Source organism: Shewanella sp. YQ_9, from assembly GCF_043103185.1.
GTDB lineage: Bacteria > Pseudomonadota > Gammaproteobacteria > Enterobacterales > Shewanellaceae > Shewanella > Shewanella algae.
On sequence record NZ_JBICJO010000076.1, the window covers coordinates 54,847 to 112,067 of the forward strand.

Here is a 57,221-nt window from a genome sequence, read left to right on the forward strand (position 1 = left end):
GTTGCTGGCCATACTTTCCGTCGTGGTGCTGCCAAAATTGGTATCCTCCAGCAGTTACAGCGCCTGGACGCTGCGACAGGAATTGATTGCCGAGTTGCAAAAGACTCAGATGTTGGCACTCAATAATCCCGACCGTTGCTATCGGCTCTCCATCAGCAGCGGCGCTTATCAACTCAGCCATTTGACCCAGGACTGTACGAGCGTCATCCGCAACAATAGCGCCGAAAGTCTGCCGCGTAATACCCGGATACTGCTTCAAAGTAACGGTGCTGACAGTTTTCAGATCCAGTTCGATGCTTTGGGCCGCACCAACCTTGCCTGCAGTGGCGCCTGCCTCTCTGTGGTCGCCGATGAAACCCTGACTATCGCCATAGAGTCCGAGGGCTATATCCATGAGGGCTGAAGCGCGGGGATTCACCCTGATAGAGCTGGTGATCGGCATGTTGGTGCTCGGTATCGCCCTGGTGCTGTTGACCAGTGTGCTGTTTCCCCAAAGCGATCACGCGGCGCAGACCCTGCATAGAGTGCGCAGCGCCGAGTTGGCTCAGGCTGTGATCAATGAAATCTGGGGCAAGCGTTATGATGAGCATAGCGGCGCCAACGGTGGTCTACCCGCCTGTGACGGTTTGGGCGGTGTCAGTTGTACCCAGGTTAGCGATTATGGCCCGGATGGTGAGAGTCGGGATCAGTTTGACGATATCGACGATTACCATGGCCTTAACGAGCAGAGCCTGATGCTTAATTCCAGCCTGAGTTACCTGAGTCACTACCCTGGGTACAGTCTCAGCGTCCAGGTATCCCAGTATCAAGCCAACAGCAAGTTGGTGACTGTCACGGTAACTACCCCTGCGGGCGAGGCTATCCGTTACGACGTGCTGAGGAGTAATTTCTGATGCGCAGCAGGCAGGGTAAGAGATTCATACAGATCAAAGGACAAGGTTTCGCCAAGGGCTTTACCTTGGTGGAGTTGGTCACAGTGATCCTTATCCTGGGGATTCTGGTGGTGGGTGTCAGCAGCTTTATTATCTTTGGTACCCGTATTTTTGTGGATTCTACCGCCGTCGACAGAGTGCTGGGCAGCAGTCGTTTCGTGATGGAGCGACTGAGCCGGGAGCTGCGTAATGCCGTGCCTTCCAGTCTCAGGTTGCAGTCCAGCTCTCAGCTGCAGTGTTTGGAGTTTCTGCCCATCAGTGCCAGCGGCAGCTATCTGTCATTGCCACTGGCGCCGGATGTCCTAGCGGACAATGCCACAGTGTTTGCGCCGGCAACGGCTATTTCGGCCGGTGAACAGCTGTTGGTATACCCGCTGACCAATGCGGAGATTTATGGCAGTGGCAGCAACAAGCGCCACGCCATAGATAAGGTGGTGCTCAATGGCTCACAGCTGACCTTGCAGTTTGCCGCTGCGGTTAATTTTGCCGAAGCCTCACCGGCGAAGCGTTTTTATGTGGCCGGGCAACCTGTCAGCTATTGTTTTTCTCCGGTGAATGGCAGCATTCGCCGTTATAGCAACTATGGTTATCATGCCGGTCAACCTCTGCCCGATACTATGGGCTCTGGAGCCTTGATGGCCGAAGGCTTGAGCAATGATATTGCCACCAACCCGGCGGTGCAGCTGTTGCCTGCCACTCTGGTCAACAACGCCATAGTGCAATTGCGGCCAGAGTTCTCGGTCGTCGGAGAGCATTTTCAGTATCAACATCAAGTGCAGGTGATCAATGTTCCCTAGTCGAAATTATCACTGTTATGCGCAAAAGCATCAGGGCGGCAGCGCCTTGGTGATAGCCATCTTTGTAATATTGGTGATGTCGCTGTTGGCCGTGACTCTGTTGCGGGTTGGCGGCGACGCCGATGAAAGCGTCAACCTGGAAGTCTGGGGCTTAAGGGCGCTCAACGCCGCCAACAGCGGCGCCGATGCGGCTCTGGCCAGGCTGTTTCCCTTAAGCGGCGGCATTGCCGGCTGCGCCGCCGTGGGCTCAAGCTGGACAGCGCCGGATGTGACCGGATTTCACGGCTGCAATGTACAGCTCAGTTGCGATACCTTAAGCCAGGACACCAGCCCGGGCAGTACCAAGTTGTATCGTATTCGCAGCACGGCGGTATGCGAGAGCGGCAGTTGTGGTGTGGGCGCGGCAGATGACAGTCAATGCCTGAGAGTGAGCCGGGTTGTGGAGGTGGAAGCCCGTGAATAGTCGCATATTACTCTTGCTCGGGATATTGCTTGGCGGCCTGCCTGCGCTGGCACTGGCGGTGCCTCAGTGCAGTGATATATTTACCGACCCTCCGACAGGGAACCATTTCAATGATGGTTTTGTGCCGCCTGCCAATCTGCCGCCTAGCCGTGGTAACTTAACTTGTAGACAAAGTTGGTTTGATCCTTTTTTTTGTGATCAGTCACTGGCTCCGGGAGATTATGATTTTGATCGCGGTAGTTTCTCCCATGGCAGTTTCCTGAATCCAACAACAACGACCACCAGGTTATATTTCGATGACCTAGAGCTGAACAATGCCACTCTGAACCCAGGTGGAAAGGCCGAGAATCTGATCATCTATGTGCGTAACTCTTTGAGTATCAATGGTCATGACACCATAAATGCGATCTTGTATGTCGAGGGCGCAGTGCAGATAGCTGGAAATGGGTCCTTGGATGGCGCTCTGGCATCTGGGGGGGCTTTGGTGATTACCGGTAACTCGGATGTGGATATTGATCTCGGTGCAGTCGAAGACGCCGATTTTGGCGGCATGTGCAGTAATGACCAAACGCCAGTGCTGGGGTGTTTCAGCGATGACTTCAGTTCGGCTTCCCTATCGGCAGATGATTGGGCCATCAAGGTGCTGGGCAATTCAGTACCGCCCAGCATAGTGGGCGGGCGTCTGCGTTTGACCCCTGCCCGAGGCAATCAGGCAACCTCCAGTACCTATCAGCGCTTATTTCCGGCCGAAGGCAACCTGGTAACAGTTGAATTTGATTATTACGCCTGGTCGTCACAGAGTGGTACCGGCGGTGATGGTGTGGCGGTGATCCTTTCTGATGCGGCCGTGACGCCGCAGCCGGGCAGTTTTGGTGGCGCCTTGGGTTATGCCCAGCGTAATGATGGCACCCCGGGCTTTGCCGGAGGCTGGTTGGGGGTGGCACTGGATGAATACGGCAACTTTTCCAACCCCACAGAAGGGCGTATCGGAGGCCCGGGATTTCGCCGCCAAGCCGTGTCTATTCGGGGCGCTCAGGCCGGTTCCTATCGATACCTGACAGGTACAGTTGCCAATATTTATCCCAAGATAGATGTGCGCAGCAGCTATTACCCAGCTCCTGGGCACAGGTATAAGATTACCGTAGATTCCCGCCAGGCCAACATGGCTATGGTGTCTGTTGAGCGAGATACAGGTGCCGGTTACCAAACTTTGGTGAGCCCATTCAATGCCCGGAGTTTTATTGGCCAAGGGAGTGTGCCGACAGATTTTTACCTGTCGCTTACCGGTTCTACCGGCGGTTCCAACAACAACCATGAGATAGACAATTTCCAGGTTTGCGCTTTGGACTCCAAGGCCGTGGGTGAGCAGGTTCATCATTTTGAGTTTGATTACAGCAGCGCGCCTTTTACCTGTCGTGCCGAACCCATCACCTTGAGGGCCTGTAAAAATGCCAGCTGCTCAGAGCTCTTCACAGGTACTGTCACCGCCAATCTGAGCCCTAACCCCGTCAGTAACGGCCGTTGGTTGCCGGCAAGTTCGGTGACCTTTAATGGTGGCAGTACCCAAATTCAGCTGCAAAAGTTTGATCAAACGCCGCTGACACTGGGGGTTTCCTCCTCGACTCCGGCCACCCGCCCAGGCAGTGATACCCTTTGCCGAAGAGGCAGCGGTCCCTTGAGTACGGCCGCCTGTCGCCTGAGTTTTGCCGATAGTGGTTTCATTTTTGATGTGGCAGATAAGCTGGCCAACAAGCCAGAGACAGGAGTGCTTGTTAAGGCTATGAAGTCAGATGGCACAGCCCAGTGTGTACCGGCCTTTGCCAGTACCAACAAGACGCTTTCGTTCTGGAGTGAGGCGCTGTCGGCAGTTGTCGGTTCACCCAAGGTGCAACTGAAACCGACAGGCGCCCTGAGCTGGCAGGATATAGGCAGCAATCAAGCTGCCGCCACACCGCTGACCTTGGCCTTCGACAGTCAAGGCCAAAGCCGAATCGATATCAATTATGGCGATGCCGGTCGGGTCGAGCTAAATACCCTCTATAGAGGAACGACCAGCGAAGGGGATGCCGGGCTGGTGATGCATGGCGCCGATGATTTTGTCAGCTTCCCGTTGGGATTCTGTGTCGAGGTAGAGCAATACTGCCAGGCCGCGGATGCCTCCTGTGCGCCTTTTCGGCGAGCGCAGGAAAATTTCCCACTCAGCATCAGTGCCAAAGCCTGGGCGGATAATGGTAATGCCGATTTCTGTAAAAACCTCACCACACCTTCCTATCAGCAGGCAGATCTCTCTTTATGGCATAAGCTGATTGCACCGGCTTCAGGTCAACCCGGTAAACTGCAGCTGCAGCAGTATGATCATTTGCGCCAGCAAACGCCTGAGAATAACCGGCTCGCTCAGGCGGTCAGTGAGGTTGGGGTGTTTGAATTCGGCGTCACGGCGCCTTTGCCCTACGAGGGCAGTGTGGCCTTCCCGAGCCTGGTGGCCAGCGCTTATTGGCAGGGACCTAGCGGCAAAACCATAATGCCAGTCGGGCGTTTTGTGCCGGCCTTTTTCCGAGTCGATGAACCCAGTTTGCTGCCGGCCTGTAATGGTTTCAGTTACATGGATCAGCCATTTGAAGTCAGTTATAAAGTCAGCGCTTTGGCACTGGATAGACAAGTGACTCAAAACTATGTCGGTGATTTTGCCAAGGCTTACAGTCATTATCAGGCAGCCAATCAATTCGACGGAGTGGCGTTGGACAGCCGAGTTTCGGGGGGCGAGATCACTTCAGATACCTGGGTGGATGGCCTGGCTGAGTTCCAAGGGCAACTCAAGTTTGCCCGCAAGGACCCGGTTGCAACAGACGGGCCTTTCCCGCTTTTGGATATAGGCCTGGAAATTCAGGATCCGGACAAGATTGCCGAGCTGCTGGACAGCAATATGCAAAGCGATTTCAGCGGTGACTGCTCTGTGGCAGGCAGCTGCAGCGCCGTGCGTCTTGGTAGCCAAAAGATGCGTCATGGGCGTTTGCTGTTGGACAATACCTTTGGCCCGGAAACCCAAATCTTGAGCATGGCGGCGAGGACAGAGTATTGGGATGGCAGTGGCTGGCGTTTGAACGCCCTGGATAACTGCAGTGTGTTCAACACGCCGCTTGAATATCAACAGGATCAACTCACCCTGGGTTACCACTATGAACCTGCGCTCAGTGCCGGGCAGAGTATTAGCCGCTCCGCCAGCGGCGGCAACACAGTCACAGCCTTTGGCGGCGAGTTTGAACTCTTGTGGCGTGCGCTCGGAAGCTCCGGCTATCGCGGCAAGGTGACGGCGCCGCTCAAGACGCCTGAATGGTTGCAGTGGTACTGGAATTGGAATGGGCTTAATGACGGCACACTTAGCGACCCCAGAGCCAGTGCCTTCTTTGGCCGTTATCGCGGCAACGACAGGATCATCAGTTGGCGGGAAGTTAACTGAAGCCGAATAACAACAGTGTGAAGCAAATCACTAAAGCGCCAAGATGTAGATAATTTAACTTTGTCTTCAACTCACATTGAGCATAATCGACAGCCTCTGCTGTATTTGGCTGATTAAATTATGTTGGAAGCGCTTGCGGGTTTGGGGTGGATCTGGTCTTTGGGGCTGATCCTGGCTGTACTTTTTGTGTTGGCATACGAGTTTATCAATGGCTTCCACGACACCGCCAATGCGGTAGCCTCTGTGATTTATACCAATGCCATGCCGGCCAGAGGCGCTGTGCTGGCCTCGGCGCTGTTCAATTTTGCCGGGGTGTTGCTGGGGGGGCTCGGTGTGGCGTACGCCATAGTGCATCTGCTGCCGGTCGGGCTCTTGTTGGACATGGACTCCTCCCAAGGCCTGTTGCTGGTGTTCTCCCTGCTGTTCTCGGCCATCGTCTGGAACCTGGGTACCTGGTTCTTCGGTATTCCCGCCTCCAGCTCCCACACTCTGATCGGCTCCATCATGGGGGTCGGTGGCGCCTATGCCTGGCTCAACGGCCAATCGCCGCTGGATGGGATCAATACCGGCAAGGCGATAGATATCATGCTCTCCTTGCTCTTGTCTCCAACCCTGGGCTTTATTCTGGCGGCGATTTTGCTGTTGGTGATGAAACGTATCTGGCGTAAGCCCAAACTGCATCGCACTCCGGCAGAGCAGATGGCGGTCAACGGCAAGAAGCATCCGCCATTTTGGGCCCGGATTACCTTGATAGCCTCAGCCATGGGGGTCAGTTTCGCCCATGGCTCCAACGATGGTCAGAAGGGCATAGGTCTGGTGATGTTGGTGCTTATCTGCATGGCGCCGGGTTATTTTGCCCTGGACTTGAACAGCCAGGGTTTCGATATGGACAAGACTCAGGATGCCAACCGGCGCATCATGGCTCTGTATGAGCGCAACCCGCAGCTGGTGGCTAACCTGGGTGAGCACGCCGCTGACAGTCGCTGTCAGGACTCGGCCATAGCTTCGATGCAGAGCCTGGATAGGCTCCTTGAACAAGGGAGTACAGTAACAGAGTTGACCCAGGAACAGCGCCGGCAAGCCAGGCAGTTGATCCTTTGTATCGATGACAGCACTCGTAAGTTGGCCAAGCAGCCCTTGCCAGGAGCCGAGGCTACTCAATTGAAGCACTGGCGTGGTCAGCTTAACGCCATGACCGAATATGCGCCGCTATGGGTCATAGTAGCCGTTGCCCTGGCTCTGGGTTGCGGCACCATGGTGGGCTGGCGCCGGATTGTGCACACGGTTGGCGAGAAAATCGGTAACGGTGGCATGACCTACAGTCAGGGGATAGCCGCGCAGTTGACCGCCGCCGGTTCTATCGGTATCGCCAGTATGACAGGCATGCCGGTATCCACCACCCATATCCTGTCTTCGGCCGTGGCTGGCACTATGGTAGCTAACGGCTCCGGGCTGCAAAAAAATACCATCAAACAGATCCTGTTAACCTGGGTACTGACATTGCCTATGACCATAGTTTTGTCGGCCGGGCTCTTTATGTTGGTGCAAGCCTTTTTCGCTTAAGAAATGTACAAATCATGTCAAGGGATTGGCATGATCCAAGCTTTTGGCAACTTTATTTCAGCGCATTCCGATCTCTTTTACCGAGATATGCTAAAAACCCTCACGGATTAGCGAATGTTAACTCCGTGAGTCTTGTGGAATGCCGGAGGCATTGATAAAGTTAGCTGATTTTCATTTCTTCTGACTCCACAGAATACAGGCTAGTTACATGTTCAAGAAGCTGCGTGGCATTTTTTCTAACGATCTGTCGATCGATTTGGGTACAGCTAACACTCTCATTTATGTTCGTGAAGAAGGCATTGTATTGAATGAGCCTTCCGTGGTCGCCATCCGTGGCGAACGAAGCAGCTCTGGGCAGAAATCCGTGGCCGCCGTCGGTACTGAGGCGAAGCAGATGCTGGGACGTACCCCCGGTAATATTCAGGCCATCCGCCCAATGAAAGATGGGGTTATCGCCGACTTCTACGTGACCGAGAAGATGCTGCAGCACTTTATCAAGCAAGTGCACAACAACAGCTTTTTCCGTCCAAGCCCCAGGGTACTCGTGTGTGTGCCTGTAGGTGCCACTCAGGTTGAACGCCGCGCGATCAAGGAGTCAGCGATGGGCGCCGGCGCCCGTGAGGTTTACCTGATTGAAGAGCCAATGGCAGCCGCCATAGGGGCCGGCCTGCCGGTTTCCGAAGCCACTGGCTCCATGGTGGTGGATATCGGTGGTGGTACCACTGAAGTGGCCATCATCTCGCTCAACGGCGTGGTTTACTCCTCTTCCGTGCGTATCGGTGGTGACAAGTTTGACGATGCCATCATCAACTATGTGCGCCGCAACTACGGCAGCCTGATTGGTGAAGCCACAGCCGAACGCATCAAGCACACAATCGGCACGGCTTATCCAGGCGATGAAGTACTGGAGATTGAAGTGCGCGGCCGTAATCTGGCCGAAGGGGTACCGAGAAGCTTTACCCTGAACAGCAATGAGATACTCGAAGCGCTGCAAGAGCCGCTGTCGGGCATTGTCAGTGCCGTGATGGTAGCACTGGAGCAGTCGCCTCCAGAGTTGGCGTCCGACATCTCTGAGCGCGGTATGGTGCTCACAGGTGGTGGTGCCTTGCTGCGGGATCTGGACCGTCTGCTGATGCAGGAAACCGGGATCCCTGTAATGGTCGCCGAAGATCCGCTTACCTGTGTGGCCCGCGGCGGCGGTAAAGCACTGGAGATGATCGATATGCACGGCGGTGACCTGTTCTCAGAAGAAAACTAATACTTTCCAGCACAGGCGGTATCTTACCGCCTTAGCTTTTCTATGAAGCCTATTTTTGTTCGCGGTATTTCAAATCAGTTCAGGTTGACACTGGCAGTGCTCATGTCGGTGATCCTGCTGGTTGCCAATGATCGTCTCGAACCTGCGAGACAGTCGCTGGCATCCTTACTGAGCCCTCTACAGTACCTGGCCAATGTGCCAGGTGAGCTGCTGGATTGGTCTGCCCAGAGTCTGGCGACCCGTGACATGCTGGAGCAGCAAAACAAAGAACTCTTGCGCCAGCAAATGCTGATGAGTGAAAGACTGCAGCGTTTTGAACACCTGCGCCAGGAAAACCAACGCTTGCGTGAACTGCTGGGCTCGCCGGTGCATATGGACTCGCGCAAGATGGTGGCCGAGGTGATGGAAGTAGCCAGCGACCCCTTCCATCACTATGTGGTGATCAACCACGGCAGCCGCAACGGCGTGTTTGTTGGTCAGCCCGTGGTGGATGCCCAGGGGGTTGTCGGCCAAGTGGTGCAGGTCAGCGAACTCACCGCCAGGGTGTTGCTGCTCTCCGACCCCAAACACGGCTTGCCGGTGCGTATTACCCGCAACGATGTGCGCCTGATAGCCAACGGCATAGGCGAACTCGATGAGATAGAACTCAGACACGTGGCCAAGAGTACCGACATCAAGGTCGGCGATTTGCTGGTGACTTCCGGGCTGGGCAACCGCTTCCCGGAAGGTTATCCGGTGGCGCGGGTGATTTCGGTTTCCCGGGACGATGGCCAGAGTTACCTTAAGGTCACGGCACAGCCGCTGGCGGCGCTGGATCGAATCCGTTATCTGCTGCTTATCTGGCCTGAAGACCATCCCGGCGCCAAGCCTGAGTCACAAGAGCCGGCTGCAACCGACGCCAACAGTGGAGCCGAATCATGAGTCTGGAAAATGCCAATGGCCGTTTGGCGGTATGGCTGACCCTGCTGCTGGGTATGCTGCTGCAGATCATGCCGGTACCGGAAATGTTCAGCGCCTGGCGCCCCGATTGGTTGGTGCTGGTGATGATCTATTGGGCCGTGGCGCTGCCCCACAGATACAATATTCTCACCGCCTGGGTGTTGGGGGTGCTACTGGATATTCTACTGGGAGCTACCCTGGGGATCCGCGCACTGGCCATTTCCCTGGTGATCTATGTGGTGGTACTGCACTTTCAGAAGTTGCGTAACTTCCCCATGTGGCAGCAGTCTTTGGTGATCGCCAGCTTGATCTGCTTCTATCATCTGATTATTTTCTGGGCCCAGTTTGTGGTATCAGGGGCGCATTTCACCATGGAGCTATTCCTGCCTTCCCTGTCCAGCCTGGTCATTTGGCCCTGGGTCTTCTGGATACTGCGCCGCATCAGGCGCCACTACAAGGTACGTTAATATGCCGCTGATTTTGGCCTCAGCCTCCCCCAGACGCCGCGAGCTTTTGGCACAGCTGGCGCTGGGAAATCCGAACTTTGGTTTTGAGATCCTGCCCGCCGATATCGACGAGAGTCATCAAGCCGGGGAAACCCCGGAGCAGTTTGTCAGCCGTTTGGCCGAAGAGAAGGCGGCAGCAGGTTTAGCCCTGTGGTGCGGGAACCCTGAACATCAGCAAGGGTCTGATACTCTAGTGCTGGGCTCAGATACTATAGTGGTATTGGGCGACAGAATTTTGGGTAAACCCGTGGACAAGGCCGATGCCTGCGCCATGCTCAAGAGCCTAAGTGGCCGCAGTCATCAGGTGATGACTGCCGTGGCCTTGACCGATGGCAAGCACACAGAGGCGGCTATGGTGGTCACCCAGGTGTACTTCTGCGACTTGAGCGATGCCGATATTCAGGCCTATGTTGCTTCGGGCGAGCCCATGGACAAGGCGGGAGCCTATGGCATTCAGGGGCTGGGTGGCAGCTTTGTCGCCAAGATTGAAGGCAGTTATTCTGCGGTAGTGGGCCTGCCCATGGCCGAAACCCGGTCGCTGTTGCACAAGGCCGGATGTTTGTAAGCTCGCTTACACAAACTGACGAATTTTTAGCAGCTTTAACGCCCGCCAGCCGATAAAATCAATGAATTAACATCCAACAAGGGTAAATCGTGAATACCAGTCGCACAGTCAATAGCAAGGCTCCGCGGAAGATGGGGTCAGAACTGCTGATCAATGTGACGCCCACGGAAGCGCGAGTCGCATTGGTAGAACACGGTGTCCTGCAGGAAGTGCATATCGAGCGGCGTATGAAGCGCGGCCTGGTGGGCAATATCTACAAGGGCAAGATCAGTCGGGTTTTGCCCGGGATGCAGGCGGCATTCGTCGATATCGGCCTGGAAAAGGCGGCCTTTCTGCATGCCTCGGACATAGTGCCGCACACAGAGTGTGTTGCCGATGTGGAAAAGGGCAACTTCGTGGTGCGTGATATTGCCGAGCTGGTACGTCAGGGCCAGGACATCATGGTGCAGGTGGTCAAAGACCCCCTTGGCACCAAAGGCGCGCGGCTGACCACAGACATTACCCTGCCTTCCCGTTACCTGGTGTTTATGCCGGGCTCAAGCCATGTGGGCGTTTCTCAGCGAATAGACTCCGAAGAGGAGCGGGCGCGGCTGAAGAAGATTACCCTGCCTTTTGTCGACGATGACGGCGGCTTTATTATTCGCACCGCGGCCGAAGGCATAGGTGAGGATGAACTGGCGCAGGATGCTGCTTTCCTGCGGCGGGTGTGGGCCAAGGTCAGCGAACGGCGCAAAAGGCCCAAGGCCACGCTGTTGTATCAGGACTTGGCCTTGCCGGTGCGAATTGTCAGGGACTTTGTCGGTGCCGAGCTCGATCGCATTCAGGTGGACTCGGGCCACACCTTCGAGGAGCTGCTGCATTTCGCCCAGGAGTTCATGCCGGAAATTGCCGATAAGATAGAACACTACAGTGGCCCGGCGCCGATTTTCGATCTCTACGATGTGGAGAATGAGATTCAGCGGGCGCTGGAGCGTAAGGTGGAACTCAAATCCGGCGGCTATTTGATCATCGACCAGACAGAAGCCATGACCACTGTGGACATTAACACAGGAGCCTTTGTCGGCCACCGTAACCTCGAAGAAACCATATTCAACACCAACCTGGAAGCGACCCAGGCGATTGCCCGTCAGCTGCGGCTGCGTAATCTGGGCGGCATCATCATTATCGATTTTATCGATATGCTGCAGGATGAGCACAAACAAAGAGTGCTCAACAGCCTGGCCACGGCGTTGGCCAATGACAGAGTCAAGACCAATATCTCAGGTTTCTCCGGCCTGGGTTTGGTGGAGATGACCCGCAAGCGCACCCGCGAGAGCCTGGAGCATGTACTTTGTGGCGAGTGTCCTGCCTGCCGTGGTACCGGCTCGATGAAAACAGTGGATACCGTCTCCTTTGAGATCTTCCGCGAGATCATCCGCCTCAACCGCACCTATGATGCCGATGAATTCCTGATTTACTGTGCCCCTGCGGTACACGCCTGCCTGTCCGATGACGAGAACCACCTGGTGGCCGAGCTCGAAGTCTATATCGGCAAGCGTATTCGCATTCACTGCGAGCCCATGTATGTGCAGAGTAAATATGATGTGGTGATGGTCTAGTGCGGCTGTCTTTTTGCCCTCGAACCTTCGGCCGCTATTGCTGGCGCACCCTGGCCGTGACCTTGGTACTGTTCGCCTTGATGGTGAGTCTCATCCGGGGGCTGTTGCCGCAACTGGATGAAGCCAAGCAGCAACTGGCCGACTATGTTGAGCGCGAATATGGCGTTGAGGTCAAGATAGGCAATCTGTCGGCCCGTTGGCAGGCTTTCGGCCCGGCGCTGACGGTTGAGGACTTGGTGTTACCGCCGCAGGAGCGTTTGCCGGTGACACTCATGGTCGACAAGGTCGATGTCAAACTGGATTTCTGGCAGAGCCTGATGACCGCCAGCCCGCAAGTGGAAGATGTGATCTTCGACGGGGTGCAATTGGCGCTGGATCTGGATCATCTGGGGCAGAAATCGACCGGCGCAGCCGAGGCCGTGAGCAAGCCGGCTCCTGCCACCAATATCGACTGGCTCTATGCCTTGCTGCTGGAGCAGTTGGACCGTTTCTCTATCCGCGATGCCAGTGTGCAGCTGTTGTCCAGCAGCCATGATTATCGCCCCATTCATCTGCGGGACCTCAGTTGGCGCAATAGCGGCAAGTTGCACCAGGGTCGCGGCGCTCTCTACCTGGATGAACAGGCAACGGCGACCGAACAACTCACTCTCAGGCTGGATCTCAAGGGCGATGGCTACAAGCCGGGCAGCATCAAGGGCCAGGCCTATCTGCAGGCGCAGTCGCTGGATCTCGGCAAGTGGGCCTCGCGCCAACCCAACCCTTATAACCCACAGGCCAAGTTGCCGCTGGAGGGTGTGGTCAACCTGGAGGCCTGGGTAGGCTTTGCCAACCGCAGCCTGGAATCCGGGGTGATCAAGCTGTTGCCCAGCTGGCTGCGCTGGTCACTCAGAGATGAGCCGCAGAAATTTGCCATAGATGGCGGTGTGATTGCCTGGCAGCCCATAGCCGACGGCTGGCGCCTGGACAGCAGTGAGCTCAAACTGGCAACCAATGACAAGCCTTGGCCCAAGCTGGAGTTCCATGCCATGGAAACCGCCGGGGTGCTTTACGGCAAACTCAATGAATTGCAACTCGATAGCCTGTTGCCGCTGTTGCCGCTTATTCCCGGCATGCCTTTGGAAGGCCTTTATAGCTGGCAGCAACTCAAGCCTCAGGGCAAGCTCGGGCCTCTGGCTATCTATCGCCCCAAGGACGGTGAACTGCAGGCCAAAGTGGCGCTGGAGCGGGTTAGCTGGCAGCCTGCCGAGTCCATTCCCGGCAGCACGCCAATCGATCTCTCCCTGGGATGGCGGGACAACTTCCTCAGCGCAGCACTGCCGGCACAGGATTATAAACTGGACTTTGGCGATGGTTTCAAGGCGCCGCTCAGTTTTCGCGCCGATGCCTTTGAGCTGGGCTTCTCGCTCGATAGTCAGGCACTGATGGTGCCGGCACTGCATCTGGGCAATGACGACATCAGTCTGGACGCCTCTATGCGTTTGCTGCTGGCCGACAAGCCACACCTGGCGCTGTCTTCCCGGGTCAAACTGCTCAACGCCGCCAATGCCGGGCGTTATTTCCCGCGCCATGCCATGGGCGAGTCGCTGGCCGCTTATCTGGAAGGCGCCATCAAGGCCGGTCGCAGCGATGATGCCGCCGTAGTCTGGCACGGTGAGTTGGCCGGATTTCCCTATCAGGATCATTCCGGGGTATTTCAGGCAGGTTTCAATCTGACCCACGCCGAATATGCCTTCCAGCCGGATTGGCCGGCGGTGACAGATTTAAGTCTCAAGGCGCTGTTTGAAAATGCCCGGATGGATCTCTGGGTCAACAAGGGCAAGCTGTTGAATGTGGCGGCCGATGGTGCCCATGTCTATATCCCCAAGATGGATCACCGGAGTCTGCTGCGGGTCGAGGCGCAACTGGCGACTCAAGGCAAGGATGCTACTGAGGTGTTGCAGCGCTCGCCGCTTAAAGACAGTGTCGGTATTACCCTGGATGTAGTGCAGGTTCAGGGGCCTGTCAGTGGCAAGCTGGATCTCAGTATTCCGCTCTATGAAGGCGAAGAGGAGCAGATCCTGGGCGAAGTCCAGTTTGCCGGGGTGCCGGTTTATATCCGTGAGCCCGGGGTGCTGCTCGATAAGGTCAGCGGCAAGGTGAGTTTTCATAACGAGGTGGTCAAGGGCGAAGGCTTGAGTGCCAGCCTGTTTGGCCAGCCGTTGCAGTTTGGTTTTGATACCGGCAAGGTCAACCAGAATATGGGGCTCAATGCCAGGCTCAAGGGCCAGTGGAACCTCGCCAACTTACCGTCCGAGCTGGACAATCCTTTAAGCGATTTTTATCAGGGCGCGTTGGATTGGCAGGGGAATCTTAAGCTGATCTTTGATGAGATAGGCTATCGAATTCAAGCCAATGTTAATGCCAATCTCAAGCAGACAGAGTTGCTGTTGCCGCCGCCTTATCAAAAGGCATCTGGGCAGGCGCTGACGCTCAAGGCCGAGCTGCTTGGTGACAACAAGACCAGCTCCCTGGGCGTGCGTCTGGGGGATAAGGCCGAATTCTGGGGTGGCTTTGACGCCGATTCAGGTAAGGGCCTGAAACACTATGACCTGCTGCTGGGGCGCCTCTATCGCAGCGGCGATCAGTTGCAAAAACAGGATGGTCACTTACGGCTGGCCCTGGATGAGGTGGATTTTGCCCAGTGGCAGCCGCTGATCAACGCCTTTATCGGCGGTGGCAATCATGACAAAAAGGCAGCTACCGAGAGCCAAACAGCAGTTCAAGCCGTGACTCAAACTAAGACCCAGGCAGAGACTCAAACCGAGAGCACGGCCGACACCACAAGCATTGCAGCCGACAAGGCCTTCTTCCCTCCGCTCAAGGGGATAGAGGCCAGAGTGAAACAGCTTGAGCTACTGGGGCAGCGCTTTACCGAGTTGCAACTCAGTGCCCGCCCCGGAGAGCATGCCTGGCAGATAGAGGGACTGTCGCCGGAGTTTTCCGGTCGGGTAGAGATCTACCCGGATTGGTACAGCCAGGGATTGAAGCTGGTGGCATCGCGCCTGTATCTAAATCCGATAGCGGCAGCAGCGGCTGAGCCCGATTCCAAAGCGCAATCCGAGCCCGAGCCTGAAACCCGTCTGCCTCAGGGCAGTGACCTGCCGCCGCTGGCGGTGGAGGTGGATGATTTCCGCTATCAGGATATGGCGCTGGGGCGTTTGTTGTTGCAAGCCAACCCGTCGGCGACGGGCTATCAGATCCAGACCTTGGCGCTCAGCAGCGATGATGCCAGTTTGCAGGGCAAGGGTGAATGGCTGAGCCGTGACGGTAACAACCGGACCCAGGTTGAACTCAATCTCAAGGGAGATAAATTTGATCTGTTGGCTACTCGCTTGGGACTGGATCCCGGCGTGAAAGACTCGCCGCTGGAGGTCAAGGCCGAGCTCAACTGGCTGGGTGCGCCGCTGGCGTTTAATCTGGAGAGTCTCAGCGGTAAAGTACGTTTCGATCTCGGCAAGGGGCATATCGAACAGCTCAGTGACAAGGGGGCGCGGATCTTCTCCCTGTTCAGTCTGGACTCGCTTTTACGCAAGTTGTCACTGGACTTTACCGATGTGTTTGGCAAGGGCCTGTATTACAACTCCTTTGGCGGCGATCTGACCCTGGAGAACGGGGTGCTCAAGACTACCAATACCGAGATGGACGCCATTGCCGGTAACATGAAGGTGCGCGGCTATACCGATCTGGTTACCGAAAGCCTCAACTATGATATTCGCTTTGTGCCGCAACTGGCCTCCAGCGTGCCGACCGTTGTGCTGCTCAGTACCAGCGCTTGGACCATGGGCCTGGGGGCTTTTGCCCTGACCAAGGTGCTGGAACCCGTAATTGAGATTATTTCAGAGATACGTTTCCGCTTGACCGGCACCATGTCAGAGCCCAAGCTGGAAGAGTTGGAGCGAAAGAGCAAAGAGATAGAGATCCCTGAGTCTGTGCTGCCACGGCAACCCAAGTCGGCGCCTGGGAAAGGACAGACTCAAGTGCAGGACGATGAGCCTGCGGCCACGGATGCAGGCCAAGGCGATCAAGCCAAAGTGCTTAACAGCGACCCAGAGAGGGCTGTTGAAGAGGGTGGCGCTGAGACTGAAAAACCTTTGCCTCAAGCCGATAAAGTCACGCCGCTGCCGCTCAAATCGCCGAGTGAACCCAAGACAGAAGTGCCAGTGAAACAGGAAGTCGAACATGCAAGTCAGTCTGCTACAGTGTCAGAGTTGCCGCGAGCCGGAACAGAACCTGCAATTTATCGTCTCGCAGCTTGAGACTCTTCCCCGTCAAGATAATGAACCCCAACTCGTGGTGCTGCCCGAGTGCAGCCTGCTGTTCGGCGGCCATGAGAGCATGCAGTTGGCCTGGGCCGGAGAGCCTGGGCAAAGCCCGCTCAAACGGCAGCTGGCCGAACTTGCTACCCAATTTCAGGTATTCCTGCTGGCCGGCTCTATTCCGGTAGCCAGTGGCGATGGCCGGGTTTACAGCCGCTGTTATCTGTTTAATGATCAGGGGCAGGTACTTGGCGACTACGACAAACTGCATCTGTTTGACGCGGAAGTGACCGACGGTACAGGCCAATACCGCGAGAGCGATACCTTTTGCCCGGGTGAGCGGATAAGCGTGGTAGATACCCCTTTTGGCCGCATCGGCCTGGCTATCTGTTATGATCTGCGTTTCCCGGATCTGTTTCGGGCGCTGCGTTTGCAAGGCGCCGAGATCATCGCCTTGCCCTCGGCCTTTACCAAGGTGACAGGCGAGGCGAACTGGGAAGTGTTGCTCAGAGCCAGGGCGATAGAAACCCAGTGTTTTATACTGGCGGCGGCGCAATGGGGCCAGCATAATCAAGGAAGCCGCGAGACCTGGGGCCAGAGCATGATAGTCGACCCCTGGGGACGCATTCTGGCGCAGAAGGCCGAAGGCACAGGCTGGGTGCAGGCGCGTTTGGACAAGGCCGAGTTAGCGCGGGTGCGCAGCGCCATGCCCGTAGAGACACACAATAGATTTTTGCCGCCGCAACTGGGCGACGGTAAGCGGAAATAACCAACAAGGCCACAGGGCCGGATTGAGAGAGACCCAATGCCATTTTTAACCCAAGTGGGACAGAGTTTACTGCAAGAGGGACTGCACCTCGACGATCTGCAAACTTACCTGGAGCGAATCCACCAACACCAGGTGGATTTTTCCGATCTCTATTTTCAGGGCAGCCGTCATGAAACCTGGGTGCTGGAAGATGGCATAGTCAAGGAAGGCAGTTTTCATATTGAGCGTGGTGTCGGTGTCCGAGCCATCAGTGGTGAAAAGACAGGTTTCGCCTACGCCGATGAGATAACCCCCAAAGCCTTGGCTGCCGCCGCCGATGCCGCCAGAGGCATAGCCCAGACTGGGGGCAGCTATCAAACTCAGGCCTGGAAGCGCCGCGGCGCCAAGGCGCTGTATCTGAGTGAAGATCCGATAGCGGCACTGGAAGAGGGCCGTAAAATTGCCCTGCTCAAGGAAGCGGATGCCTATATCCGCAGCCTGGATAGCCGCATCATTCAAGTGGTGGTCAGCCTGGCCGGAGTGCATGAAGAGATACTGGTAGCTGCCAGCGATGGTACTCTGGCGGCGGATATCCGGCCGCTGGTACGCTTCAACTGCTCTGTGATCCTCGAAGAAAACGGTCGCCGTGAACGGGGCGGTGCCGGTGGCGGTGGTCGTCACCACTATCAAACCCTGATGGCTGCCGCTGATGACGGCTTGCCCATGTGTTTTGCCTTTGCCCGCGAGGCCGTGCGTCAGGCACAGGTCAACCTGCAGGCGATAGACGCCCCTGCCGGTGAAATGCCTGTGGTTCTGGGCGCAGGTTGGCCCGGAGTCTTGTTGCATGAAGCGGTTGGCCACGGTCTGGAAGGTGACTTCAACCGTAAGGGCAGCAGCGCCTTCAGCGGTAAGATTGGCCAGCAGGTGGCCTCCAAGTTGGTCACTGTGGTGGACGATGGCACGCTGGAAAACCGCCGTGGCTCGCTGACCATAGATGATGAAGGTACCCCGGCGCACAAGACAGTGCTGATTGAGAACGGCATTCTCAAGGGCTATATGCAGGACAAACTCAATGCCCGCCTGATGGGACAAAAGCCCACTGGAAATGGCCGCCGCGAATCATACGCTCACTTGCCTATGCCGCGTATGACCAACACCTATATGCTGGCCGGTGAGTCGGCGCCTGCCGATATTATCAAGTCGGTGAAAAAAGGCCTCTACGCCCCCAACTTCGGTGGCGGTCAGGTGGATATCACCTCGGGTAAGTTTGTGTTCTCGGCCTCTGAAGCCTACCTGATTGAAAACGGCGAGATCACCAGTCCGGTAAAGGGCGCGACCCTGATAGGCAACGGCCCGGAAGCCATGGGGCAGATCTCCATGGTGGGCACAGATCTTGAACTCGACAAAGGCGTCGGCGTCTGCGGTAAAGACGGCCAGAGTGTCCCGGTCGGGGTTGGGCAGCCAACGCTTAAACTGGACCGTCTGACGGTCGGCGGCACAGCCTGAGAAATGCTGTCGAATTCCTGATTCGGCAGCTGAGTTTAGCGCTGGTTCCTGCATTGCTCTTGGGCGAAGTTGATAGCCGCTGTGGCGGCAGAAAGTCTTGGAGCAAATGCATCCCTATTAACCTTAAACCGTTGGTGATTTTGCAGAAACAGGCTTGGCAAGGACAATTCTGCATGAACCTCCGAAAGTGAGCGTCTCAGAGAGTCTCAGACACTTTGCAGCGGGCTTCCTTGCAGCTCGGAAAGTGTTTAGGGTGTCTTGTATATTTGATATTAGCCGCTGTGCCAGCGGCATAAAGTCGTGGAGCTTCGCCCCACACCCGACCAAGAGGGGAACAACAGCAATCCCCTCTTGGATCTCCCTTGCCGCCCCACACGGTGTCGAAAGCCCCTCGGCCTAATGGCGCAAATAACTAGCGCTTCAGACGCTCATCCCTGATTCGACTGTCGCTGCTTCGGCATCCTTGCCTCAGCCACGTTATTTGCGCCAACGGCTGTCGGCGACACCGAGGGGGAAAGTCGGTGCAACTCTGCAATCATAGCGTTACTTGAAATTCCACAAACATACACCTATTTTCCAGGCATAGGCGGGACTGTGACCGTCGAAAACAGGGATGTTTTCGACGAGGCTACAGGGACGTATTCACGCCGTGTCACAGGATCGCCTGTGCGAGAGCGAACCGCAGGTGATGGGCTGCACCGTAGCCGGAAGCTCGGCCAATGCCTATTGGCGACACCTAAGGGGGAAGTTGGTGACATTCTGTAAAGTTTAAATCTACCAAAAGACAGGACAGCCAAAAGACAGGACAGTCAAATCTTTCTCAATACAACCTCCGGGTAATGGCATATCATGATAGCCGGGTTTAACACCATCAGAAGCCTGGTATGGTAATAAGGTGCAGCCCGTTAGACTTAAACCAATCAATGCCAATCAGCTTGCCAGCAAACAGTTAACCCGCATCAAATGACTAATCCGGTAATTGTTTGCAAAGGTCATCAAATAGCGCAAAACTTTCTGTTAGCACAGTTTGTAATTGTGTTTCGTTATAGCACCATGGCTGGTGTTGTGTACGCCAGTCTTTATCCCAATCTATCTTTTCACCTCGCGCTAACCGCTCCGCCACGGCAATCTGTTGATAAGTGCCGCCACCAATTCGCTTATCTTCACGCCACAAGTCAAAGTTGAACACTACCCACTGCAGCATCTCCATCATAAGCCTCATATGGGGGTAGGCGAACTTTTTGGCATTTAGCTTGTAATATCCCCCCTCGCTTTTGTAAAAGCGAATCGGGTAAGGGAACTGGGCAACCAATGCCTGTCGACGCTCCGTCGGCACCTTAGGATTAAAATCGCCAGGGAGTTTAGGAAAGCGCACCAACATGGAGGCATAGCGCTCGGCAAAATCGACCTCGCGGGCAATGGTAATCACGGGTTGTGACACTTTGTTTAGAATAAATTCACGTTCTTCATTGTCTAACATATCATTACTCATCTCGACTGTTTATGGTTTCCAGCCTGCAGGGGCTCGGCCCGAAATCTTAGCTCCCCTTGGGTGCAGCAATGGCCTTGTAGATCAAATCAATCCCAGATAAGCAGGTTCCATCAGGGTTTGCGCTGTTAATTGAGCCGCTGGTAAAGAAAGACAAGACAGCCAGATCTTTTTGATGTTTCACACCCCCTCGACTAAACAACTGATCCTAATACTGCTACATTTCCGCTGTGCAGTGTCCGCTGCCAGGAAATGGTGAAACCGTTTCCATAAATCGCCATACCCTGCTGAGGCGTTTCAGCATGGTCTTGCAACTATGATTGCGCGTGACCGTTTCATGCAGCGCCAGCCATAAGCGCTCTATCTTGTTAATCCGAGGTGAGTATACAGGTGAAACAGTAGCTTGAACCTGGAATTGTGTTTGAGCCGGTAGTCCACCTTTTTTGACCAGCTTTCCGGTTTTGTTTGGCCAGCATTCTGTTTAAAACTAAGCAGTTTCTCAATGTACTTGAATAATCTCTCGGGCCAATGTGTCTGGTCAATGTCTCAGGCTAACTTGTTGATGGGCTGTGAGGTAACAATTCATGGTGTTGATAAGCCAGTTGAGTCACATTTTGGAGTCTGGATGGACTCGTGCAGACATACGCCCATTTCCTCGGTGCAGGTTTGCCGATACGACTGCTCGGCATAAAGTCTGGAAACTGCTGCTATACGCAGCAGATTAGCTAAAGATCTTGGTGGGTATAACCCATTTCTCATACTTGGCGAGATAATCGTCGGCAAGCTTCACTCTTAGTGTTAGTTTCAATACAGCTTAAAAAAGACTAGGATCCAGTGGCTTGTCTGTTTTTTTACCCAGGTTTCGACAGGCCTTGGAGGCCTTGCGCCGCCGCGCAGCAAGGTTAACTGGTGGCCGACAAGCGAGGATGATATCCTTTTTGCTCAGGAATTAGAGTTTTTACTCTAGGGGTGTAGATGAAATTGACCAAATTTGCCTGGTTGCTGTTGTGGCCGCTGGCGGTTCAGCCTGCGTTTGCAGCAGACTATAGTTTTGCCTCGGCCTGGCAACAGTTGCTGGAGGTGAGCGACAAGCTGGCGGCCGAAGGCCAGGAAGTCAGCCGCGCCGAGGCGCAGCAAGAGGCCGGGCGCGACCTTAACCTGCCATCGCTCAACATCAACGGCAGCTATACCAGGCTGGAAAAACCGATAGAGCTGGATCTGCGCGATCTCAATCCACTCGCCTCTATGGATCCCGCCACTCTGCCACCGGCCATAGGTGGCATTATCGGCTCGCTTCCCGGCTCGATGTTTGTGACTCCTTTCACCGAGCAGGATGTGTTCCGAGCCAGCTTACAGGCGATGTGGCCGATTTATACCGGTGGCCAGATCTCTGCCGCTCAAGGCATTCAGGCGGCTCAGGTGGCTGAGAAGAAGCAGCAACTGGAGTTGGCACGGCGTGAGCTGTTTACCACTCTGGTAGACAGATACTATGCCGTCACTGTGACCCAGGCTTTGGTGCAAACCCAGGCTCAGCTGGTGGCATCGCTGGAAAAGCATTACAGCCACGCTGAAAAACTGGAACAACAGGGGCAGATCGCCAGAGTCGAGCGCCTCAATGCCCAGGTGGCACTGGATCAGGCCAAGGTCGACCTCGGCAGTGCCAAACGCCGCCATGAGATGGCGCTGATAGCCCTGTCTCGCCTGCTGCACCAGACTGATATCGCCACCAAGTCACCGCTGTTTATGGTGCCAAGCTCCCCTTCATTGCCGCAGTTGACTGAGCTGACGCTGAAGCAGCATCCAGCCTTGCGCTTGTTGGAGGCGAAAGAGACCCAGGCTCAGGGTCTGGTCGATATGGAAAAGGGAAAATACTTCCCCACGGTTTTCCTCTACGGTAACTACACCCTCTATGAAGACGACAGCCTGTTTTCCAAGGTCGAACCCGACTGGATGGTAGGCGTCGGGGTCAAGGTGCCGCTGCTGTCCCGTGATGGTCGCAGTGGCAAGGTGCAGGCGGCCAAGAGCGCCTTGCTGCAGGCCAGATACACCAAGGCACAAACCCGTCAGGATCTCAGTCTGTTGGTGGATCAGAGCTATCGCCAACTGCTGCAGGCCGAAGAGGAGGTTAATGCCTTGAACAGTTCTCTGGCGCTGGCAGAGGAAAACCTCAAGCTGCGGGAACTGGCTTTCAATCAAGGGCTGTCTACCTCCATCGACAGGGTGGATGCCGAGCTCAAACTCAGTGCGGTACGCACCAAGCAGTTGGCGGCTCAATATCGTTATGTTCAGGCCTATGCCCGCTTGATGGCGGTCAGTGGCCAGTTGGATGAATTTATCGGACGCAGTGACAAGCAGGAGATACAGGATGCGGGTTAATCCTTTGGTGGCCATAGTGGCCCTGGTAACCATAGTGGCGGCGCTGGTATATGGGCTGATCCTGGCTTACTCCCCCAAGCCACAGTTGTTGCAGGGGCAGATAGAGGCCAGGGAATACAATGTGTCTTCCAAGGTGCCGGGCCGGGTGGAGCAGGTGTTGGTGCGCCGCGGAGACAGTGTCAGTGAAGGGGATCTACTGTTTGCCATCGACAGCCCAGAGCTCAATGCCAAACTGATGCAGGCCGAGGGTGGCCGCGATGCCGCCAAGGCGATGCAGCAGGAAGCCGACAGCGGTGCCCGTAAGCAGCAGGTTGCCGCCTCCCGCGAGCAGTGGCTCAAGGCCAAGGCCGCCAGTGAGCTGGCCAAGACCACCTTCGACCGGGTAGAAAACCTGTTCCGCGATGGCGTACTTGCCCGGCAAAAGCGTGATGAAGCCTTTACCCAATATCAGGCCGCCAAGTATACCGAGCAGGCCGCCTATGCCATGTATCAAATGACCGAAGAGGGTGCCCGGGAAGAAACCAAGGCCGCCGCAGCCGGTAATGCCCGTATGGCCGAAGGCGCGGTGAAAGAGGTCAGTGCCATACTCGCCGACAGCCAGATGCGCGCGCCCAAGGGCGGTGAAATCACCGAGGTGCTGTTGCAGGTGGGCGAGCTGGCACCCAGTGGTTTTCCTGTGGTCAGTTTGGTGGATATGACAGATGCCTGGGCCGTGTTTCAGGTGCGTGAGGATCAGCTCAAGCAGTTCAAGAAGGGCGAGCGTATGACCCTGACACTGCCGGCGCTGCAACGCAGTGTCGAGTTTGAGGTCAGCCACATCAGTGTGCTGGGCGACTTCGCCACCTGGCGGGCGACCGAGAGTGGCCACGACTTTGATATGCGTACCTTTGAAGTGGAGCTCAGGCCGCTGGAGCCGGTAGCCGATCTGCGGGTGGGCATGTCAGTATTACTTGAAAAGTCTTGATTATGAAGAAGTTGCTTCGGCGAGAGTGGCAGGCTGTCTGGCGCGATCCCTGGCAGCTGGCACTGATAAGCTATCTGCCGCTTATCGGTGTGCTCTGTCTTTGGTGGTTGTTTTCCGCCGGGTTGCCCAGGCAGTTGCCGGTGGCGCTGGTGGATCAGGACAACTCCAGCCTCAGTCGTGAGCTTGGGCGTCATCTTGAGGCTAATCCTGTCACCGCCCCCAGACGTTATCTGGCGCTGGACGAGGCGGTCGAGGCGATGCGCCGCGGCGAGGTCTATGCCTTGGTCATCTTGCCCTATGGTTTGAAGCAGGAACTGCTGACCGGGCACACTCCCACCATAGACCTGCGCTACAACGGCCAGTTTTTGCTGGTGGGCAAACTGCTGGCCAGTCAGTTGCAACTGACCCTGGCCGATGGTTTGCAGCAGGTGGCCAGGCTCAAGCAACTGGCGGCAGGCGTAAACCCGTCCCAGGTTGAGGTACATCTCAGCCCTGTCAGCACCCAAACCACGGCGCTGTTCAACCGCAATAACAACTATGTCGGCTTCCTGGTGCCGCCTGTGCTGATAGCTCTGTGGCAACTGCTGGCCATGTTGGCTTTTGCCGGCAGTCTCAACCGTGAGCTGCGCCAGGATACCTTGGGCGAATGCTTCCGCCTGGGTATGCCCTCAGTGCTTTTGAGTAAGTTTATGGTCAACGGCGCCTTTATGCTGCTGCACGGCGGCTTTATTTTGGTGCTGTTGTATCAGCTGCTGGGGCTGCCGATAGCCGGGCAACTCCTGTGGCTGCTGCCGATGCAGATCTTAATGTTGATGGCGGTCTGGCTCTGGGTGCAGGGGATTTTCTTTATGCTGGCCGATAGCGCCAGGGTGATCAGCTTTTGCACCGCGCTGTTTGCACCCGCCTTTGCTTTTATGGGCATTACCTTCCCGACCGGAGAAATGCCACTGCTGGCGCAGTGGTGGCGTCTGTTGATGCCATCAAGCCACTATATAGAGTCTCATGTTGCTTTGGTGAGCTATGGCGCCGGGCCGGCCAGCTTGCTGCCTCAGGCGCTGGGTTATCTCGGCTTTCTGCTGCTGTTGCTCCCCAGTTGGTTCTTTGCCCGTCGTTATGCCAGGGTGCTGCAGTCGCAGTTGCCGCTTGAGGAGACGTTATGACAGCCAAGTCCCTCTCGTTATGGCAGTTGATCTGGCTAGATTTACGCGCCTTGGTGCGTGACAAGGCGATCTCTTTGACCCTGTTTGGCGGCGTGCTCTTCTATGCCGTGCTCTATCCTTTGCCCTATCTGCATCAGGTGCCCACAGAGCAGCAGTTGGTGGTGGTGGATCACGATAACTCTTCGCTGTCACGGCGGCTTATCCGTCACGCCGATGCCAGTGCCCGTATCCAGGTCGTCGGTCGGGTCGGCTCCATCGACGAAGCCAAGGCCTGGGTCACCGATGGCCGCGCCCATGGTTTATTGGTGATCCCGTTTGATTTTCGCCGCGATCTGTTGCTGGGACGGGGCGCGACTTTGAGCTTCGGCGGTGATGCCAGTTACTTCCTGATCTATTCCGCTGTGGTAGAAGGTTTGGTGAGTGCCGGTATGGATGCCGGCAAGCAGATCCAGCTCAAGGGACTATTGGCCTCGGGCCAGAGCCCTGAGGCCGCGGCCCAGAGTCTGGCGCCGATTAAACTCAATGCCGTGCCCGCATTCAATAAAGGTTTGGGTTATACGCCCTATGTGGTGCCAGGATTGTTTCTGCTGATTTTGCACCAGACCTTGCTGATAGGCACAGGCATACTCGGCGCCGGTCAGTGGCGCCAGCCGGGCTATTGGAACCGGGTTAGTCCCTTGATGCTGGTCAGTGCTCGGGTGTTGGCCTTCGGCTTGCTCTATAGCCTGTTCAGTGCGCTCTATATTGGCTGGTGTTATTACTTCTATCAGGTGAGTCTGCAGGCGAGTCTTGGTCAGGTATTGTTGCTGATGTTGCCTTTCCTGCTGACCACCGCCAGCGCCGGGGTAGCGCTCAGCTGCCTGTTTGTCAGGCGCGAGTTGCCGACTCAGATCCTGCTGCTGGTATCCATGCCTATCCTGTTTGTCAGTGGCTTTGTCTGGCCCTTGGCACTGATCCCTGAGCCCTTGGTATGGCTGTCGCAGGTGATCCCGGCGGTGCCGGCGATTATGGGAATGTTGCAGCTGAACCAGATGGGAGCCGATTGGGCGGTTATTGCCCCCAAATGGTTGCAGCTCTGGGGGCTATTGTTGCTGTTCTTCCCTCTGGCGGTTTGGGGCGTTAGTTGGCGTCGGCGTCAACTGGCAGCAGCGGCGCACTGACTCTTTCCAGCACGCCACTGGCCTTGGCCAACACCAGCCCATAGTTGGTGATGGCGACGCCGCGGCGGCGACATTCGAGAATGCGCCGCTGCATCTCCGCCCGCCCCAACATACAGGCGCCGCAGTGCACTACCAGTTTGTAGCGTTCCAAATCGGCCGGAAAGTCATGGCCGGCACAGACGCTGAACTCCAGTTGTTTGCCGGTCAATTTGCCGATGGCCGCCGGGATCTTCACTCTGCCTATATCTTCATCCTGCACCTCATGGCTACAGGCCTCGGCGATTAGTACCCGATCACCATCCTCGAGCCTTTCGAGCATCTCGGCGCCTTGCAGCTGGGCCGGTAGATCGCCCTTGGCCCGGGCAAACAGGGTGGAGAAGGTGGTCAGAGGAATGCTGTCGGGTACCTGAGCGGCCACTTGTCTCACCGCCTGGGCATCGGTCACAACCAACGCCGGTGGCGTGGGCATGGCGGCCAAGGCCGTGGCCAGCTCAGACTCACGGCAGATGCTGGCAATGGCACCGTTATCCAGCGCTTCTCTGAGAACCTGCACCTGGGGCAAAATCAATCTGCCCTTGGGGGCCGCCGAATCTATCGGGGCGACCAGCAGCAGTTGCTCTCCTATGCGGTAACAGTCGGCGGCCAGCACGGGGTCGCAACGAAAATCTGCCGGCACCAGTTGAACCAGTTGCTCGACCAAGTCTTCCCGGTGTTTTGCCTCTTGGGTCGACAGGCATAAGAACTTGATACCCTGGTCGTTGAGCCAGTGCTGATGCTCTGCGGGCAGAGGGGCCAGATCTTGCTTGTTCGCTACCACCAGGATTGGCAGCTGCCAGCTTTGCAGCAGTAACAGCCAGTCGCGGTCAAACTCATCCAACCCCTGTTCATCCAGCACATAGACGGCGATATCGGCCTGTTGCAACGCCCGGCGACTGGCGGCTATTCGCTGAAGCCCCAGGGCGCCGGTATCGTCCAGTCCGGCGGTATCTATCAGGGTAGCCGGGCCGACCGGATGCAGTTCAAAGGGCTTGCGCACCGCATCTGTGGTGGTGCCCTTGGTCTCAGAGACTATGGCACTCTGTTGGTTGGATAAGTAATTGAGCAGGGAGGATTTCCCGGCGTTGCGACGACCACACAATACTATGTGCAGTCTGACCCCGCGGGGGGCTGCATTGGGGGCCGAATTACACATTAATTTGTCTCCTGGCGTTGCCTCTGTCCGCAGAGCAATACAAGCCGCGGGCTTTAAGGCTGAGTCTGATATCGGCGAGACGCTGCTCCAGCGGGCAGCCGGAGGCATTCTTGCCGGGGTAAATAAGGTATTTGCTGCTGTCTTTCTGTGGCGTGAACGAGGGCATAAGTACATTGCAGCCGCGGCTCAGGGATTCGAGCCTGGCGCCTTTTTGCAAGGCATCCAGGGCGCTGGTGGCCGGAATGTTGGCACCGGGATTGAGTAGCCTGAGTATGGCGCAGGCTCGCTGGCACTCAAGCACATTGCCGTTGGCCGTGTTTGCCAGCGGGGTTTGTGGATGGCTGACGAAGGGACCGACCGCCAACATCTCCAGTTCCATGGCTGAGAGCGCCAACAGGGCGTCGGCCAGGGCATCGCTCTTGCTGCCAGGCAGGCCACAGATAATGCCACTGCCGGTCTCATAACCCAGGCTCTTGAGGGTTTCCAGTAGCCTTAGGCGTTTGTCCAGCACTCTTCCCGGGCGCAGGCGGCTATAGAGCTCGGCATCCAGGGTTTCCAGTTTCAACAGATAGCGGTCGGCGCCGGCTTCGCGCCAGAGCGCCAGCTCACTGTGGCTGCGTTCACCCAAAGATAGCGTGATGGCCAACTGGGTTTGCTGTTTGATGGTGCTGAGGATGCGGCTTATGCCATCCTGTCGAAAGCGGCTGTCTTCACCGGATTGCAGCACCAGGGTGCCGATACCGGCTTTATCTACTTTGAGGGCCGAGTCGATGATTTCCTGGTGGCTGAGCCGGTAACGCTCAATGTCGCGATTGGCGGCTCTCAGGCCACAGTAGTGGCAGTCACAGCGGCAATAGCTGGAAAACTCCACTATGCCTCTGAGCCAGATCTCCTTGCCAAAGTACTGGCGCTTGACCGCATCGGCGCGGGCAAACAGCCAGTCATCGGCTTCGCCGCAGAGCAAGGCTCTGATTTCTGCTGAACCCAGATTTTCGGCCGGTTTCATGCTTGGGATCCCGCCTGTTTCAGCACTTGTGCCAGCTCATCGGCGTAGCGATACAAGGCCTGTTGCCAGGGCGTGGCAGCGACCTTGGTACTGCCTTGCATTCTTTGCCATAGGCCCGCCGGTGGCAGCCCCAGCTCGCGGCTGTCCAACTTGAGCCACAATCCCAAAGGCGCCAGATGTGGACTATGGGCATAGTGGCCGACAAACAGTTGATCATCGAGCAGCAGCAAAGGCGCGCTGGCGGCTAGCTTACTGCTGACCGCCGTCACCTGCTCGGGCCAGGAGGCGGCAAGTTGATTGCTCCAATGCTGAGACACCCGGTATTCCTCGAGGATTTCCGCCTCGGTGGATTCCGGGCGCAACATTTTGCCGAACGCCAGCCCGGCTTCGCTTTCCAGCTTTTGTGTCACTATCAACAGCTGCGACAGCTGACTGCTTTGCAGTCTTTGTCGCAGCAACTGATCTATCGCTCCTTCGCTGAAATTGGCATAGTGGCCGGCATGCAGGGCTACTCGCCGGGCACGGCTCAATGCCGATTTCAGCTGTTGTTTTGGCAGCCCGGCATAGAGACGGCATCCGGGTGCCAGTACCAGAGTTTTGCCTTTCACAGATAGATGTCCCTCTCGCCCGCATCTGTGCGCGTGAGGCAGGCCTCGATATTGCGTCTTCTGGCGGGGCTGAGTTTATCCAGCTCGGCGGCTATCAGTGCCTCACCGGCTTTGCGGGTCTGCTCGCTGGCGTAGTCGTTGAGGTATTCCTTGAAGGTGATCAGGGCGTTGGGTTGGCAGAACTTGCCGATAAACTGCTGCTTGGCCAGGCCGATAAAGTGATCGCCGGTGCGGCCCTTGCGGTAACAACCGGTGCAGAATGAGGGGATGGAATGGCTATGCTTGACCAGATCCAATACCACTTCATCTATGCTGCGGTGATCGCCCAGGCTGAATTGAGCCGCATCGTCTTCCTGGTTGTAGCCACCTGGGGTGGTACGTGAGCCGGCGCTGATCTGTGATACCCCCAGGCTTAGGAGTTCACGTCTGAGTTCGGCACTTTCACGGGTGCTCATAATCAGCCCTGTGTAGGGCACTGCCAGGCGGGTAATGGCCACCAGGCGCTTAAAGGTGGCGTCATCGACGACATAGGGTGGCCGCTCCGACAAACTGGAGCCATCGGCGGGCTCAATCCGCGGGAAGGATATGGTATGCGGACCTATGCCGCAATCCTGTTCCAGTTGCTGTACATGGGCGAGCATGGCCAGCAGTTCGAACCTGTGGTCATAGAGACCGAACAGCACGCCAATGCCCACATCGTCGATACCGGCTTCCATGGCTCTGTGCATGGCGTAGAGACGATAGAGGAAGTCCTTCTTGCGGCCCTTGAGGTGCACCTGTTCGTAGGTCGTTCTGTGGTAGCTTTCCTGAAAACACTGATAGGTGCCTATGGCGGCCGTCTTCAGCAGCTTGAAATCTTCTGTGTCCATGGGAGCGCAGTTGACATTGATGCGGCGGATCTCACCGCCTTTGCCTTTGCGCACGCTGTACATGGTCTTGATGGAGTCGACTATGGCGCGAGCGTTATTACGCGGGTGCTCACCGTAGACCGCCAGGATCCGTTTGTGGCCCATCTCTTCCAGGGTTTCCACCTCGGCGATCAGCTCCTGCTCGCTCAGGGTCTTGCGTGGCAGGTCATGGTTGTCGGCGCTGAAGCCGCAATAGCTGCAGGCGTTGGCGCAGTAGTTGGAAACATACAGGGGGGCGAACAGTACTATGCGATTGCCATAGATGGCGTCCTTGATGCCACGGGCAACGGCAAATAGCTCTTCGTCCAGGGAGGCATCCTGGTTTTGCAGTAAAACCGCCACTTCCTCCAGCGTCAGCCCCTGCAAGCGGCGGGCTTTTTCCAGCACCTGGCGCACGGTATCCGGGCTGGGTTGCCGGTTGTTATTGAGCAAGCCCCAGATGGCGTCATCATCGATAAAATTTACGGCGGGGTTATAGTCTTTGACTTGAATCGTTTCTGTATGGCCCGATACAAGCGGGTCTGATATCAAAGGGCCTGACATCTGTAGTGGCTCTCCTGTAGATAAGGAGCGCAGTCAAACTGCGCTCCTTGGAAAATGGAACTTATGGCGTTACTCGGCGCGTTTGGCGGCAACCGGAATGACCTCCTCCTGCACCCAGAGAGGGGTGTACTCGGCTGCGTCATGGTAGGGCACCTTGCCGTGCAGCATCATCGCCTTGAAATCGTCGAAGCGATAAACCGCCAGGAACAGATGCACGGGCAAAAACGCTGTCAGCAGCAGGCCACAACCCAGGTGGATCATCCCCAGCAACCAGGCGGTATCGCGTGGGATTGCATAGGGAACCAGCCACAGCGCCAGGCCCGTGATGATCAGTGCAGTACCACCAAGCAGGACACAAACCCCGAACAGCTTCTGTCCAGAGTTGTATTTGCGCATAGGAGGCACGGCGACCTTCTTGCCCAGCAAAAACTTCTGCGGATAGCCGCCAAGTACCTTGAACCAACCCACATCGTTACCACCGAAGGTGAACACCCGGTTGGTGAACAGCACGACACGGTCGAATGCCATCAGGGTGAAGGCCACCGCATCCAGCGCCATGATGACACCGGCAACAATATGAATGTCATAGGTCAGCCCCATGGCGCTGTCGCTCAAGGGTTTGAAGAACAACAACAGCCCGGTTGCCGCCAGTGGCAGGAAGCTCAGCAGCAAGATGTAGTGGAACACCCGAACATTCAGCGGGTGCTTGAGAATGGGACGATTGTCCTGATGCATAGCCGACTCCTTAGGATTTCAGTTTAGTGCGATCGACAAAATGGGTGTGCAGCAACTCGTGCGACAGATGCCCCAGCGGTTCACCGCCAAATTCGCTGTAATAGCGGGCAATGGCCGGGTTGGCATGGCTGACACGGTACTTGGCAATGGCATCATCCATATAGAGGGCATCGGCCCTGGCCTTGATGTATTCGTTGCGCTTGGCGATACGGCTGCCGAGCCAGCCCACAGGCAGGGCCAGTAGCGCCAGAATCGCAGCGCCCACGGCCATGAAACGGCGCCGTGACAACAGAAAACCATCTTCGGTAAATTGATACTTGTCTGTCATGAGCAATTCCTTACAGTTGGGCAACCCAGGATGTGCCTGAGCCGTTGATAGGTTGACCGCCACCGTTGACGCAACCACCGGCGCAGTTCATCACTTCGATAAAGTGGTAGGGGGACGTGCCGGCCATCACCTGCTCCAGCAAGGGGCGGATATTGCGGCCCATGTCGTGCACCACGGCGACTTTCAGCTGCACATCTTGTTTGAGCTGTTGGTCATGAATGGTGAGTTCGGCTTCCTTGACGCCTTCCAGACCACGCACTGGTGCCAGTTCCAGCTTGGCCAGCTCTTCACCTGTAAGCACCTTGTGTGCGGTACGCACCGCGGCTTCCATCACGCCACCAGTGTTACCGAAAATGGTGCCGGCCCCTGTATATTGGGCAAACAGGCTGTCACCCTTATATTCGGCCACATCCGGCAGATGAATATCGAGGCGCTTGAGCAGCTCGGCCATCTCGCGGGTGGTCAGCACTGCATCCACATCGGCGTAAGGGGCGGCATCACTGCCGTGTTGCTGATGGAAGCGCCAGGCAGAGTTGAATTCAGGGCGTGAGGCCTCGAGTTTTTTCGAGGTGCAGGGCATAACTGCCACTGTGAAGATCTTTTCCGGAGCCATCTCATACACCTTGGCGCCATAGGTTTTGGCCACAGTCCCGGCCATCTGCTGCGGCGACTTGGCGGTGGAAAGATGTGGCAGCAGGCTGGGGTATTCGTTTTCCAGGAAGCGAACCCAGCCCGGGCAGCAGGAGGTGAATTGCGGCAGCTTGCCGGCGCCTGGCTTCTGGCGCACATTGGCATGCAGCCTGTGAATGAACTCAGAGCCTTCTTCCATAATGGTCAGGTCGGCGGCGAAGTTACAGTCGAAGATCCTGAATCCGGCCTGGTGCATGGCGCCGTAGAGTTTGTTGGTCAGCAGTTGTCCCTTGGGCAGGTTGAAAGCTTCACCTATGGCAACCCGTACCGCCGGAGCCAGAATACCGACCACCTGAGTATCGGGATCCTTGAGCTTGGTCAGCACAGTATCCAAGGCACTCTGGGTTTCATGAATGGCGCCGAACGGGCAGTTGATCAGACACTGGCCGCAGCTCAGGCAACGCTCTTCATCAATCTTATGGGGGGCACCGGATGCGCCCTCAATAGCATGGGTGGGACAGAACTGTTTGCAGGCGTCACACCCTTTGCATTTGAGCGCATCTATCTGGATCAGTCCGCGGATCTCTCCCGGCTGATAGCTGGTTGCTGTCATGGCAATGCGTTCCTTTTTACGTGATAATATTCTTATTTTCTAATTGCTTATGTAAAAGCTATACCCCTTGGGAAAGGGCGGAGGGATTATAGGGAATGGCTTGTCGCTATCTGTGATCCAAAGCAGATCAGCCTTGAGATTTCACAAGTTTTTACATGAAATATGATGAAATTAGCCGGTGAAACAGGGGCATGGGACTTTTTGACTTAGGGAAGGTGCAAATAAGTCCTCGTGGCACTCTGGCTTGCACAGCAATTGGCGTTCAAGGCATCTGACTGAAGGCATGCCGAGGCCTGTCGAAGTCGGATAACGCAGAGAGCCGGTTGCTGTGAAAGCCCCGAAGGGCGTGGCTTACAGGCCTGCCTGCTGTGTTGTGCTTCTTGCAAAGGACTAGGGCCATTTGCTGCGAACCACGCCTTGCATCCAGGCCTGTAAGCCGACGCAGAGCACACATGGGACTTGTTCGCACCTTCCTTAGGCACAGCTTCAGCCAATTTCACAGATGTGGTGCGGGATAACACGGACACATCTAGCTGGGTTGAGCGTTAGAAATAGAGGTTTTCGACGGCTTTACCGTCAACCAGGATTTCGCACTTGTCGCCGTTGCTGGATTTTGAGGATTGCACCGCGCTGGCAATAATGCCAAAGGCGCCGCCCTGACTACCGAGCACGGAGCCGAAGTAGCACTTGCCGTCGATCTCCATCTCTTTATAACGGCCACCCAGGTTTTGGGTTGGGGTATATGGAGGGAAGGTGCCGCGCATTATGGGGTCACCGTTAACTGTCAGTTCCAGTTTCTTTTTATCGGAAAAATAGCGTCCACCGAGCTTCAGCGTTTGGCCTTTCACTTCGACGGTTTTTTCCTGGGCTATGATGGGTTGTGGGGTTGAGCTACAGCCTGCCAGCAGTGCGCCGGTACAAGCCAGTGAGGCAAGAGTCAATTTACGCATTAATCCGTCCTTTATTGGATGCGATATCTGTGGGGTATTACTTTTCCGTGTTATCCGCGCCGGATTATAACGTCTTGGCAACAAAAAACGCCAGCATCAAGGCCGGCGTTTTTACGGTATGGAAGACTGAATCAGTCTTCCAATTCGCTGCGCAAATACTTGAACAGCTCGGCAGAGGACTTGGACTGAGGCCCCTTGGTCAGCTCTTTATTGGCCTGACGCACCAGTTGCCTGAGTTTTTGTCTGTCCAGTTGCGGGTGCTCCTCCAGCAGGGATTGCACTTCGGCATCGCCACCACTGAGCAAACGGTCACGCAACTTCTCAAATACTTGAGCCTTTGCGGCCGCTTCATTGTTCTTGTTCAGCACCCGCTCAAGCGAGGTTTGAATCGCCTCGAGATCTTCGTTGCGCATCAGCTTGCCGATAAACTGCAACTGACGACGGAAGGCCTCGGTATTGGGCTTGATGTTCTTGGTTTGCATGATGGCATCAAACAGGGACTCACCTAGCTCAATTTTGGCCAACTGACTCTTGCTCAGCGCTGCCAGCTGCTTGCCCAGATCCTGAGCCTCTTCACTGTCGCGTTTGAGCGAGGTCTTGCTGATATAGTCCTCGTCCTCATCATAAGGCTGTTTAAAATGCTCTGAATCGCCAACTATTTTCATAAAGTCTTTCCTCTGATACTGGCGCTGATTGTAGCATCCCCCTTGGCGCTTCGTCTTCTACGGCAGCAAAATTGATCTGTCGTGGTTATGTGAATAAAGCCGGCTTTTGTTATGCTAGGGGCAGTTTAGCCAATTCAAGAGTAAACCTGTGTCTGCAAATTTTATTGATAGTGAACTGAGTGCGTTGAAAGACGCGGTGGCAATGGCGCTGGAGTATGCCAATAGCCTGGGCACCAGTGCTGCCGAGGTGGCCATCAGCAAGCAACAGGGTCTGAGTGTTTCCACTCGCCTCAAGGAGGTGGAAACGGTCGAATTCAACAAGGATGGCGCGCTGGGGATCACCCTGTATCGCGATGGACACAAGGGCAGCTCTTCCACTTCGGATCTGTCGCCGGAGGCGATTCGTCAGGCGGTTAAGGCCGCCGATGGTATCGCCCGCTATACCAGTGAAGACCCTGCCAGCGGTTTGGCCGACTCTGAGTTGATGGCGAAAGATTTTCCCGATCTGGATCTCTATCATCCCCGTCACACCAGCCCGGAAGAGTTGGCCGAGTTGGCCATTCGCGCCGAAGCTGCAGCGCTGGACAGAGACCCGAGGATCAAGAATTCGGATGGGGCCAGTGCCAACGCCCACAACAGCGTCAAGGTCTATGGCAACAGCCATGGTTTCCTGCAGGGCTACTGCAGCTCGCGCTACAGCCTGAGCTGTGTGGTGATTGGCGCCGAAGAAAACGGCGATATGCAGCGCGACTATGACTATGGTATCAACCGCCGCTTCGACGCCTTGTTGAGCCCAGAGCAGGTGGGGATTAAGGCCGCCGATAAGACGGTTGCCCGTCTCGGTGCCCGCAAACTGGCAACCGGCAAAATGCCCGTGCTGTTTGCGCCCGAAGTGGCCACAGGTCTGGTGGGGCATCTGGTCAGCGCCATCAGTGGCTCAAGCCTGTATCGCAAGTCCAGCTTCCTGCAGGATGCTATCCACACCCGGATTTTCCCCGAATGGTTCAGCATTGCCGAGCAGCCGCATCTTAAAGGTGCCCTGGCCAGTGCCAACTATGACAGCGAAGGGGTCGCGACCCGAGAGCGGGACATAGTCCGTGACGGCATATTGGAGAGTTATCTGTTGACCAGTTACTCGGCGCGCAAGCTGGGACTGGTCAATACCGGCCATGCCGGCGGCATCTATAACTGGACGCTGGCTGATACCGGCCACAGTTTTGATGAGTTGGTGCGTTCCATGAGCCGGGGGATCATAGTCACAGAGGTGATGGGCCAAGGCGTGAATATGGTCACCGGCGACTATTCTCGCGGCGCCGCCGGTTTCTATGTTGAGAATGGTGAAATCCAGTTCCCGGTCGAGGAGATCACCATAGCCGGTAACCTGAAGCAGATGTACCGCTCCATGCAGGCGGTTTCCAGCGACAGGGATTTGCGCTCCAGCATCCGTACCGGGGCAATCTTGCTCGATGAGATGAAGATAGCCGGTAACTAAGCCTGCCAAAGACTGAAAGCTCGCAGTTAAAGCGGGCTTTTTTATCAACTTGGATTACTGTTTTTGAGGGATTACTGCGCCATGCTTGGCTGTTTTGCGGACGGCTTATTTGCGGACGACTTGGGAAGCAGTTCACTGGTGTAACGTTCAATGACCAGGCTAAAGGGCTTGTCATCGGCTCGCAAAAGCAGCGCCTTGTGTTGCAATACAAATGGCGGCAGCACCTTGCTCCCTTGCCACAGCTTCAGGCTCTGGAGGTTTTCTCTCCTGAAGTCCAGCGCCTTGACGGCGGTGCCGAACGGGGTTTTTGTATGCTGTAACTGTTGATTCATCTCCTGGGTAAGGAGCTCGGGCACATACCAGTTGTCAGCGACAGATAACACTCTATCGCCACAGATAAGACGCACCTTGCGATGGCCTAGTCGGCTTCCCGGCGCCACTTTAAGCTGACGGTAGACCTCCTTGGGAGCATCATGAATAAAATGCTTTTCTCCTTCGGCGCGAATGCTGGCGTCTGTGGCCAGTTGATATTCATCACACCAGTCGCTCAAGGTTTTGGTTGCGCTACGGCTGGCGAGCAGCCGCTGATCCAGTTGTAACAACAACTCGGATGTGCTCTGGTCGGGAGTGACTTGGGGCGGTTTGCTCTGGGCCTTGGAAGCGGGAAGTAGCGCCAAGCCACAAAGCAGCATTAAACCGGCCGATATTGTTCTTCGCAGTGGGCATTGTCCTGAATGGCGGGCTGCAGGCATTGGCTGAGTTCTCTTAGGTTATTGCAGATGCTGTTGGCTCTGTGCTCGTCTCCCTGATGCAGTATGGTGAACAGATGTTGCAATGCCATAGCATTGAGATAGTCCTGATGAACCGGCGGGAAGATATCGGCATCGATTTTGGCCCGTTGCAGGCGTTTTGTTATCGCTTGCTGACTGCTGTGCAGTACCAGCTCAAGGGCGTTTTGCAGGCGCTGCTCCTCCTCGGCCATCAAGGTCATGGCCAAGTCCAGCTGTGCCTGTGGCGTCAACGGCTTGCGGGAAAACATATTACAACTCTTTGCGACCCAAAAGCAGTAGTGTACCCATTAGATGCTGGACTCAGGCTGAATTGCTCCAAAATGTATCAATGGAGTAGGGGCAATACTCCTTGTATGAACAGGGGGATTAGGGTACAGCCGCCGCTTGTGATACCTGCTGCATATAGTATTGATAACGCCGCTCGGTTTCACCGCTTTCGGCCATGTCATGCAAGGCCTGCTGCAGTGCGTAGGCCCGGCTGTCCGGCTGCAACTCCCAAGGGCTGTTGTCAATGGATATCGGCCTGTCGGCAATATAATTTGGATTGGTTCCGGCACTGAAATAACGGCTCTTGCGTGAGAAGCCCAGGTGTCCTTGTCGCCTGTGATCGCAGCAGTAGGGATGCAGTTTCAGCCCGTGCTGAGGATGGGTTTTCAGCCAATATCTCAGGGTTGATTCATCGTAGACATAGAAATCACCCTGATGCTGTTTGAGAAAGACTATCGCCGAGTCTGTGCTCATGTCCGGTGGCTTGCGCACTATCAATTTGTCCGGTAAACCACCCAGCTGATAGCTGCCGGGGGAGATAAGCAGCACTAGCTCTTTATCCACCAATTGCTGCAACGAGGTGATGTCACTCAAGTCGTCGCGGCTGACGCCGATATAGCGTTCAGACAGACCGTTGGCGATGAAATGCGCGTAGTCGTGGCGCTCTTTGGAGAAGGCCAGCCCGGGATAGAAGTCGATATTACCCTTGGCAATTTCCCAGAGAATACGCTTTTTCGGCGCTCGCACCACCTTGAGACTACAACCTATTTTTGCCGCCGCGTCTTGATACAGGCTGAGATAGAGGCCACTGTTATCCGGTGCTTCAGCAATATAGGGGGTCCTGGCATTGGTGCGATACCCCATGGTCAGCTCACAGGTTTCTGCGGCAAGCAGCTGTGGTGAACAAGCGAGTGCCAGCAGCGCCAGACAACAGAACCTGAATATCACAGAACAAACCCTCCCGGATTGACTGAAACAGACTGAATAGTGATTGTTTTTAATAACATGAATAAGGCGAAACGCGACATTGTACTTTGGGCCAAGATTAAGATATTTGGTTATTGGTACAAATGGGAGTAGTATTTGCGCGATTTTTGTCCGGTATGGTCGGGCAAGTCTCATCCAATTGAAATAAGGAGCCGATATGGCCAAACATATTAAGCAGACCGCGCTGCTGGAACATGAATCCGGTCGTGGACAGATCAAAGATAACGCCCTCAAGGCCGTGGTGACCAGTTCACTGTTTCGCTGTCGCAGCGAGAAGCCGAAGAAGGGCAAAGGATCATACAGTCGTAAAGGACGCAATGGAAAGGGGCAACAGGGTGTTGCCCCTTTTGATTTTATGACTCTAATCTTTTCACCCTGCTGACACCTCAAGAAAGATTTCTCCAAGGTGTTGGGAGAGTTTAATCCGGCATCTGCACCAGTTCGGCCCACAGATCGTGCTCATCAGAATGAGTGATCAGTGCGCGCACCATGTCCCCTGGGCTCAGTTCCACTTCTCCGTTTAAGAATACCATGCCGTCGATTTCAGGTGCATCGGCATAGCAGCGGCCAATGGCGCCTTCCTCGTCCACATCATCGATAAGGACATCCAGCTCACGGCCTACCAGGCGCGCCAGCCGCTCGGCACTGATCTCGGCCTGCACCTGCATGAAACGCTCATAGCGGTCCTGCTTGACCTCTTCACTGATAAGCTCTGCTAAGGTGTTGGCCACGGCGCCATCGACTTCCGAGTACTTGAAGCAGCCTACGCGGTCCAGCCTTGCTTCACGCAGGAAGTCCAGCAGGATTTCGAAATCCTCTTCGGTTTCACCGGGGAAGCCAACGATAAAGGTTGAGCGGATCACCAGATCCGGGCAGATTTCTCGCCATTTCTTGATGGCGTCCAACTGGCGGTCGACCCGGCCGGGGCGCTTCATCATCTTGAGCACACGAGGGCTGGCGTGCTGCAGTGGCAGATCCAGATAGGGCAGGATCAGTCCTTCGGCCATCAGCGGGATCAGCTCATCGACCCAAGGGTAAGGGTAGACATAGTGCAGGCGTACCCACACCCCCATCTTGCCCAGATGGCGGGCCAGGGTAGTGATATCTTGCTTCACCGGCATGCCGTTCCAGAAGTCGGTGCGGCCGCCCTTGTCTTTGCCGTAGGCCGAGGTGTCCTGGCTGACGACCAGAATTTCCTGAACCCCGCTTTCCACCAGGCGTTTGGCTTCATCCAGCACGCTGCCGACACTGCGGCTGTCCAGATCGCCCCTCAGCGCCGGAATGATGCAGAAGGTACAGCGGTTGTCGCAGCCTTCGGAAATCTTCAGGTAGGCATAATGCTTGGGGGTCAGCTTAACGCCGGCTTGCGGGATCAGCGAGGTGAAGGGGTTGTGCTCCGGCTTGGGCACATATTTGTGCACATGGTTCAGCACGGCTTCATAGCTGTGGGGGCCGGTGATCTCCAGTACATCCGGATGCACTTCGCGGATCTGGTTTTCCTTGGCGCCCAGGCAGCCGGTGACTATCACCTTGCCGTTTTCTTCCAGCGCTTCACGCACGGCATCCAGCGACTCTTCCACCGCGGCATCAATAAAGCCACAGGTGTTGACTATTACCAGGTCGGCATTGTCATAGCTGTTGGTAACCTCATAGCCGTCGATGCGCAGTTGGGTGAGGATCCGCTCGGAATCCACCAGGTTCTTGGGGCAGCCCAGGCTGACAAAGCCGATGCGATTGCCGCTGGTTTGGGCCTCGGCAGGGCTGTTTTCCTGTGCCAGAGTCTTGGCCGGAGTGTCCAGAGTCGTGGTCTGCTTGGGATCAAAAATGTCGACTGATTTCTTCAAGAGCTGTTTTCCGCAATGCTAAAGCTGATGGAGCACGCTGGGGTGCCGGTAAAATTGGCGGCGATTATACCTCAGCCATAGAAAAGGTACAGTTGGGCTGGTTAATTTATGTTCTATGTTGCCATCTCGGTTGCCGCTTCAAAACCTCGTTGAAAAATTTTTTGATTTTTTTAACCCTTTTGTCAGCTGGCTGCGTTTCTATGGTCAACGAAAGCGAACTTTTTGGAGAACCAAGATGAAAAAATCTCTGCTGAATCTGGCGCTGATAGGCGCACTGTTACCCGCTACTCTGATGAGCCACTCGGTACTGGCCCAGGATAGACCTCTGCTGGAAACTACAGGCGTCAGCCAGATACAGGTTGAGCCGGATATGGCTGAAATCCATGTTGAAGTGTCATTAAGCGAATCTGATGCCAAGGCGGCCAAGGCCGCATCCGACAAGGCGGTGGCCGCTTTTATCGAGCGCCTGCTCAAGGCTGGGGTCGCCAAGGAGTCGATTGCCGCCGCCAATCTGAATCTGCAACCTGAGTATGTTTACCTCAAGGACAAGGCGCCCGAGCTCAAGGGGTATCGCGCCAGTCGCAGTGTGACCGTGTTGGTGAAACAGTTGGATCAGCTCAACCCCATACTGGACTCGGCACTAATAGGCGGGATCAACAAGGTGAACCAGATCAACCTCAAGTCCAGTAAAGAAGCCGAGATGCGCAAGCAGGCGCGGCAGGCGGCCATTGAAGATGCCAAGCAAAAGGCCCGTGAGCTGGCGGCCGGATTTGGCGAGAAACTCGATGGCGTCTGGTCGATTCGTTATTTCGACCAAGGCCCGGTGCGTCCTGTTATGTACAAGGCCGCCATGATGGCTGAAGGCGCTATCAACCAGAGCTATGAGTATGGCCAGGTAACTTTCTCCGACAGGGTCGAGGTCAGCTACAAGCTGCGTGACTAAACCCAAGTTATCCTGTCTGACAGTTATGATGCGGGCCCCCTGGTGGTGCCCGCATTGTTTGTTTTCCAGCCGGTAATCCAAGCAATTTCTCTTATTGCTGATTACTTAAGATTAGGTGCTTACAGGAAAAGCCAAAGAGACAATCCAGCGGCACTTGTTTGCCATTAGAGCGACTAGGTTTTATTTACCTTCCAAACCTGCGATCAACTTCTTGGTGTACTCAATGACAAACTGCTGACAGTGGATAGCGGTTTGTGGCTCAAACTCTTCGCCGTGCAGGTCGGTATTGGAGAGTACCCGAATCCCGATAAAAGGGATCGCATAGGCCTTGGCAACCAGGGCGGCCGCAGCGGTTTCCATCTCTTCGGCCGAGGTTTGATAAGTTTGGTGCAGCCACTCGATGCGGTCGACTTCGCGGTTCCACTCATCGGCACTGCCGATCACGCCGGTCACTACCTTGCCATGGCGATAAGCTGACGCCAGTTGTTGTCCCAGAGCCAGCAGCTTGGGATCGGCATCAAAGCGCTTGTGTTCCACCAGCTTGCCATCCTGACGCAAACGCATGGTGACATCGAAGTTATGCCAGCGTTTGGGATCTATGCCCTGGCCTTTGGGGTGTAGAACGCTGCGATAGGAACCCATATTGAAGCTGTATTTCCCCAATACTATGTCGCCGCGGTGCAGCGCCGGGTCGTGGCCGCCGGAGGTGCCCTGGTTGATAATAAAACCGGGTTGAAATTTTTCTATCGCCAGTGTGGTGGAGGCGGCGGCATTGGCCATACCTATTTCAGTACGGGACACTATGACAGGATAGCCATCCACAGTGCCTTGCCAGAAAGTCCAGGAACCAAGAGTTGTCTGTTTGGGGTCTTTCAGGGCCTGAACCAGGGTGTCGACTTCGACATCCATGGCGCCTTGCAGCAGTATAGGTGACCGGGTGGGCGTTGCCATGGAATGGCTGGAGAACAAGGCACAGAGTGCCACACAAAAACGTTGTAACAGAGTCATTTGCACACCTTTAATTGTTATTTCAGTGTCGCGGTAGGGGAGGGCGATCCTAGGTGTAGCTGTGGTTGCCGTCAACAGCCGGAGTTGGCATTTGCGAGCCCAGACATGAGTCACTTGCCAAAGGCTTAATGCCAACCGGGAGGGATATTTACCGCCAGAGGCACAATCTGGCTTGCTATTGGGGCCGTGATAGTTAGAATGCCAGTCGAATACCTTTGAGTAGAGGCGCGCTGCCTAAGAGTAACCGGGAAGAGGGTGATGCCTTTGAGGCCCGGGGAAAGGAGTCGGCGCCGAAGTAGCCAGGCCATCAAACCTAGCTGCTGGTTCTGTATCTAACAGGTGCAGGACTGCCATAGTCATCCACTATGGAGCGCTACCTGAAGGAGCTGAGAAGTTTCTGCCCTCCTTGGTCTGAGTTTCTTCGATCCTATCGGTAGATCTCCACCTTAGTTGTTTTAGGTGTAAAGAGATCATGAATATCATGCATTTTGCGGACTCTCCCTGGTCCATAGTTCCTCCTCTGCTGGCGGTTGCGCTGGCGATCATCACCCGTAGAGTACTGCTCTCCCTCGGGGTTGGCATAGTCGCCGGCAGCCTGATGTTACAGCAGTTTTCACCGCTGCAATCGCTGCGCTACCTGTTTGACAGTGTGCTGAAAATCTTCTGGGTCGATGGTGCTCCCAACAGCGATAACCTGAATATGCTGCTATTTATGCTGCTGCTGGGTGGGCTTATCAGCTTGATGACCGCCTCGGGGGCGACCCGGGCCTTCGCCGAATGGGCCGCCAGGCGCTGCCAGAGCCGCAAGAGCGCCAAGTCGCTCACCGGCTTGATGGTGTTTGCCTTCTTTATTGACGACTTCTTCCACAGTCTGTCGGTGGGGCCCATTTGCCGCCCTGTGACCGACAGATTCCAGATCTCCCGCGCTAAGTTGGCCTATCTGCTGGACTCAACCGCGGCACCCGTGTGCGTATTGATGCCCATCTCCTCCTGGGGGGCCTATATCATCGCCCTGGTGGGCGGCATACTCGTGGCCCATGGGGTGACAGAGCAGAGCCCGATCGCCGCCTTTGTGCAGATGATCCCCATGAATCTCTATGCGGTATTTACCCTGATCATGGTGGTGGTAGTCATCGCCTTCCAACTGGATATTGGGCCGATGCGACAGCATGAGCAACGGGCGCTCGAAGGCAAGCTCTGGGATGAATCCAAGGGCCGGCCAATAGGGCTGGATATGGAAGCCCCGGCCGACAGCCGCGGCGGCATGCTGGATATGGTGTTGCCGATAGTGACACTGACGGCGGCGAGTATCTATTTCATGCTGGACTCCGGGGCTCAGGTATTGGCCGCCAATGGTCAGGCCTTCAGTGTGCTGGGCGCCTTTGAACATACCAATGTGGGTTCGTCTTTGGTTTATGGCGCCCTTTGCAGCCTGGCGGTGTCCGGCCTGTTGGCTCTGCGTCTCGGTCTTGGGATATCCACTTGGCTGCGCGCTGCCCCCAGAGGGGTCATGGCCATGTTGCCGGCGATCAACATACTGCTGTTTGCCTGGACCATAGGCGCCGTGGTGCGTGACATGGAAACCGGCAAATATCTCGCCAGCCTGGCCAACGGCAACCTGCCCACAGGGCTGCTGCCTGTGGTGGTGTTTGTGCTCTCCTGTGCAATGGCTTTTGCCACAGGCACCAGCTGGGGCACTTTCGGTATCATGTTGCCACTCGCCGGTGATATGGCCGCCGCCAGCGATATCCAACTTCTGCTGCCCATGCTGTCGGCTGTGTTGGCTGGCGCTGTGTTTGGCGACCACAGTTCGCCCATATCCAGCACCAGTATTCTGTCGGCCACCGGCGCCGGCTGTCACCATATAGATCATGTGCTGACCCAGTTGCCTTATGCCCTGACCGTCGCCTTCGGGGCGGCGCTGGGGTATCTGGCCATGGGGCTGCTGCATTCCACCCTGGCTGGTTTCCTGGTGAGTGCCGCTTGGTTTGTACTCTTCTGCCTCTATCACGCCAGGCGCTTCCAGGCGGCTCCCGAGGCCGCCATCGGCTGAGGCTGAGATGGGATACCAAAAAAGCCCCGGGAGTTTCCCCCGGGGCTTTTTACTTTTATAGGGCTTGCGTGACGATAAGGAGTATCAGTGATCCAGATAGAGATAGTTCTGCCAGCTTTTCATCCTTATCAATACTTTACGCATGATTGATACATGCTCAAAGCTATCGGAATAGATGGCGATCTCCACATTGGTGCCCAGTGGCAAATGATACTGACTCAGATCGTCCAGCGGCTTGAGTTTTACCAGTGGCCGGCCGTTGAGGCGAATTTGTGACGAGCCATAGAGCTGCCCCTGCGCCTGCACCTGAGATTCACCTATGGCCGGCAGCACTTCGACAACTTCGGCTTGAAACACCTTGCCCGGCAGGGCGCGGAAGATCAGCTCGGCCTTGAAACCGGGTTTCAGCCGCAGCAGCGAGTTTTGCCTAAAGGCGCCGACAAAAAAGCGCTCCTCCTGATGGACAAAGGTCATCACAGGCCTGAGGGGCATGGGCACCACCATCATTCCCGGTCTCAGGGTCAACTGGGTCACATAACCGTCTGAGGGGGCGCGCATGCTGGTTTCCTCCAGATTGAATCTGGCTTTTTCCAACATGGCGGAAATTTCGGCCACCTGGGTGTTTTGCCCCTGATACTCGGCTTCCAGTGCCAGCTTGGCGCGCCGGGCTTCGGCCTCGGCCGCCTCTACTGAGGCCTGGGCGCCGAGATAGTACTGACGACGGTTGTCGACATCGGCACGGGTGAAGGCGCCTTTTTCAAAACCGCGGCGGTAGCGCTCATATTCCAGTTGGGTTCTGTCCCGTTCGGCCTCGGCCTTGATGCGACTGGCCTCGGCGGCCTTATAGGCGGCGTCCAGCCCCAATACCGCCTGTTTGGCCTGCTCCAGGCTGGCCTCCAGCCGGGTGACTTCTGTCTGATAAGGAGTCGGATCGACCCGGAACAGCAGCTCGCCCTCCTTCAGCAGTTTGTTGGGGATGACGGGCACTTCTATGACCTTGCCGCGCACCGAGGGGATCAGCGGGGTGGTGACATACATCTGGCTGCCCATGGCGGTATGGGGATGGTTGTAGTTCATCAACAAAATCAAGGTGCCTATCAGTACTACTCCGCCGAGCACGGCGGTGGGCACACTCCACTTGTTGAGCGGGATGCGGAAAATCTTGAAGATGGCGACGCAGATGGCGGTATAAGTGAGGATAAGCAAGAGATCCATTTATCTGTTCTCCCCATTTTTGTTATTGCTCTGGCTCTGATTATCTGTAGCTGGAATGTCGGTCGAGTCTGCTGCCGTATCCAAGTCCACGCCGCTGGTGGGTTTGGGGTTGGCTGGGGGCTCTTCTGAAGATGTTTGGACTTGGGTTGGGGCTTGGTTTTGGCTTTGGACTTGGACTTGGGCACTCGGCGCTGCAAGAGCCTCTGCGGCATGCTTTTGGGCTTCCAGGGCGGCGACTTTTTCACTCAATAGCTCCAACTGCTGCGCCAAGAGTACGGTTTCATGGTGCAGTGATTGCTGCTCCTGTTGGATCTTGTCAAAGCCCCAGCCCCTGTCCTCGCGCCAGAGTGTGGCCCAGATCCACAGAAACGGCCACAGCACATGCAGGGTAAACAGGCTCACCCAGCCGGCGTAGTGAATGGCGTCCTGATGGGGGTGGTTGCGTTTCTTGGCCAGCTCGTAGGGGATGTCGTGGATCACTATCACCCCGTAGAAGATCACCAGGGCGACAAAGATCAGCATCCCCAGCGCGATATAATCCAGTGTCATCTAATCGGATTCCCTTATTCGTAAATACGCTTGAATAAGTGTAGATGGCCGCAGGCGGATTGCCCGGTAATGATGAATTTTTTCAGGGGCATAAGACGAAAATCGGCTCGTGCCCGAAAGGGTTATTTGGGCTCGGCAGGTCCCGGCAGCATAAGCTGATAAAACGTCAAATCCAGCCAGCGACCGAACTTATAGCCCACCTGGGGTAGGGTGCCTGAGTGTTTGAACCCCAACTTCAGGTGCAGGGCGATACTGGCCTGGTTTCCGGCATCTATGGCGCCCACCATGGTGCGCATGCCGCGCTCCCGGGCCTGGGTTATCAAATGCTGCATCAGAAAACGCGCCCCCCCTTTGCCTCTATGCTCCGGGTGCACATACACAGAGTGTTCCACCGAGTAGAGGTTGGCCGGATAGCCGCGAAACGGGCCGAAGCTGGCAAATCCCAACAGTTGTCCCTGCTCATCCTCGGCGCCCAGAATCGGCCAGTTGCCTTGCTGTTTGGCGCCGAACCAATCGCGGATCTGCTGTTCGCTCCTTGGCTGGTATTCATAAAGGGCTGTGGTATGGGCAATGGCATGGTTGAAGATGGCGCGTATCGCCTCGCCATGTTGCTCAAGTTGGCAGTGACACAGATGCATCTTAGGCTCCCAAGGTGGTTTCGCCTGAGTATGCCACAAGCCGGGCAACGCGCCATTACTTCAATGGGAACTGTTCTGGCACAAAGTATCAGTCGCGGCTCTCTTTGGGCGCTTGAAACTCGGTCCGGCTCATATCGGCATGCAGTACGGCTATCCGCTTGGGGGCGCCGTTTTCTGCCAGTTCCAGGAGGCCGATACCGCTTTGGTTGACCAGGCGTTTGCTGCGTTCCCCATTGGGGCGGCGGCCGCGGATCGACATACGTTTGCGTTTGGTCAGCAGATTGAGCGGCGAGAAATGCCCATAGAGCCAACCGTTGAGCTTATCAAACACAGGCAGCAGCTTTTCCGGGAACTGATTTTTGATGCCGCTGGCGGTGATCTGGTAGATGTTGGGACTGGCGCGGCGAAAGCGGATCCCTATGTCATAAGCAAAGGAGTAGTGCACATCGCCGGAGAGGATCACAAATTCCTGCGGGGTACGTCTGTGCATGAAGATCGACAGCAGGGCGTTGGCGGCGCCGGGGTGCGCCATCCAGTTTTCGGCGTCCACCAGCAGCGAAGCACCGATCAGGGTGGCCGTGCGCTGCACCGCCTCAATCAGTTTGACCCCGAAAATCGGCGCTGCCGACACTATGATGACCTTATCCTGCCCCAGCAGTGCCTGCTGCAGATCCATCAACGCCTCCCAGTCCATCAATCCGGAAGGCTTGGCCAGGTTGGATTCGCTGCGCCAGCGGCGGGTACGGGTATCCAGTACCACCATTCTGGGTTGAGTATCCAGGGTGTAGTGCCAGTTCTCACATTTGAGCAGCTTGTCTATCAGGGCATCCTGGCGCTCGCTGTCGGCCAGATAGAGGCCGCTCAGCTCTTCGAAAAAGTCGGTAAACCTCTTGGGTTGATTGCCAAGGGCCTGAAACAGGGTGTAACCCAGCAGGGCATTGCCTATGATGCGCTTGGAGAAGGCGTGACCATAGGCGGCCTCTTCCCAGCGGGCCGTGAGGTTCCAGTCGTCGGTAATGTCATGATCGTCGAAAATCATATAGGTGGGCAGATGCGCCAAAAGGCGCCTGACCTTGCCAAGGCCCGCCTTGAACTCCAACAGATGTTGCCACTGGGCCTGCCACTCCTGTGCCCGTTTACCGCTCAGCCCGGGCAACTGCAGCGGCAGTTCCAGTTGCTGCCACAGTTCCGGCGACCAGATTAAAAGATACAGGGCAGTAACTTCGGCGAAGCTCAGCAGATGGTTTTCTGCCATCGAGGAGGTGAATATGGGGTGGTTGATATACCAGCGCCAGAGTGCTGTCTTGGCCGGATACTGGGTTCGGGGCAAGAGCTGCTTTGGCCGCAGGTAGAGGGAGTCTGGGCCATAATCTATCTGCGCCGAGTCTTTGAGCGGGGCGTCGCTAAAGCTTTCCTGTTTCAGTCCCAGCAGCGCTATTACCTGGGCAATGGCCACCAGGGTGGGGCCAGCCACATCATCGACATAGAGCTGATCGCCGCTCAACATCAGCAGCGCCGGTCGCTCGGCAGGGGCATTGTTCTGCTCCAGCAGAGTATCGGCCGCCACCAGTGCGTCGCCGCTGTGATGATGCGGGTTGCGACAGGAGCCGTGCAGCAAACGATCCAGCCTGGGCTGCAGCACCAGTTCGGGGGTGGATTTATCCGGATAACACAGGCCTTCGATATCGGCGAACAGCGACTGACCATCGGCATCTTCCAAGCTGTAACCCACGGCTTGCCCTTGGGGCAGCAATCCGGGAACCTCCAGGTGCAGCAGATACTGCCAGGCATGTTCACCCAGTTGTACTCTGTGCACTTGTTCTTCATTCAACGGCAAGGGCGCCGACTTGTGACTCAACTTAAGCGTCAATTGCGGGCTCAACGGCTTGCTGCTGACCCACCAGAGGGTGAAATGGTCCCGGTCGCAGTGGCGCAATATCGGGCCGGCCAGGATCAGCGGCAAGGAAGAGGAAGTGGTCATCGGCGGGTTCTGCAGCCTCTCAGGAATGAAAAAAGGTGAATCCACAGGGTAAACAAGTGCTTTGGCTTTGAAAAGTCCCTAAAATGTGAAGCCTTGTTAATGATGTAAAGCAGCTGTGCCAAGGCGATAACGGCAGGCATTGATATCCCTGAGTCTTGTGACACCACAGCCAACTTGGCATATCTGCCGCCTCAACGCCTTTGCAGGTTTTCGGATAATAGACGAATGAAAAGCACCCGGATGGGAATGGATGGCATATTTGGTCGAACCGGTGGCCTGGCGGCGGCCGATCAACTGGCGTTGCTGCGGGTTTTGGGGTTGCTGCTGCAACTGGGGCTGACCCTGCTCGGCAGCGATGCCTTTGGCCTGACGCTGCAGCCTGAACCCTTGTGGTGGGTGTTTGGGCTGGAAAGCGCCTATCTGGCCTTGACCCTGTGGCTGCGTCATCCCCTCTATCGCCAGAGTGCCGGTATCTTTATCGCCCTGTTGCTGGATACCCTGTTTTGGATCTCCTGGCTGTGGTTTTCCGGTGGGGCCACAAATGCCTTTATTTCGCTGCTGCTGGTGCCGATTGCGCTGGCGGCGGTCACCTTGCCCGCCTGGGGCAGTTGGAGCCTGGCGGCGCTGTCGACCCTGGCCTACAGCCTGATGATCTTGAGCTTGCCGGAAGGGCATATGCGCCATCACGGCATGGATATGAGCTCTCACTTCCTGGGGATGTGGCTTAACTTCGTGGTGTCGGCACTGGTGTTGACCACCAGTGTCGCTCTGATAAGCCGTCGTCTGCGGCGCCAGGATACCGAGCTTGGTTGGCTGAGAGAAAATCAGCTGCGGCAGGAACAACTGCTGGCGTTGGGCACAGCTTCGGCGCAGATGGCACACCAGTTGGCAACGCCGCTGGCGAGCCTGAGATTACTGCTGGATGAAGCCATGGAAGAGGGCCTGGATGCCGAGGCGCAGGCGCAAATGGGCCAGGCGCTGTCCCGCTGTGAAGTCACTCTCAATGAACTGCGGAATGCCACCGAATCGATTCGTGAACGTCGCCGCCAGGCCGTGACATTGGCGGCACTGGGGCAAAATATGCGCCAGCAACTCATGCTGTTGATGCCCGAGGTGGATTTCAGCCTCACCCTGCCTGTAGGCCTGACTGAACGTGAAATTATCACAGATGCCAGTCTATTGCCGGCGCTGCTGGCGCTGGTGGATAACGCCGCCAAGGCCAGCCTCAACAATACAGGCGAGCCCAAGGTTGAAATTGGCTTCGACTCCCTCGGTGACACTCGGCTTGAAATTAACATCAAGGATTATGGCCGCGGCATAGAGGCGCATCTCTTGGGCGAGCTTGGGCTGATGCCGGTGGCGAGCCGCACAGGTATGGGGGTTGCCGTGCTCTTGAGTCACGCCAGCCTGGAGAAGCTGGGGGGCGAGCTGGTGTTGCACAACGGCCCACAGGGCTGTGAGGCGCGTATCAGTCTGCCCTTATTGCCGGTTTCTGCCGGTAAAGGAGATGCGGCATGAAGCGGTTATTGATAGTTGAAGATGACCTGGCGCTGGCAGCCATTCTGAAGCGGCGTATGCAGCGGCATGATTTCGAGTGCTGCCATGCCGAAGATGCCAGCCAAGCACTGCTCAGCGCCCGTAGCTGGCAACCGAGCCATGTGCTGCTGGATATGAAATTGGCGCAAAGCAACGGCCTCAACCTGATAGTGCCGCTGCGAGCCAGCTTGCCCAAGGCCTGTATTGTGCTGCTAACAGGCTTTGCCAGCATAGCCACTGCGGTGGAGGCGGTGAAACTGGGGGCAGACAACTATCTGGCCAAGCCGGCCGACACCCGGACACTGCTGGCGGCACTCAAAGTCGAGCCCAAATCCCACACGGCTTCATCCTTGCCTGATGAAACCCCGCTGCACCCCAAGCGCTTGGAGTGGGAACATATTCAGCAGGTACTCAATGCCAATAAGGGTAATGTCTCGGCCACCGCCCGCCAGTTGGGAATGCATCGCCGCACCCTGCAACGCAAGCTGGCCAAGAAGCCAGTTGCTTAAAAAAATCCCGGCCTTTCGAGACGAGAAAAGGCCGGGGCAGGTTCAATTGCAGTGGAAATCTCAACGGCCTGCGGGAGCACGGTGAGGATGAACCCTTAAGCGGGCAACCGGGGCGCCCTTAAAAACGGTACTCGCCCATGACCCAGGCGTTGAGACCGGGTTGTGGCAAACGCTCGCCAACGGCGATATCACCGCCCATTACCCGGTTATAACCGGCGAGATGATCGACATATTCTCTGTCCAGCAGGTTATCGACCCCGGCCTTGAGCATAAAGCTGTCACCGCGGTAACCGGCCGCCAGATTCACCAAGCCGTAGCCTGCAGTTTCCTGCTCCAGCTGAGTGGCCGACACCTTATCCTGGGCGGCAACCGCTACTGTCTCCAGGCGGGCAAACCAGCTGCCCTGATCCCAGTTGAGTCCCAGAGTCAGGTTGGGTGGGGCGATACGGTAAAGCTTGTCTTCCACGTCGCGGCGCTCACCATAGGTATAGGCTGCCTGCAGATCCAGGCTCCACTGTTCATGCAACTGCCAGTGGGCGTTGACATCCATGCCGTAGAGCAGGGCGTCGGTATTGCTGAACACCAAAGTGTTGGCATCGCCGGCGGCGATAACGGCAGGATCATCCGTGGGCAGGCCCTGAATATAGTTGTCTATCCTTTGGACAAATACCCTAGGGGTCAGGTTGAAATCCTGACGGTGTAAATCCAGCCCCAGTTCCAGTTGCCAGGCGGTTTCCAGCTCCAAGTCCATCTGGCCCACATAGGTTCGGCCATCGGCCAGGCCACCGGTGGACTGCATCGGCACCCAGAGATAGCGCTGTTGATAGCTGGCACTGGCCTGTTTACGCGCCAGGCCGATTATGGCATCCAGCTCACTGTCGATTTCAAAGCGGCCGTTGATCACCAAGTCCAGCCCGGTATCGTTTTGGCTGCGATCGGCCTGATTGAATCTGTCCATCAGGGTCTTGATTGCCGGTTTCATCGCCGCCATAGAGTGACTCACGGGATCGGCATCAAACCTGTAGTGTTTCACCCGGCTACCCAGTTGCCAGCTCCACCGGCCAAAATCCTGCTGCCATTGGGCGTAGAGGCTGTAAACACTGTCGTTGACACCGTTGAAGTTATCCACCCGGAACTTGCTGTTGCTGGGGTCTGTCACCACAGTGTCGTGCTCGGCATGGCGCCAATCCAAGCCAAATTCCCAGCTGTCTTTCGCCATTTGCCAATGGCCGTCGAAACTCTTGGAATCGGCTATGGTGTAGCGCGGTGCCATGGTAGGCATTTTCATCCGTAGGCTGAAGTTGTCCATGCCGTGACGGGCATCGCTGTAGCCCAGATGCCAGCGTGTCTGCCAATCGGCCAGCAGGTGCTCACCACTGAGCTTAAACCTGTCGGTACGGATATAGTCGATATCCATCGGCAGCGCCGGGGTGGCGGCATCTGTGGTTTCCAGATGCTGGAACGAGAAGGCTATCGACTCATCATCGGCGTTGCTGTCGGCCAGGTTGAACCTGTATTCACCACCAAACACCTGCTTGTCGTAGACTCCTGGCAGCAGTGGGTGGTTATCGCCGCTCTCGGGCACATCATTGCCCTTGAACAAGTCGCCATACAACATGAGTGCCTGCCGCTCGCCGCCGAAGTTGCTCTTGACGCCGATGCGGCTCTGCTCGCCATTGTGCTGGTATTGGCCGCTGACCAGGCCGCTGACTTCATCGAAACGTGCCTGGGACTCCACTACCCGGATGCTGCCACCTAAGGTATCGACGCCGCTGGCGACCGGGGCTATGCCGCGATCCAGCTCTAACTGCTCTGTGATCACAGGTACGGCATAGCTCAAGGGGGTATCCATGGCGTTGGGACCGGCACCGGCCATGCTCATGCCGCCGACCTGGGTTTCGACTCTATCGCCAAAGAGGCCACGATACTGGGCTATGCCGGTTAGTGGACCGTTACTGTTGACGTTGGCGCCGGGCAGTGACTTGAGCAGACCACTGATATCGGCCTTGGGCGCGGTGGCTTCTGGCGAGGTCTGCAGCACGCTGCTCTGTACGCTGCCGCGCACCACCAGCACTTCCATGGGAGAATCACTGGCCTTGGCGGCTGAGCCCAGACCGATTATTGGCAGTAAAGCCAGAGCGAGAGGAGAAGGTGAAAAGCGCATATCTTATTGATTTTGGTTGTTTTGAATGACCCATTTTGGGGCTTGTGCGCGGATGGGGCAAAGCTAAACAGCCAAAGTGCGACAAGCTGTCGCACCCGGGAGAGGGTCAAACCAAGGGCGTGAACTTAATCAGTTCGGCAATACTGTGAACACCAAGCTTTTTCATGATCTTGGCGCGATGCACTTCTATGGTTCGCAGCGACAGATAGAGAGCTTCGGACATCTGTTTATTGGTCATTCCCTGCACCAGAAGCTGCAGTACCTGTTGCTCCCGCTCGGTCAGGGTGGCGTATTTCTGCTGCAGTTGCTGCTGTTCATGGGTCTTGAGGCTGTAGTCGAAGGCTTTTTCGATGGCGGCTGCCAGCGCTTTGCCGGCAACCGGTTTCTGGAAAAAGTCGCAGGCTCCCTGACGAAAGGCGTCAACGGCCATCGGCAGATCGCCATGGCCGGTGAGAAAGATGATCCCCAAGGGGCTGTTGGCCTCCAATAATCTCTGTTGTACCTGCTGGCCGGTGAGTTCCGGCATGCGGCTGTCGAGGATTACGCAGCCAGGCGCCTCCAACTCGGCGGCCTGGAGAAATGCCTGGCCGCTGTCAAAGGCTTGCAGCCGGTAACCGAATTGGCTCAGCATAAAGCCGAGTGAATCCCGGACGGCGGCATCGTCGTCCACCAAATAAAGCGCTGTGTCAGTCACATACTTGCCTCTCTCGGGTGAATAAGCCAATCCTAATCTTTGTCGCGACTGGGCTCAAACCCGGTTGTTGGCTTTTAGAGCCAGATCACTGAGGTGTTGGCCGACATTTGCCCTCCATCAAGTTATTTTTTCGCCGTCTGTATTAGCTTATCTTCATGGATGAAAGGGGAGTTGGAATGGCCAGAATATTAATCTTGATACTGTTGTTGGGGGCCGGGTGTGCTTCGGCTTCGGCGCAACTGTATGAACCGGCGACCGATGCCGAAATGGGTGACGAGCCCATAGAGGCTGTGTTCCGGGTCGGGGTACTGGCCAATCACGGGGTTGCCCAGGCAAAAGAGAGATGGCGCCCCATGATGCGTTATCTCAGCCAACAGCTGCCCGGCAATCGTTTCGAGGTGGAGCCGCTGACCTTTGATCAAATGAGCCAGCAACTGCTGGAGCACAGGATCCACTTTATTGTGACCAACCCAGGGCAGTATCTTAGCCTCAGCAGCAAGCTGCCCCTGTCCTGGCTGGCCACCATGCGTAGCCGCAAGCATCAGGGAACCACCTTTGCCATCAGCTCGGCGATCATAGTGCGGGCCGACAGCCCGGTGCGTAATATTGAGGAGCTGCGCGGCGCCACTGTGGTGGCCAGCGATCCTCAGGCGCTGGGGGGATATCAGGCGACAGTAGGCTTGCTGAATAAGCGTGGCTTTGCCGCCAAGCGTTTTTTCGGTGAGGTGCGTTTTCTGGGGTTTCCGCTGGAGCCTCTGGTTTACCAGGTGCGTGACCGCACAGTGGATGCCGCCATCACCCCCTTCTGTACCCTGGAAGAGATGGTGGAAACCGGCTTGGTGCAGCGCCAGGACTATCGGGTGATCAACGGCGTCAAGCCCGAGGGCTATGACTGTGAAACCAGCAGTGCCCTCTATCCCAACTGGTCATTTGCCGCCTCTGACCTGGTGCCCAGCCATATCACCCAGTCGGTGACCCGGGCGCTGTTCGACTTGCCTTCCGACTCTGAAGCGGCGATCAAGGCCGACACCATGGGCTGGACAGCTCCTATCAGTCAGCTCAAGGTGATCAAACTGTATGAGGAGCTGGATCTCCACGGCGGCCCACCCCCTTTGTATGAAGCCGCCATCGACTGGGTACGCAAGAACAAAGAGTGGGGCGGAGCGCTGCTGTTACTGTTCCTGATCTCCACTCTCTACCACCTGTGGCTGGAGTACAAGTTCCGCCAGAAGAGCGAATTCCTGCTGGCAACAGAGCGACAACTGCGGGATAAAGAGTTGCAACTGGAACGAATGCAGAGTGCCGCTATTCTGGGCGAAATTGGTGCCGGGCTGGCGCATGAACTCAACCAGCCGATTGCCGCCATTACTCAATACAGCGAAGGCGCCATGATGGTGCTGGAGCAGCGCGCCGCCGAGGGCTGTGGCGAGCGCGCCGATGCCATGCGTGAGGTGCTGACCAAGATCAATAATCAGTCTATCCGCGCTGGGGCCGTGGTGCATCGTATTCGCGGTTTGCTGCGTCGGCGCCGGGCCGAATCTGAGCCTGTGGTGATAGAGTCGCTGCTCAGGGATGCACTGGCGCTGTTTCAGCGGCCGATGGAGCAGCAGGGGGTTGAGCTCAAAATAAGTCGTCGCGGGCCGGAGCGACCATTGCTGGGGGATGCAGTGGGGCTGAGTCAGATGCTGGTTAACCTGCTGAAAAATGCCATGGATGCCCTGGATGCGGTATCGGGTAAACGGGAGATCCAACTCAAACTCGACTATCAGGCCGCGCCCCCAGCCGCCGGGACCAAGGGAGAGTGGTTGCTGTTGGAACTCTTGGATACAGGCACGGGGTTGAGCGCCTCGGCGGCTGAATTAATGCTGTCTTTCGCCACCACCAAGGAGGATGGTTTGGGGCTGGGATTGGCTATCTGCCGCGACGTGGTGACCCAGCATAATGGTCATCTGGAGCTGGAAAACCGCCGCGAGTGCCGCGGCTGCCGAGTGCGAGTGTGGCTGCCTCTGGGGGCAACAGCCCTGAGCGAATAGAAAGTCCGGCGCTAATCCCGACAACACTGCGCAAGAATGGGCTAGGTTCAAATCAACGGAAAGCGCCGCTCAAATGTCTGAAACCTGTCGGCCAGAAAATCTATCACCCGCCGCACCTTGAAGCTGGGGTAGTCGGTATGCAGGTACAGGATTTGCAGCGGCACAGTCTCGCATTGCTGGGGCGAAAAAAGGTTAATCAGCCGCCCGGCATGCACATCTTCGGCGACATCCAACCAGCTCTTGAAGGCGATGCCCTGGCCCTCCAGGGCCCAGTCGCGAATGACGGCGCCATCATTGGCTATTCGCCTGCCTTTCACCTCGACGGCCAATGGGTTACCGGCTTCCGTGAAGCCCCAGCGTTGCCAAGGCTCGCCGCCACGATTGAGGATCAGCACCTTATGTTGGCTCAGTTCATGGGGCGTCTTGGGCCGACCATAATGGGCCAGATACTCAGGCGAGGCCACCGCCACCCTGTGCACATACAAGAGATGCCGCCGCATCAGGCTGGAGTCGCTCAAATGGCCGTACCTCAGTGCCAGGTGAACATTCTGGCCGATGAGATCTGTCAGCTGATCGCCGAAGAAATACTGCAGTGACAACTCGGGCGCCCCGGCCATCAGTTGGTCCAGCCAGGGACGTATCAGGCTGCGGCCCAAGTCCGAAGGCAGTGCCAACCTGACTTCTCCTTTGAGCTCGCCGCGGCTTTCCGCCAACGCCATGGCGGCGTTGTCCAAAAGCCCCATCGCCTGACGGGCGGCATCGACAAACACTTGTCCCTCTTCGGTGAGCTGCAGTCGCCGGGTTGAGCGGGCAAACAACTGGCTGCCCAGCTTCTTTTCCAGCCGCTGCAGCGCGGCACTGGCGGCGGCCGGGGTCATGCCCAGCTCGCGTCCGGCGGCAGACAGGCTCTGAAGTTCGGCCACCCGTAAGGCCAGTTGCAGATCATTGAGATGATACATTCAAAAATTATTTGAAAATAAGTTAAGTAATAGCCCAATTATCAATCAAGTTCGAAAGATAGACAATGAGCCTGTGAAGTGTTCCGGCGAGCTCGCCATTCAGTCATCAGGAGTTTCATATGTCACTGTTCGTTCCATATTCCCTCAAGGGATTGTATCTGTCCAATCGGGTGGTCATGGCCCCCATGACGCGTTCGCGCACCAGTCAACCGGGCAACATTCCCAATGCCATGATGGCGGAATACTACCGTCAGCGCGCCTCGGCAGGGCTTATCATCACAGAAGCCACCCAGATTTCCGACGACAGCCAGGGCTATTCCTTTACACCCGGGATCTACACCCAAGAGCAGCTGCAGGGATGGCGTTTGGTTACCCGCGCCGTGCATGACGCCGGTGGACGAATCTTCAATCAGCTTTGGCATGTTGGCAGGGTGTCTCACCCCGTGTTCCAGAAGGGAGATGCGCCGATAGCCCCTTCGGCCATAGCACCGACGGCGACTCAGGTGTGGGTTTCAAACGGCAGTGATGGTGGCCAGATGGTGGATTGTCCGGAACCCAGAGCCATGACCCAGGCTGATATCGACCGGGTTGTGAATGATTTTGCCAATGCCGCAGTCAATGCCGTTGAAGCGGGTTTTGATGGCATTGAGGTACATGGTGGCAACGGTTATCTGATCGATCAGTTTCTGCGGACCAACTCCAATAAGCGTAACGATGCTTACGGCGGCACTAAGGCCAACAGAGTGCGTTTCCTGCTGCAGGTGGTAGATGCCATCGCCGAACGCATAGGCCCGGAGCGGGTGGGGATTCGCCTGGCGCCCTATGTCACCTTTAAGGATATGGCTTGCCCGGAAATCGTCGACACCATACTCCTGGCGGCAGCCGAGCTTAACAAGCGAGGAGTCGCTTATCTGCACTTGTCTGAAGCCGATTGGGACGATGCTCCTGAGATTCCCGAAAGCTTTCGTCGCAGCCTGCGTCATGCCTTTCCAGGCTGCATCATAGTGGCCGGTCGCTACGATCTTGAACGCGCCGAAACAGTATTGGAGCAAGGCTATGCCGATCTAGTGGCCTTTGGCCGCCCCTTTATCTCCAACCCGGATCTGCCCAAACGTTTACAGCTCGGTAAGCCGCTGGCGCCGCTCGGCACTGGCCCACTGTTTGGAGGCGGCGCTGAGGGATACACAGATTATCCGGCGTTGCAGCCTCTTGAGGTGGGTCAATGAAGCGGGAAAGCCCGGCGCTCAATGCGCCTCGGGCCTTGAGCCGCGCCGCTATTTGGTCGGCCTTGCTCTGTAGCGCTTTGGCCTTAAGTGCTGCATCAGTAGTGGCCAGACCGGCTGCTTTGGCAACAAACTTGCCTGTGCCCAAGGTTCTGGTGACAGATGGCAGTCAAACTGAGGCCGAGATTGTCCAGGCGGCACGTCTTTACGCCGCATTTTGGAACAGTGGCGATCCGGCCTTTGCCCGTGCAGCCCTGAGTGAGCACTTTGTCGATCGTACGCTGCCAAGCGGGCGGCCTCAGGGACTCGGCGGGGTATTACAGGCATCAGAGGACTTCAGACAGGCGGTGCCGGATCTCAGCGCTGAGATTGAGCATCTCC

Annotated in this window: 48 protein-coding genes, 2 pseudogenes and 1 riboswitch (2 of these 51 only partly in view); of the genes and pseudogenes, 27 read left to right on the forward strand and 23 right to left on the reverse strand. The window is 56.3% G+C overall.

The genetic code is table 11. From position 1 onward, the window contains the following. The 14 genes from ACF8D4_RS20910 to tldD all read left to right on the forward strand — a co-directional run. A protein-coding gene (locus tag ACF8D4_RS20910; protein ID WP_044735296.1) for a Tfp pilus assembly protein FimT/FimU crosses the window boundary here: on the forward strand, positions 1-403 show its 3' portion. The gene continues 65 nt to the left of window position 1, outside the view; only the last 403 of its 468 coding nucleotides appear in the window; its start codon lies off the left edge, out of view; its stop codon occupies positions 401-403. Next, the gene (locus ACF8D4_RS20915; protein WP_045282604.1) at positions 393-893 is read left to right on the forward strand and encodes a prepilin-type N-terminal cleavage/methylation domain-containing protein; all 501 of its coding nucleotides are present in this window, start codon (positions 393-395) and stop codon (positions 891-893) included. The genes ACF8D4_RS20910 and ACF8D4_RS20915 overlap by 11 nt, the downstream gene beginning before the upstream one ends. After that, entirely contained in the window at positions 893-1,729 is an 837-nt protein-coding gene (locus tag ACF8D4_RS20920) for a PilW family protein (RefSeq protein WP_146508372.1), read from the forward strand. Before ACF8D4_RS20915 ends, ACF8D4_RS20920 begins: the two co-directional genes overlap by 1 nt. After that, positions 1,719-2,192, forward strand: a complete 474-nt coding sequence (locus ACF8D4_RS20925; protein ID WP_071238664.1) for an MSHA biogenesis protein MshP — start codon at positions 1,719-1,721, stop codon at positions 2,190-2,192. The genes ACF8D4_RS20920 and ACF8D4_RS20925 overlap by 11 nt, the downstream gene beginning before the upstream one ends. Further along, complete coding sequence (locus tag ACF8D4_RS20930; RefSeq protein ID WP_345845379.1) at positions 2,185-5,649, forward strand: DUF6701 domain-containing protein; 3,465 nt, start codon at positions 2,185-2,187, stop codon at positions 5,647-5,649. The genes ACF8D4_RS20925 and ACF8D4_RS20930 overlap by 8 nt, the downstream gene beginning before the upstream one ends. A gap of 120 nt (positions 5,650-5,769) precedes the next feature. Further along, on the forward strand, positions 5,770-7,212 hold the full coding sequence (locus ACF8D4_RS20935) for an inorganic phosphate transporter (RefSeq protein ID WP_392465150.1): 1,443 nt from the start codon (positions 5,770-5,772) through the stop codon (positions 7,210-7,212). 208 nt (positions 7,213-7,420) lie between these two features. Next, on the forward strand, positions 7,421-8,470 hold the full coding sequence (locus ACF8D4_RS20940) for a rod shape-determining protein (RefSeq protein WP_025011854.1): 1,050 nt from the start codon (positions 7,421-7,423) through the stop codon (positions 8,468-8,470). A 42-nt stretch (positions 8,471-8,512) separates the two neighbouring features. Continuing rightward, positions 8,513-9,391 carry a rod shape-determining protein MreC gene (gene mreC, locus ACF8D4_RS20945; protein WP_345852347.1) on the forward strand — a complete coding sequence of 293 codons (879 nt, stop codon included), beginning with the start codon at positions 8,513-8,515 and terminating at the stop codon, positions 9,389-9,391. Next, positions 9,388-9,876: a rod shape-determining protein MreD gene (gene mreD / locus ACF8D4_RS20950; protein WP_025011856.1), complete on the forward strand. Its 489-nt coding sequence runs from the start codon at positions 9,388-9,390 to the stop codon at positions 9,874-9,876. The genes mreC and mreD overlap by 4 nt, the downstream gene beginning before the upstream one ends. A 1-nt stretch (position 9,877) precedes the next feature. Further along, positions 9,878-10,480, forward strand: a complete 603-nt coding sequence (locus ACF8D4_RS20955; RefSeq protein WP_045282606.1) for a nucleoside triphosphate pyrophosphatase — start codon at positions 9,878-9,880, stop codon at positions 10,478-10,480. Between the two features lie 131 nt (positions 10,481-10,611). Beyond that, the gene (rng, locus tag ACF8D4_RS20960; protein ID WP_044735291.1) at positions 10,612-12,078 is read left to right on the forward strand and encodes a ribonuclease G; all 1,467 of its coding nucleotides are present in this window, start codon (positions 10,612-10,614) and stop codon (positions 12,076-12,078) included. Then, positions 12,078-16,373, forward strand: a complete 4,296-nt coding sequence (locus tag ACF8D4_RS20965) for a YhdP family protein (RefSeq protein WP_392465153.1) — start codon at positions 12,078-12,080, stop codon at positions 16,371-16,373. Before rng ends, ACF8D4_RS20965 begins: the two co-directional genes overlap by 1 nt. Further along, positions 16,297-17,142 (forward strand): carbon-nitrogen hydrolase family protein, encoded by an 846-nt coding sequence (locus ACF8D4_RS20970; protein WP_392465154.1) that lies wholly within the window; start codon positions 16,297-16,299, stop codon positions 17,140-17,142. The genes ACF8D4_RS20965 and ACF8D4_RS20970 overlap by 77 nt, the downstream gene beginning before the upstream one ends. A 36-nt stretch (positions 17,143-17,178) precedes the next feature. Beyond that, on the forward strand, positions 17,179-18,627 hold the full coding sequence (gene tldD, locus ACF8D4_RS20975; protein ID WP_028781336.1) for a metalloprotease TldD: 1,449 nt from the start codon (positions 17,179-17,181) through the stop codon (positions 18,625-18,627). A 967-nt stretch (positions 18,628-19,594) separates the two neighbouring features. Here tldD and ACF8D4_RS20980 read toward each other — a convergent pair. Together ACF8D4_RS20980 and ACF8D4_RS20985 are read right to left on the reverse strand one after the other, a co-directional pair. After that, positions 19,595-20,107, reverse strand: a complete 513-nt coding sequence (locus tag ACF8D4_RS20980) for a hypothetical protein (protein WP_123117278.1) — start codon at positions 20,105-20,107, stop codon at positions 19,595-19,597. Between the two features lie 226 nt (positions 20,108-20,333). After that, a pseudogene (locus tag ACF8D4_RS20985) lies at positions 20,334-20,542 on the reverse strand (IS630 family transposase); the annotation flags it as partial. A 549-nt stretch (positions 20,543-21,091) separates the two neighbouring features. On the opposite strand from ACF8D4_RS20985, the gene ACF8D4_RS20990 reads away from it, so the two are divergent. From ACF8D4_RS20990 to ACF8D4_RS21005, 4 genes are read left to right on the forward strand one after another with little or no spacing between them, the layout of a single operon-like run. Further along, positions 21,092-22,492, forward strand: coding sequence for a TolC family protein (locus ACF8D4_RS20990; RefSeq protein ID WP_392465157.1), 1,401 nt, complete (start codon positions 21,092-21,094; stop codon positions 22,490-22,492). Then, positions 22,482-23,456 carry an HlyD family secretion protein gene (locus ACF8D4_RS20995; protein WP_028781331.1) on the forward strand — a complete coding sequence of 325 codons (975 nt, stop codon included), beginning with the start codon at positions 22,482-22,484 and terminating at the stop codon, positions 23,454-23,456. Before ACF8D4_RS20990 ends, ACF8D4_RS20995 begins: the two co-directional genes overlap by 11 nt. Before the next feature lie 2 nt (positions 23,457-23,458). Continuing rightward, positions 23,459-24,616 carry an ABC transporter permease gene (locus ACF8D4_RS21000; protein WP_392465158.1) on the forward strand — a complete coding sequence of 386 codons (1,158 nt, stop codon included), beginning with the start codon at positions 23,459-23,461 and terminating at the stop codon, positions 24,614-24,616. Beyond that, the gene (locus ACF8D4_RS21005) at positions 24,613-25,776 is read left to right on the forward strand and encodes an ABC transporter permease (RefSeq protein ID WP_392465159.1); all 1,164 of its coding nucleotides are present in this window, start codon (positions 24,613-24,615) and stop codon (positions 25,774-25,776) included. Before ACF8D4_RS21000 ends, ACF8D4_RS21005 begins: the two co-directional genes overlap by 4 nt. On the opposite strand, the gene hydF is transcribed toward ACF8D4_RS21005, so the two are convergent. The 9 genes from hydF to yjgA form a co-directional block, all read right to left on the reverse strand. Then, positions 25,736-26,968 (reverse strand): [FeFe] hydrogenase H-cluster maturation GTPase HydF, encoded by a 1,233-nt coding sequence (gene hydF / locus ACF8D4_RS21010; protein ID WP_345857248.1) that lies wholly within the window; start codon positions 26,966-26,968, stop codon positions 25,736-25,738. The genes ACF8D4_RS21005 and hydF overlap by 41 nt on opposite strands. Beyond that, a complete protein-coding gene (hydE, locus tag ACF8D4_RS21015) occupies positions 26,961-27,974 on the reverse strand; it encodes a [FeFe] hydrogenase H-cluster radical SAM maturase HydE (RefSeq protein WP_054744475.1) in 1,014 nt (337 codons plus the stop codon). The genes hydF and hydE overlap by 8 nt, the downstream gene beginning before the upstream one ends. Further along, entirely contained in the window at positions 27,971-28,582 is a 612-nt protein-coding gene (locus ACF8D4_RS21020; protein WP_392465162.1) for a hypothetical protein, read from the reverse strand. Before ACF8D4_RS21020 ends, hydE begins: the two co-directional genes overlap by 4 nt. Further along, positions 28,579-30,033 carry a [FeFe] hydrogenase H-cluster radical SAM maturase HydG gene (gene hydG / locus ACF8D4_RS21025; protein WP_054744473.1) on the reverse strand — a complete coding sequence of 485 codons (1,455 nt, stop codon included), beginning with the start codon at positions 30,031-30,033 and terminating at the stop codon, positions 28,579-28,581. Before hydG ends, ACF8D4_RS21020 begins: the two co-directional genes overlap by 4 nt. A 69-nt stretch (positions 30,034-30,102) precedes the next feature. Next, positions 30,103-30,768 (reverse strand): cytochrome b/b6 domain-containing protein, encoded by a 666-nt coding sequence (locus ACF8D4_RS21030; protein WP_392465163.1) that lies wholly within the window; start codon positions 30,766-30,768, stop codon positions 30,103-30,105. A 10-nt stretch (positions 30,769-30,778) separates the two neighbouring features. Then, positions 30,779-31,096 (reverse strand): iron hydrogenase small subunit, encoded by a 318-nt coding sequence (locus ACF8D4_RS21035; protein WP_044735281.1) that lies wholly within the window; start codon positions 31,094-31,096, stop codon positions 30,779-30,781. A gap of 10 nt (positions 31,097-31,106) precedes the next feature. Then, positions 31,107-32,339: a [FeFe] hydrogenase, group A gene (locus ACF8D4_RS21040; RefSeq protein ID WP_392468954.1), complete on the reverse strand. Its 1,233-nt coding sequence runs from the start codon at positions 32,337-32,339 to the stop codon at positions 31,107-31,109. A 545-nt stretch (positions 32,340-32,884) separates the two neighbouring features. Continuing rightward, positions 32,885-33,289, reverse strand: a complete 405-nt coding sequence (locus tag ACF8D4_RS21045; protein WP_025010220.1) for a hypothetical protein — start codon at positions 33,287-33,289, stop codon at positions 32,885-32,887. Between the two features lie 131 nt (positions 33,290-33,420). Continuing rightward, positions 33,421-33,954, reverse strand: coding sequence for a ribosome biogenesis factor YjgA (yjgA, locus tag ACF8D4_RS21050; protein WP_025888297.1), 534 nt, complete (start codon positions 33,952-33,954; stop codon positions 33,421-33,423). Between the two features lie 148 nt (positions 33,955-34,102). Between yjgA and pmbA the strand changes: the two genes are divergently transcribed. Further along, complete coding sequence (gene pmbA / locus ACF8D4_RS21055) at positions 34,103-35,446, forward strand: metalloprotease PmbA (RefSeq protein ID WP_096141108.1); 1,344 nt, start codon at positions 34,103-34,105, stop codon at positions 35,444-35,446. 71 nt (positions 35,447-35,517) lie between these two features. Here the strand turns inward: pmbA and ACF8D4_RS21060 are convergent, their stop codons facing one another. The 3 genes from ACF8D4_RS21060 to ACF8D4_RS21070 form a co-directional block, all read right to left on the reverse strand. Further along, positions 35,518-36,138: a hypothetical protein gene (locus ACF8D4_RS21060; RefSeq protein ID WP_025010218.1), complete on the reverse strand. Its 621-nt coding sequence runs from the start codon at positions 36,136-36,138 to the stop codon at positions 35,518-35,520. Beyond that, complete coding sequence (locus ACF8D4_RS21065; protein ID WP_392465168.1) at positions 36,138-36,485, reverse strand: hypothetical protein; 348 nt, start codon at positions 36,483-36,485, stop codon at positions 36,138-36,140. The genes ACF8D4_RS21060 and ACF8D4_RS21065 overlap by 1 nt, the downstream gene beginning before the upstream one ends. A gap of 118 nt (positions 36,486-36,603) precedes the next feature. Continuing rightward, a complete protein-coding gene (locus ACF8D4_RS21070) occupies positions 36,604-37,452 on the reverse strand; it encodes an ABC transporter substrate-binding protein (RefSeq protein ID WP_186295259.1) in 849 nt (282 codons plus the stop codon). A gap of 196 nt (positions 37,453-37,648) precedes the next feature. Between ACF8D4_RS21070 and ACF8D4_RS21075 the strand changes: the two genes are divergently transcribed. Beyond that, the gene (locus ACF8D4_RS21075; RefSeq protein ID WP_096141104.1) at positions 37,649-37,873 is read left to right on the forward strand and encodes a ribosome alternative rescue factor ArfA; all 225 of its coding nucleotides are present in this window, start codon (positions 37,649-37,651) and stop codon (positions 37,871-37,873) included. A gap of 37 nt (positions 37,874-37,910) precedes the next feature. Here ACF8D4_RS21075 and rimO read toward each other — a convergent pair whose 3' ends face one another. Further along, entirely contained in the window at positions 37,911-39,335 is a 1,425-nt protein-coding gene (rimO, locus tag ACF8D4_RS21080; RefSeq protein WP_025010214.1) for a 30S ribosomal protein S12 methylthiotransferase RimO, read from the reverse strand. 235 nt (positions 39,336-39,570) lie between these two features. Here rimO and ACF8D4_RS21085 point away from each other — a divergent pair, with 235 nt between their 5' ends. Beyond that, positions 39,571-40,278, forward strand: a complete 708-nt coding sequence (locus ACF8D4_RS21085) for an oxidative stress defense protein (RefSeq protein WP_392465169.1) — start codon at positions 39,571-39,573, stop codon at positions 40,276-40,278. A 180-nt stretch (positions 40,279-40,458) separates the two neighbouring features. Here the strand turns inward: ACF8D4_RS21085 and ACF8D4_RS21090 are convergent, their stop codons facing one another. Beyond that, positions 40,459-41,286, reverse strand: a complete 828-nt coding sequence (locus ACF8D4_RS21090) for a 5'-methylthioadenosine/S-adenosylhomocysteine nucleosidase (RefSeq protein WP_025010212.1) — start codon at positions 41,284-41,286, stop codon at positions 40,459-40,461. 212 nt (positions 41,287-41,498) lie between these two features. Further along, positions 41,499-41,670: riboswitch (Lysine riboswitch) on the forward strand. Between the two features lie 88 nt (positions 41,671-41,758). On the opposite strand from ACF8D4_RS21090, the gene ACF8D4_RS21095 reads away from it, so the two are divergent. Further along, positions 41,759-43,339, forward strand: coding sequence for a Na+/H+ antiporter NhaC family protein (locus ACF8D4_RS21095; RefSeq protein ID WP_392465171.1), 1,581 nt, complete (start codon positions 41,759-41,761; stop codon positions 43,337-43,339). A gap of 84 nt (positions 43,340-43,423) precedes the next feature. Here ACF8D4_RS21095 and ACF8D4_RS21100 read toward each other — a convergent pair whose 3' ends face one another. The 4 genes and pseudogenes from ACF8D4_RS21100 to ACF8D4_RS21115 all read right to left on the reverse strand — a co-directional run bounded on the left by ACF8D4_RS21100 (position 43,424) and on the right by ACF8D4_RS21115 (position 47,722). After that, complete coding sequence (locus ACF8D4_RS21100) at positions 43,424-44,554, reverse strand: HlyD family secretion protein (RefSeq protein ID WP_392465172.1); 1,131 nt, start codon at positions 44,552-44,554, stop codon at positions 43,424-43,426. Between the two features lie 314 nt (positions 44,555-44,868). Further along, positions 44,869-45,103: pseudogene (locus ACF8D4_RS21105) on the reverse strand (DUF3302 domain-containing protein); the annotation flags it as partial. 122 nt (positions 45,104-45,225) lie between these two features. After that, positions 45,226-45,741 (reverse strand): GNAT family N-acetyltransferase, encoded by a 516-nt coding sequence (locus ACF8D4_RS21110; RefSeq protein WP_392465174.1) that lies wholly within the window; start codon positions 45,739-45,741, stop codon positions 45,226-45,228. 88 nt (positions 45,742-45,829) lie between these two features. Then, the gene (locus ACF8D4_RS21115; protein ID WP_392465176.1) at positions 45,830-47,722 is read right to left on the reverse strand and encodes an alkaline phosphatase D family protein; all 1,893 of its coding nucleotides are present in this window, start codon (positions 47,720-47,722) and stop codon (positions 45,830-45,832) included. 225 nt (positions 47,723-47,947) lie between these two features. Here ACF8D4_RS21115 and ACF8D4_RS21120 point away from each other — a divergent pair, with 225 nt between their 5' ends. Continuing rightward, the gene (locus ACF8D4_RS21120) at positions 47,948-49,240 is read left to right on the forward strand and encodes an ATP-binding protein (RefSeq protein WP_392465177.1); all 1,293 of its coding nucleotides are present in this window, start codon (positions 47,948-47,950) and stop codon (positions 49,238-49,240) included. Beyond that, positions 49,237-49,767, forward strand: a complete 531-nt coding sequence (locus tag ACF8D4_RS21125) for a response regulator transcription factor (protein ID WP_025010206.1) — start codon at positions 49,237-49,239, stop codon at positions 49,765-49,767. Before ACF8D4_RS21120 ends, ACF8D4_RS21125 begins: the two co-directional genes overlap by 4 nt. Positions 49,768-49,885: 118 nt before the next feature. Here ACF8D4_RS21125 and ACF8D4_RS21130 read toward each other — a convergent pair whose 3' ends face one another. After that, positions 49,886-51,931, reverse strand: a complete 2,046-nt coding sequence (locus ACF8D4_RS21130) for a TonB-dependent receptor (RefSeq protein ID WP_096141099.1) — start codon at positions 51,929-51,931, stop codon at positions 49,886-49,888. A 106-nt stretch (positions 51,932-52,037) separates the two neighbouring features. After that, positions 52,038-52,655 (reverse strand): response regulator transcription factor, encoded by a 618-nt coding sequence (locus ACF8D4_RS21135; RefSeq protein ID WP_256873022.1) that lies wholly within the window; start codon positions 52,653-52,655, stop codon positions 52,038-52,040. Positions 52,656-52,891: 236 nt separating this feature from the next. Here ACF8D4_RS21135 and ACF8D4_RS21140 point away from each other — a divergent pair, with 236 nt between their 5' ends. Beyond that, positions 52,892-54,658, forward strand: a complete 1,767-nt coding sequence (locus ACF8D4_RS21140) for a PhnD/SsuA/transferrin family substrate-binding protein (RefSeq protein WP_129586083.1) — start codon at positions 52,892-52,894, stop codon at positions 54,656-54,658. 47 nt (positions 54,659-54,705) lie between these two features. Here ACF8D4_RS21140 and ACF8D4_RS21145 read toward each other — a convergent pair whose 3' ends face one another. After that, positions 54,706-55,617, reverse strand: a complete 912-nt coding sequence (locus ACF8D4_RS21145; protein ID WP_025889612.1) for a LysR family transcriptional regulator — start codon at positions 55,615-55,617, stop codon at positions 54,706-54,708. 119 nt (positions 55,618-55,736) lie between these two features. Here ACF8D4_RS21145 and ACF8D4_RS21150 point away from each other — a divergent pair, with 119 nt between their 5' ends. Then, positions 55,737-56,843 carry an alkene reductase gene (locus tag ACF8D4_RS21150; protein ID WP_144134094.1) on the forward strand — a complete coding sequence of 369 codons (1,107 nt, stop codon included), beginning with the start codon at positions 55,737-55,739 and terminating at the stop codon, positions 56,841-56,843. Then, positions 56,840-57,221 carry the 5' portion of an ester cyclase gene (locus ACF8D4_RS21155; RefSeq protein WP_186295802.1) on the forward strand. The gene runs 200 nt beyond the window's last position, so only the first 382 of its 582 coding nucleotides appear in the window; it begins with the start codon at positions 56,840-56,842; the stop codon falls past the right edge of the window. Before ACF8D4_RS21150 ends, ACF8D4_RS21155 begins: the two co-directional genes overlap by 4 nt.

Excerpts from the sequence above, each read along its gene's own strand:
- tldD (WP_028781336.1), top strand. The coding sequence starts at position 17,179 with ATGCCATTTTTAACCCAAGTGGGACAGAGTTTACTGCAAGAGGGACTG.
- ACF8D4_RS20925 (WP_071238664.1), top strand. The coding sequence starts at position 1,719 with ATGTTCCCTAGTCGAAATTATCACTGTTATGCGCAAAAGCATCAGGGC.
- ACF8D4_RS20970 (WP_392465154.1), top strand. The coding sequence starts at position 16,297 with ATGCAAGTCAGTCTGCTACAGTGTCAGAGTTGCCGCGAGCCGGAACAG.
- ACF8D4_RS20940 (WP_025011854.1), top strand. The coding sequence starts at position 7,421 with ATGTTCAAGAAGCTGCGTGGCATTTTTTCTAACGATCTGTCGATCGAT.
- ACF8D4_RS21125 (WP_025010206.1), top strand. The coding sequence starts at position 49,237 with ATGAAGCGGTTATTGATAGTTGAAGATGACCTGGCGCTGGCAGCCATT.
- rng (WP_044735291.1), top strand. The coding sequence starts at position 10,612 with ATGGGGTCAGAACTGCTGATCAATGTGACGCCCACGGAAGCGCGAGTC.
- mreC (WP_345852347.1), top strand. The coding sequence starts at position 8,513 with ATGAAGCCTATTTTTGTTCGCGGTATTTCAAATCAGTTCAGGTTGACA.
- ACF8D4_RS20995 (WP_028781331.1), top strand. The coding sequence starts at position 22,482 with ATGCGGGTTAATCCTTTGGTGGCCATAGTGGCCCTGGTAACCATAGTG.
- ACF8D4_RS21065 (WP_392465168.1), bottom strand. The coding sequence starts at position 36,485 with ATGTTTTCCCGCAAGCCGTTGACGCCACAGGCACAGCTGGACTTGGCC.
- ACF8D4_RS20990 (WP_392465157.1), top strand. The coding sequence starts at position 21,092 with ATGAAATTGACCAAATTTGCCTGGTTGCTGTTGTGGCCGCTGGCGGTT.
- ACF8D4_RS21030 (WP_392465163.1), bottom strand. The coding sequence starts at position 30,768 with ATGCATCAGGACAATCGTCCCATTCTCAAGCACCCGCTGAATGTTCGG.
- ACF8D4_RS21150 (WP_144134094.1), top strand. The coding sequence starts at position 55,737 with ATGTCACTGTTCGTTCCATATTCCCTCAAGGGATTGTATCTGTCCAAT.
- ACF8D4_RS21115 (WP_392465176.1), bottom strand. The coding sequence starts at position 47,722 with ATGACCACTTCCTCTTCCTTGCCGCTGATCCTGGCCGGCCCGATATTG.
- hydE (WP_054744475.1), bottom strand. The coding sequence starts at position 27,974 with ATGAAACCGGCCGAAAATCTGGGTTCAGCAGAAATCAGAGCCTTGCTC.
- ACF8D4_RS20915 (WP_045282604.1), top strand. The coding sequence starts at position 393 with ATGAGGGCTGAAGCGCGGGGATTCACCCTGATAGAGCTGGTGATCGGC.
- ACF8D4_RS20920 (WP_146508372.1), top strand. The coding sequence starts at position 893 with ATGCGCAGCAGGCAGGGTAAGAGATTCATACAGATCAAAGGACAAGGT.
- ACF8D4_RS21005 (WP_392465159.1), top strand. The coding sequence starts at position 24,613 with ATGACAGCCAAGTCCCTCTCGTTATGGCAGTTGATCTGGCTAGATTTA.
- ACF8D4_RS21130 (WP_096141099.1), bottom strand. The coding sequence starts at position 51,931 with ATGCGCTTTTCACCTTCTCCTCTCGCTCTGGCTTTACTGCCAATAATC.
- ACF8D4_RS21060 (WP_025010218.1), bottom strand. The coding sequence starts at position 36,138 with ATGCTGCTTTGTGGCTTGGCGCTACTTCCCGCTTCCAAGGCCCAGAGC.
- ACF8D4_RS21085 (WP_392465169.1), top strand. The coding sequence starts at position 39,571 with ATGAAAAAATCTCTGCTGAATCTGGCGCTGATAGGCGCACTGTTACCC.
- ACF8D4_RS21140 (WP_129586083.1), top strand. The coding sequence starts at position 52,892 with ATGGGTGACGAGCCCATAGAGGCTGTGTTCCGGGTCGGGGTACTGGCC.
- ACF8D4_RS20935 (WP_392465150.1), top strand. The coding sequence starts at position 5,770 with ATGTTGGAAGCGCTTGCGGGTTTGGGGTGGATCTGGTCTTTGGGGCTG.
- ACF8D4_RS21145 (WP_025889612.1), bottom strand. The coding sequence starts at position 55,617 with ATGTATCATCTCAATGATCTGCAACTGGCCTTACGGGTGGCCGAACTT.
- yjgA (WP_025888297.1), bottom strand. The coding sequence starts at position 33,954 with ATGAAAATAGTTGGCGATTCAGAGCATTTTAAACAGCCTTATGATGAG.
- ACF8D4_RS21100 (WP_392465172.1), bottom strand. The coding sequence starts at position 44,554 with ATGGATCTCTTGCTTATCCTCACTTATACCGCCATCTGCGTCGCCATC.
- ACF8D4_RS21110 (WP_392465174.1), bottom strand. The coding sequence starts at position 45,741 with ATGCATCTGTGTCACTGCCAACTTGAGCAACATGGCGAGGCGATACGC.
- ACF8D4_RS21120 (WP_392465177.1), top strand. The coding sequence starts at position 47,948 with ATGAAAAGCACCCGGATGGGAATGGATGGCATATTTGGTCGAACCGGT.
- ACF8D4_RS21095 (WP_392465171.1), top strand. The coding sequence starts at position 41,759 with ATGAATATCATGCATTTTGCGGACTCTCCCTGGTCCATAGTTCCTCCT.
- ACF8D4_RS20980 (WP_123117278.1), bottom strand. The coding sequence starts at position 20,107 with ATGTTAGACAATGAAGAACGTGAATTTATTCTAAACAAAGTGTCACAA.
- ACF8D4_RS20955 (WP_045282606.1), top strand. The coding sequence starts at position 9,878 with ATGCCGCTGATTTTGGCCTCAGCCTCCCCCAGACGCCGCGAGCTTTTG.
- hydG (WP_054744473.1), bottom strand. The coding sequence starts at position 30,033 with ATGTCAGGCCCTTTGATATCAGACCCGCTTGTATCGGGCCATACAGAA.
- ACF8D4_RS21040 (WP_392468954.1), bottom strand. The coding sequence starts at position 32,339 with ATGACAGCAACCAGCTATCAGCCGGGAGAGATCCGCGGACTGATCCAG.
- ACF8D4_RS21075 (WP_096141104.1), top strand. The coding sequence starts at position 37,649 with ATGGCCAAACATATTAAGCAGACCGCGCTGCTGGAACATGAATCCGGT.
- mreD (WP_025011856.1), top strand. The coding sequence starts at position 9,388 with ATGAGTCTGGAAAATGCCAATGGCCGTTTGGCGGTATGGCTGACCCTG.
- ACF8D4_RS21045 (WP_025010220.1), bottom strand. The coding sequence starts at position 33,289 with ATGCGTAAATTGACTCTTGCCTCACTGGCTTGTACCGGCGCACTGCTG.
- ACF8D4_RS21035 (WP_044735281.1), bottom strand. The coding sequence starts at position 31,096 with ATGACAGACAAGTATCAATTTACCGAAGATGGTTTTCTGTTGTCACGG.
- ACF8D4_RS21000 (WP_392465158.1), top strand. The coding sequence starts at position 23,459 with ATGAAGAAGTTGCTTCGGCGAGAGTGGCAGGCTGTCTGGCGCGATCCC.
- hydF (WP_345857248.1), bottom strand. The coding sequence starts at position 26,968 with ATGTGTAATTCGGCCCCCAATGCAGCCCCCCGCGGGGTCAGACTGCAC.
- ACF8D4_RS21090 (WP_025010212.1), bottom strand. The coding sequence starts at position 41,286 with ATGACTCTGTTACAACGTTTTTGTGTGGCACTCTGTGCCTTGTTCTCC.